Below are 56,255 nucleotides of genomic sequence, written 5' to 3'. Positions count from 1 at the left end.
GCGAGAGATAATAATGCTCCGCTTGAATTTGTTGCTCGATCTGTTCGCAGAAATCCAACACATTTTCATCTGCCACAATACGTACCTCATGTGCAAACGGAATGCAACGGCGTTGGTATTTCTCTTGATACAACCGTTTCGGGCTGGTGGCAATATAATCTATTTGTTTCGGTACTTCTTTCAAGCCATTAGTTTCAATCACTAAAAAATAGCCCGCTTGTTTAAAAGCATCTAGCAATACGCCCAGATTTGGCTGAATGGTTGGTTCACCACCGGTGATGATAATATTCTTTGATGAATAGGATTTTACTTTGGCTAAAATTTGCTCTAAGGTCCAACTTTCAAATGTCATATAATCGGTATCGCACCACGGGCAAGTAAGGTTACATTTGCCAAAACGGACGAAAATGCTCGGCATTCCCGTGTTAAAACCTTCGCCTTGCAAGCTCTCAAAAATCTCAACAATTGGGTAACTGATGGTGCTAAGAATGGTATTTTGCGTTTTATTTGCCATTTTTTACCGCTTGTAAATGTGGGGCTTGAGAATATTCACAGTAAGACGTTGGGGTTTCCCACAGGCGAATAAGTGTCACAGGCAAGCCAACTTCTCTAAGCTTGTCAAATATATATTTTGACATCTCTTCCGCCGTGGATCGGCTTGGAATGCCATAGACTTTTGAATCTAAATCGATTAACAAATTCGCCACTTTACTCTCTTTTGGGCTGTTAAGATCGTAAATAAACGCGTGATCCATCGGGTCTAAAATATGTGTTTTTACGATAGCTTTCAGATCAACATAATCCATCACCATCCCACGTTTTGCCCCTTCTGCGACTAACTCACCAGCTACTTCAACTTGCAATTTATAGGTGTGCCCATGCAGGTTTTTACATTTTCCATCATGACCATCGAGCATATGTGCCATATCAAAATTAAATTCTTTCGCAATTTTAAACATCTTTTTTCTCTCTTTCTGCAAGGTATTCATTCAAGCCTTTTTCACGCAATACACAGCTTGGGCAAGTATGGCAACCTCTTTCCACGCCTAAATAGCAGGTATGGGTATGTTCGCGAATATAGTCAAACACACCCAGCTCATCTGCTAATTTCCATGTCTCTTTTTTGGTAAGGTACATCAACGGCGTGCGAATGTTAAAGTTATAATCCATCGCCAAATTCATCGTCACGTTCATTGATTTCACGAACACATCGCGACAGTCTGGATAACCACTGAAATCGGTCTCACACACGCCCGTGTAAATGGTAGAAATATCCTGTCCTTTGGCATAAATGCCCGCATAAAGTAAAAATAGTGCGTTGCGACCATCCACAAAGGTATTTGGCTTATCACCCTCTTGCTGAATTTCCGCACCTTCTTGCATCAAGGCATTGGTGGTAATCGCTTTGATCACCGATGTGTCAATTAAGGTCTGTTTTACGCCAACATCTTTGGCGATCCATTCGGCTTTTTCAAGCTCAATCGCGTGGCGTTGCCCATATTGGAAGGTTACCACTTCAACATTTTCCTTGCCGAATTCTTTAATCGCTTGGAAAAGACAAGTGGTGGAATCTTGCCCGCCTGAGAAAATCACGAGGGCTTTTTGGGGTTGTTCAGATAAGTTCATTTTGTATCCTTAGTTTTTTTATGTGGGAGGTTCTCGAACCACAGGAAAAAGTAAGCGGTAAAATTTCGACAATCTCTTGCAAAATCTTACCGCTTGTGAGGGACTATTATAGCTGAAAAAAGTAGAATAAAAAATGTATTACCGCCTAAAAATTGTGACCGTTACTACCTCAATGAAACTACCGTGTAATAACAAAATGCCCATTCCAATCAGTACGCAAGCAGTCAAGAATTTCAAACTACTTGCAACCGGAAAGTTAAACCTAGCAGGCAAATACCACGCTTTTAACTGCACGGCTTTATGACGGGTAAAGACCACCATCAACGCAAAGAATGTCAGTGTAATGCCTGTACCGACCGCCATCATTAATGTCGCCAATACGCCCCAAAGGTAAATATTGAGCGTATAAGAGAGAAACAGCACTAAAATTGCCCCAGAACATGGGCGCGATCCAATACTCAAAATCAAGAAAAGTTGGCTTTTCCAACCTGTTGATTGGTTCATTTGCACTGATGAAGGCAGATGTTGATGCCCACAACCGCAATGTTCATCGTGAACGTGATATGCAACAAGCAGTGTTTTTTCTTGGGGAATTTTCATTGGGCTGATTTTTCTAATCTGCAATTTAGGCGGGAGAATGCCTTTCCACGCTTGATAAATCCAATAAAACCCTAACAAAATCATCAACATAAAACTGCCCCGTTCTACCCATTTTAGTGTTAAATTGAAATATGAGCGGGAAAGCGTAAAGGCAACAACGATAATCGACACTAGCAAAATAGCAACGATCCCTTGCACAATGGAAGAGGCCAAGCTAATTTTGACCGCTTGTTTGAGTTTCGACTGTTCTAAAGCCAAGTAGCTCGTGAGAATAAACTTACCGTGTCCAGGACCAACAGCGTGAAAGATGCCGTAAAAAAAGCTGATTAAAATAAGGGTAATGCCTGCTTCTTGATGTTGTTGATTAAGCTGATTAAGCGAACTAGAAAGCTGTAAGTTAAACGCTTTTTGCCACAGCATCACTTTATGCAGCAAGAGCGGATAAACCCAATAAACAGCGACCACCAACAAGGCTAACACGAGCAAAGAGGCAGCGGTTAATTTTGATTTTTGCATTTCATCTCTACCTTTTGGGCAAAAGCACGCCCAAGCGATTGATCTTCTGGTGTCTGATCTTTGTCCAAACTTGAGGCATAAAGTTTCAAAGTATCGTCCACTTTCGGTTGCACCACTTTGATTTCACATTTTTTATCATCAATCGAGACATCACTTTGATAATTATACTCCATCGCCATATAGTAGGTTGGCTCGTAGCTCATTAGCGTAATGGGCACCGTGCTCAGCTTTTGCGGTTCGCTTAAATAAACATTCATCGAAAAAATAATGCGGTTATTTTCCACCACAAAACCGTAATCCGAAGGCGTTTCGGTAAACGGAATCAAATTGCTTTTTTGGTTGTAAAGATAGCTAAAGTAATGATCTTTCTTTGCCGTATCAATCATCTCTTGGGTTAAATCTTGCTTGGTTTTATCAGGATCTGGACTTGATTGCATTTCATAAATTAACGTGCTGGAGGCGATTTCGTCCAACGTCCAAGACATACGAAACCCTTTTAGCGTTTGGTTTTCTGTCAGGGCTTGGGTTTTAAGATCGACAAAAGCGTGTGGATGGGCGAGAACATTAAGAGAGAAAAGCGAAAAAAGGAGCGTAAAAAGGGATTTCATAACTCTTACTTGCACAAAATTTTTAAAGGCTAAATGTACATTTTATTAGAAGAACATATATAGGGGCGTTTTCAACACGCCCCTACATAAATCTCTACATAAAATATCTAAAATGCAGTGTACATTGTATAAATAGAAAAAAAAGCGAATCGTCTATATAAAATATAAAACGATTCGCTGGAATAAAATGAGTTGGTCGATAAGCCGAGTTCTGTCGTGGACAATCATTCCTCTAGGCATAACATCGCTGTTATGCTCAAGCAACCTACCCGAACTCTGGACGGGCCATCCATTGAGTTCCTATTTGGTCTTGCTACGAGTGGAGTTTACCCTGCCGTGAAGTGTTGCCACCCACGCGGTGCGCTCTTACCGCACCCTTTCACCCTTACCATCTCTAAAAAATATACACAGAGTATGGCGGTCTGCTCTCTGTTGCACTGGTCGTCGGCTCGCGCCGCCCAGACGTTATCTGGCACTCTGCCCTATGTAGCTCGGACTTTCCTCTCGTTTACTTGTCCCACTATTTTGTATTGCACAGCTGTGCGACACAGTTTAGGGCTTCAATAAACCAGCGATTGTCTAACTAACTCGGTGCGTAGTATAGCGTATTGATAGCATTTTGCAATAAGTTGCGGTAAAATCGCACCAATTTTTGCCTAGACTTTGGGCTCCATTAAACAAGGAATTCTGATGTCAACACATCTTACCGAACAACGCTTTAGCGATTTCCCGATTCACGAAAAAGTACTTTCTGCTCTTGATAGTAAAGGCTTTGAATTTTGCACACCGATTCAAGCTCAAACTCTCCCAATCACTCTCAACAATAATGATATTGCGGGTCAAGCCCAAACAGGCACAGGCAAAACGATGGCTTTTCTAATTGCGGCCTTCCATCATCTGCTCACACACGATCTGCAAACACATAAGAATCAACCAAGGGCAATGATTCTTGCCCCAACCAGAGAGCTAGCGGTACAGATCGCTTCTGATGCTGAGCTGCTAGTTAAACAGACACGCTTGAAACTTGCACTAGCCTATGGTGGCGATGGCTATGAGAAACAGGTGCAAGAGATTGAAAAAGGCGTTGATATTTTAGTCGGCACCACAGGGCGTGTGATTGATTATGTGAAGCAAGGCATTATCAACCTTGATTACGTGCAGGTGATTGTGTTAGACGAAGCAGATCGAATGTTTGATCTTGGTTTTATCAAAGATATTCGCTATTTGATGCGCAAATGTCCGAAGCCAACCGAACGCCTTACCATGCTTTTTTCAGCAACGCTTTCTCCACGTGTGCGTGAATTGGCGTATGAGGATATGAATGATGCAAAATATGTTGAAATTGAACCGCTTCAACGTACAGGGCATCGAATCAAAGAAGAGCTTTTCTACCCTTCAAACGAAGACAAAATGGCATTATTGCTCACACTTTTAGAAGAAGAATGGCCAGAACGCTGTATGATTTTCTCAAATACTAAACACGGTTGTGAAGAAATTTGGCGATATTTACTGGCAGATGGGCATCGAGCGGGCTTGCTTACTGGCGATATTCCACAGAAAAAACGCTTAAGCTTGTTAGACAGTTTCACTAAAGGTGAGTTGGATATTTTAGTAGCAACAGATGTTGCCGCACGAGGCTTGCATATTCCTGAAGTCACGCATGTGTTCAATTATGATTTGCCGGATGATCGAGAAGATTACGTGCACCGAATCGGGCGAACAGGTCGGGCAGGGCAAAGCGGACATTCAATTAGCTTTGCGTGCGAACGCTATGCGGTGAATCTACCTGCAATTGAGGAATATATCGGACATGCAATTCCTGTCAGCCAATATGACGCGAATGCTTTATTACCTTTACCTAAAGTGAGTCGCCCCCGCTTTAACAGACATTATTCATCAAAAAAATATTAAATATGAAAAAGTTACTTCTTTTACTACTCAGCCTACTTTTTTTAACCTCTTGTACACAAGAAACTCAGGCGCTATGGGAAGACTTTACCGAAGGTTTTAATCACGATCCTGAACGAGAACCCGTTAAAGTGGTTAAAGGTTATTCAGGCGAGGCCCAAGCAAATTTCAACAAAGGAACGGCTAAAACAGCAAAGATTTCTAAATTTCCTGCTTCGAAAACAGCGGTAATCGGACATCAACGTATTAATACCACTGTATGTAACGATCTTGATGACTGGTATTTAGACGGTTTCCGTGTAGGAAAATCGTTCCGTACTCAAAAAACAGAAATGTTCCAAAAACGTACCCAATATTGCCAAGGAAAATTGCCAAATGCTCATCGAACTTATTGGGAAAATGGCTACCAAATAGGCGTAAAATCTTAAAAGGAGAAAGAACACATTATGACGCTTGCAATCGCACAAACCTATTCAGGGAAAACTATTTCATTGGTCGCCAAGATGGCAAACCGCCACGGTTTAATTGCTGGTGCAACAGGTACAGGGAAAACCGTTACATTACGTAAATTAGCTGAAGCATTCAGTGATGAAGGCGTGCCCGTTTTCCTTGCCGATGTAAAAGGCGACCTTTCTGGAATTTCACAAGCGGGCAGTTTTTCAGGCAAAATTGCAGAACGAATCGAACAATTCCAACTAGGGGGCGAAAGCTATTTGAGTGGCTACCCTGTGTCTTATTGGGATGTCTTCGGTGAAACAGGCATTCCGCTTCGCACCACCATTTCAGAAATGGGACCGATGTTACTTGCGCGTTTACTTAACTTAAACGATACCCAAGAAGGCTTATTAAACCTCGTATTCCGCGTGGCAGATGACCAAGGTTTATTGTTAATTGACCTAAAAGATTTGCGTGCAATGCTCAAATATGTTGCCGAAAACGCTAAAACATTCCAAGTGGAATATGGTAACGTTTCAACTGCAAGCGTTGGAGCGATTCAACGTGCATTGCTTGCACTGGAAAATGAAGGGGCAGAGAAACTCTTTGGCGAACCCGCATTAAATCTTGAAGATTGGCTACAAACTCGCGATGGTAAAGGTGTGATTAACATCTTAAACTCAGAGAAATTAATTAACTCTCCACGCCTATATAGTGCATTCTTACTTTGGTTTATGGCAGAACTTTTCGAAATTCTACCAGAAGTAGGCGATCCAGAAAAACCGAAATTTGTCCTTTTCTTTGACGAAGCACATTTATTGTTTGGTGGTGCACCGAAAATTTTAGTAGATAAAATTGAGCAAGTGGTACGTTTAATCCGTTCAAAAGGTGTTGGCGTTTATTTTGTAACCCAAAATCCACTTGATTTACCTGATTCAGTGTTAGGGCAACTAGGCAATCGCGTACAACACGCTTTGCGATCCTTCACACCTCGCGATCAAAAAGCAGTGAAATCAGCGGCGGAAACCTTCCGAGCGAATAAAGATGTAAATGTAGTCGAAGCGATTACCTCGCTAGGTGTAGGCGAAGCCTTAATTTCCGTCTTGGATGAAAAAGGAATGCCAACGCCAGTGGAAATTGCGTTAGTTTACCCACCGAAAAGCCAGCTCACGCCATTAACTGAAACCGAGCGTAGCCGTTTAGTGAAACAGGATGGTCTTTACAGCCATTATAGTGCTTATGTCGATAATGAATCTGCCTTTGAAGTATTAAATGCTCAATCACAAGCGGTGCAAAATCAAGGGCAAACTGCAAATGCTGAAGAGGAAGAAGGATTTTTAGGAGGAATGCTTGCCTCGATCTTTGGTTCGAAAAAGAAAAAAGACCAATCACTTGCCGAACAAGTGGTGAGCCAAGTAGCTCAACAAGTTGGGCGAAATTTACGCAATCAAGTAACAAAGCAAATTATGCGTGGTTTACTTGGAGCAATTATTAAAAATGTCAAAGGGGCTTTATAGCCCCTTATAACACCCTAAATTTGAAGTATTGTTTGTTTTGCCAATTCTCTTGCCAATTTATCGATATGCAAGACATCATCAATTTCTTGAATATCAATTGGTGCAATATTTTCAACAACACTTCTATTTACATTCACAATATCCGTAAAGCGTATCTGTTCATTTAAAAACGCATCAACAGTAATTTCGTTTGCGGCGTTCATTGCAGTAGTTGCGTATTGCCCTGCGGCAAAAGCATCAATTGCTAATTTAAGGTTTGGATAACGTTCAAAATCAGGCTCAATAAAGGTTAATTCTTTAAGCTTGAAGAAATCAAGTGGCGGTACACCCGCGTTGATACGATCCGGATATGCCATACTATGTGCAATTGGTGTACACATATCTGGATTCCCCATTTGGGCAATCACTGATCCGTCAATATAACGGACCATCGAATGAATGATGGATTGCGGGTGAATAATAATTTCCATCTCTTCTGCGGTTGCATTAAACAACCAACGTGCTTCAATATATTCCAAGCCTTTGTTCATCATCGTTGCACTATCCACTGAGATTTTTTTACCCATCGACCAGTTTGGATGAGCTACTGCTTGAGCAGGCGTAATCGCATCAAATTCATTTAATGGCTTAGTGCGGAACGGACCGCCTGAGCCTGTTAAGATAATTTTGCTCACACCAAGCTCTGCAAGCGGGCAAAAACCGATTTTATTTTGCGCCTCCATAGGCAAAGACTGGAAAATCGCATTATGTTCGCTATCAACAGGCAACAGTTTTGCACCTGATTTTTTCGCTTCATCAATAAAAATCTGCCCGCAAGTAACTAGCGACTCTTTATTCGCAAGTAATACACGTTTCCCCACTTTAACAGCAGAAAGCGTAGGCAAAAGCCCCGCAGCGCCAACGATTGCCGCCATCACCATATCTACTTCAGGGTGAGAGGCAAGTTCGCAAATTGCTTTCTGCCCAGCTAAAACTTCCGTTTTTATATTAAGTGTTGAGAGGTGTTCTTTGAGCTGTGCGGCTGCATTTTCATCATCTAATGCCGCGAATTGGGGTTGGAATAAAACGCATTGTGCTGCCATTAACTCCACATTTTTTCCGCCAACTAAAGCAAAAATTTGATAATCAGACGGGTTGTTTTGAATGACCGAAAGGGTGCTTTTACCAATGGACCCTGTCGATCCTAAAATAACGATTTTTTTCATAGTAAGTTACCTTCAAGAAAAGACAGGGGCATTTTAGCACAGATAAGATTAGTAATACCAACGACCGTAATGTACCGCAGGGTAAATCGCTGGAACAGCAGGATAATAATTTACTTCTCTTTTACGTGTATCGCTTTGATTCAGTGCTTCTTGCTGTACAGGGTAGTTTTTATCAACGGTATTTTTAGTGTTAATGCGTTGTTGATATGCTTGAACAGCTTGCATATCCATTGGCACGGTGCTTTGTTGTTGAGGTAATGAACAAGCAGAAAGTGCCAAGATAGCACCAAATAACATTATTTTTTTCATTTTATGTTCCTTTTGGTAAACATTTGTTAAATTAGACCGCTTATTATTAAAAATTATCTGTATGACCAAACTTTTCTTCAATCTCTTGAAGAATTTCTACAGGATCTAAATCTAAGCCTTTACAGTAAGCAATAAATTCAAAAATATCTAATCTGCGATCACCTGTTTCAACTTTACCAATAAATGAATGCACCACGCCCAATTTTTCTCCAAGTGAACGTTGTGTTAATCCTAATTCATTTCTGCGATTAAGGAACAATTCTCTTAACCAGCAATGTTCATTTGAATGAACAGATAATCGTAAATTCCCCATTGCACCTATTTTAGGTGCAATGTATACTGTACCTGTTTTAGGAACAAACATTAAGGAGTAAGTATGTCTTTTATCGCTAAAACATTCGGTGGATTATCTAAGAGCTATTATATTCGTCAATTCCTGTTTGGATTGATCTTCTTTAGTTTCGTTGTCTTCATTGGTTATGATTTATATAGCCGTTCAGGTAATATTTCTGGGCTTGTTGTATTTTCTTTATATGGCTTAATTTGTTTACTGTTATATCCATATTCTCGATTTGTATATGAAAGTGTAATGGATTACATCTTTGGAAATAATGTTTTCTTTGTAAATTCAATATTTTTACTGTCAGTAAAACTCACTACCATGGCATTATGTTTTTTCTTTTCAATTATTATTGCACCAATCGGATTAGCTTATCTCTATTTCTACCATTCAAAACAAAAAAATACGAATTAATCTCTATAAAAAACCCAGCTTAAGCTGGGTTTATTTTTTATTCTACATTTTTTGCTTTAAACAGCATGATTAACACTAACATCGTGATACCTGCCGTAATAAAACCAAGTAAACCTGATTCTGTAAAACCTACAACTAAGTAACCAACTACTGATGCTACCGCGACTAATAGCGCATAAGGCAATTGTGAAAGCACATGGTCCATATGGTTACATTGTGCCCCTGTTGAAGAAAGAATTGTCGTATCCGACACTGGTGAACAGTGGTCACCACATACTGCACCTGCCATTACAGCTGATAAACAAGGGATAATTAAGTTTGGATCAGAATGCATCGCCATTGCTGCACCAATCGGTAGCATAATACCGAACGTACCCCAACTTGTGCCTGTTGAGAATGCCATTGCAGAAGCAAGTACGAATAAAATCGCTGGTAAGAACGCTGGTGAAATGTTACCTGCCACTAAACTTGAGAGATATTTGCCCGTTTGCATATCACTTACAACACCGTTGATTGTCCACGCAAAGAAAAGAATTAAAATCGCACCAGACATCATTTTTACACCTGATCCATAAGCTTTCGTGTAATCGCCTACAGAAATATGACGACGCATTAATAGACAAAGCGTGAGTACGATGATACTTGCTACGCCACCTGTTACTAATGAAATACCAACAGTAGTATTTTCAAATGCACCTAAAATAGTAAATGGATTGCCCGATTCAGCAAGTGCATCGCCACCTGTTTTTAGCATCATCGTTACCGTACCGATAATTAATGCTAAGATTGGAAGAACTAAATCGCGTACGCCCGCTTCTGAAGAACTTCGCTGCTCAGATGATTTCTCTTCTTGGCTCATTGCATTATGTTCAAAACGTGCCATAGAACCAATATCAAAAGAGAAATAAGCTACGAAAAACACCATTAAAATTGAGAAAATCGCATAGAAGTTCATCGCACTCATCGTTACAAACGCACCTAATGGGGTGTAACCTGCAATAGAGTGTGTCGCTAATAATCCAGCAATAAGTGTGATAATGTAAGCTCCCCAGCTTGAAATTGGCATTAATACACACATCGGTGCAGCAGTTGAGTCTAAAATATAAGCTAATTTTGCACGCGATACTTTAAATTTATCAGTCACCGGGCGAGCAATCGCACCTACAGCAAGACTGTGGAAATAGTCATCAATAAAAGTAACAAAAACCAAGCAAGCCGCCATTAATTTTGCACCACGTCTGCCTTTAACCTTCTCTTGGGCCCAATTTGCAAAGGCTTGGTTTGCCCCTGAAACACTTAATAAAGAAGTTAAAATGCCTAATAGCACTAAAAATAAAATAATATTGATATTGTTACTATTAAAGCCCTCTTCGCCACCTTTATAAAGTAAAGAAACTACGCTATTTTTTAAATATAAAACAGCATCAAGCACATTACCGCCAGCTAACATTAATGCACCAACAATAATACCCAAACTTAATGAAATTAAAACACGTCTGGTTGCAATCGCAAGCAGAAGTGCAATTAACGCTGGTACAACTGACCAAAGCGATGATGAATAATCAACAAGATTCATAAAACCTCTAATTTATTAAAAGATATTTTTATAACGTCATTGAATCTACTGAATGTATTTACGCAGGAAGGCAAATAAAGGAAGGATAAAAGGAAGCATCCTCACCTAACTTACAGTAGCACTCCGCAGTGATACAAGGAATATCGAAACTGCGACAGTGTCGTCCCTTTCGGCAACGACCCCAACCAACCAAGATGACGCTTGATTGATTTCGGCAAATACGCCTTTCATTTTTCCTCATCGTTTTCCACTCAGAAAAAGTACTTATCGTATTTGCACCTCTACAATTGTAGGATTGACTAAGATTACCTGAAACAAAGGCATTAAACAAGTAGATTTTTCAACATTTTAAATACCATTTTTACTTATTTTAAATCTAGATTATTTACCTTAAAAATATATTCGGGTAATATACGCCTTAATTTGACTTAATAAATAATTTTTTAAATAGGAGATTATAATGTCTAATACATTAAGAACTTTGTCAAACATCCGTAGCTTACGTGTTCTTGCTCGTGAAACTTCATTAGAACAATTAGAAGGTTTATTAGAAAAATTGACAATTGTTGTTGAAGAAAAACGCGAAGAGATTAAGGCCCAAGAAGCTGAACAAACTAAATTCTTAGAGCAATTAAAAAAATATGAAGAAATGTTAGCAAATGATGGTATTTCTGCAGACGAATTAGCCTCACTTTTAGGAAAAATGCCTACCGAGAAAAAAGCACGTAAACTAATTGCTCCTCGTCCTGCTAAATATAGATTTATTGATGCAAACGGTAATGAAAAAACTTGGACAGGTCAAGGTCGTACACCACGTGAGTTAGTTGGTAAAAATTTAGCAAATTTTGAAATCTAATATGATTTAGTCATGAAATAACTCATGCTTTTTTGTATGTTTACAAAGTAAATAGCATAGTAGACAAAATAGTTGCTAATGTTTATTCTTCGATAAGATTAGCAACTATTTTTATTTAAAAACCCTTTATAAACATCATTTTACGTTTTTTTTCGTTAATCCATTATGATTATTTAATTGACGCTATTGTTGAAGATTCTTTTGTTACGATACATTTAATTATTTTATTTTGACAATAATTTTTTGGTTTATATTTCAAACCTCTTTGTCTATTATGTTTTTAACGTTCCCAATGTTTAGTTTTGGGATTTACATATTCCACGCCATGATCTTTATAATCAACTCCTTCTAGCTGCAATAAGTAGCGTTTATTCGGAAGCCCGCCGCCGAATCCTGTTAGACTTTGATTTTTGCCGAGAACTCTGTGGCAAGGAATAAGAATTGAAATGGGATTACGTCCAACTGCCCCACCGACAGCACGCATTGCATTTGGTTTACCTAACTGGTTAGCAATTTCACCGTAGCTAGTAATTTTGCCGTAGGGAATTTGGCGGAGGATTTTCCAAACTGATTGCTGGAATGCCGTACCTTGCGGGGTAAGAAAATCTAAATGCTGAAAATCAATTTTTTCGCCTTGAAAATAGCGGTCTAAAATTTCGCGTGTTTTGCAAAAGATTTCATAAATTGCACCGCTTGTATTGCTAACGGGAATGAAATTTTCAAGCTGAGTGGTAGGCTGTTCTTCGTTAAACTCAATAGCAATTAGCCCCGTTTCTTTCGCGAGTAAGAGCAGATTGCCAACGGGAGATGGATAATATTGATAGAAAATTGTCATAAAAATTCCAAGAGAAAAGGCGTGTAATCAGTTTACACGCCCCTGTTTTGAAATACTATGCTAAATTCTGGTTAGAATTTGTAGTTAAGATTTAAGCCGTATAAGTAACCACTTGCACGTACTTTAAATGTTGCTCTATCTTCACCAAAGCCAAATTTAGTACCATGTAAGTAAGCGAAGCCAACATCTGTTGATAAATTCGGCGTGAATTTATAGGTTGCACCCGCAGAATACCACATGCGGTTAGTATCTGGGATTGAGATTGATGGATGATTTACGCTAGCACTACGATCGTAAGCTAAACCTGCACGTAATGTTAAATCTTGTGTTGCATCATAAGATACACCTACTGCATAACGGTTTGTATCGCGGAATGCTTCATCTTTGTGCATGTAGTGAGCCGTACCATCCATGCTGTATGCGTCTAGGGTTTTTAAACGTGACCATTCAGTACGCTTCCAGCTATATTGTACTGCAAAACGATCCGTTAATTTATGGTAACCTGAAAGTTCCCAGTAAGCAGGGAGGTTAAGTGTTAATTTCCCATCACGTTCTTCACTATTTGTCGCAATCACAGAACCTAAGTTGGTTGAAAGCGCATTGCGATATTTACCTTTAAATTTCACATCTACCGCAGAATGGTAAGCTAAACCCCAACGGTTGTTTTCATTTAGCTCGTAAGCAAGACCAGCATTCCAACCGAATGACCATTTATTACCAGTGATACGGGTAAGTTCAGTTTCTTTTGTGTATGAAGATAGCGATGTTGCAAGAGCGTTTAAGCTGTTTGCTGCTTGTGCGGCTGTTGTTCCAACAGGAAATTGTGCAGCAATCGCTTGTAATTGCTTGTTAGCAGGTTGAGCAGCAGCTAAAGTAGTTAAGGATAATGATTGGTATGCGGCTGGAAGGTGTTGTAATGCAGTTGCACCTGCTTGAGCTCGTACAGCACCTGCTTTAGTGACAGCTACTTGATCACCTAATGTACGGCGAACTTCTGCTTTAGAATAAATTGCGTTTACACCCGCACCAAAGCTAAAACCGTTACCAATGTTATAAGCACCGCTTAAATTAAAGTTATGTGCTTGAAGTTCGGTTTGACCGCCTAATGTGCCTGCATTGTAGCTATTACTATATTCTGTACTTAAACCAAAATTGACGTTATAGCCTAAACCTACAGCGAATTTATCGTTAATTGGTGCAACAAAATAAGTATTTGGAATCACTTTGGTTGGAACAACATTGTTTTGGTTTGCAGAGTTGCCTAATGCTGTTGTACCACGAACGTGTAAATCCGTATCAACTAACACACCACCAACGGACATTTCAACCCCTTGGAATTTCGTCATTAACGCAGGGTTAGTTGCAACAACAGATGCGTTATCTGCCACAGCTGCAGCCCCAGCATAAGCTGTACCTAAGCCTGATGTTGAAACTTCTGCTAATTGGAATGCCGCCGCACTTGCACCACCTGCTGCAAGTGTTAATGCTGATGCAAGCAATGTTTTGGTAAATTTAGCCATGAATTGTCCTTTTGAAATCTTGAAATAGAAATATTATAGAGGGAAAAAAATTGGCGGGAATTCTAAGAAGTGAAATGTTTGATTGCAACTCAAAAAGGGAAATTAAGCAAGTGTTCCGACCAGTTGCAAGGGAACTTTTGCCTCCTTTTCTATTTCATTTTAAGTTTAAATTCGCCTCCAAAACCTCTATAATAGTAGGGAAATTTCTTATCATTTGGTGAAACCTTTTAAAATGATAAGTGTAAATCAGTTCAATATACTTGACTAAAATAGTCAACTCCATCAAAATTCAAGCATATCCAATCTTTGATTGGATTTTTAATTAAATGAGGGCGAATTTATGAGATTAACGTCAAGAGGGCGTTATGCAGTGACGGCAATTTTAGACATTGCAATTCACGGTAAAAAAGAGCCTGTCAGTCTTGCGGATATAGCGGATCGTCAAGCCATCTCACTTTCTTATTTAGAACAGCTTTTTGCACAACTTCGCCGTGAGGGCATTGTGCATAGCGTACGTGGTCCTGGTGGCGGATATAAGCTCGAAAAAGAGCCGAAAGAAATTACCGTTGGGATGATTATTGCAGCGGTGAACGAAAATGTGGATGTCACTAAATGCAAAGGTAATGGCAATTGCCGTAACGATTCTCGATGCTTAACCCATACACTTTGGGAGCGTTTAGAAGATCAAATTGGGCAGTTCTTAAACACGGTGTCGCTTGAAGATCTGGTTCAAGAAAATGCGGATCACAATTGTGAGAAATCTCACTGCCACGAAAATCTGCATCATCACTAAAATAAGCAAAGATTTTATTAAAAATAACCGCTTATAGCGAGTTAGGAGTAACTTAAAAAATGTCAGTAAAATTACCTATTTACTTAGATTATGCGGCAACTACGCCAATGGATGAACGCGTTGCCCAAAAAATGATGCAATATATGACTAAAGATGGCATCTTTGGTAACCCTGCTTCACGTTCACACAAATTTGGTTGGGAAGCAGAAGAAGCGGTTGATGTTGCACGTAACCAAATCGCAGACTTAATCGGTGCGGATGCTCGCGAAATCGTGTTCACTTCAGGTGCAACCGAGTCAGATAATCTTGCAATCAAAGGTGCGGCACACTTCTACCAAACCAAAGGTAAGCACATTATCACTGTGAAAACCGAACACAAAGCGGTGTTAGATACTTGCCGTCAGTTAGAGCGTGAAGGCTTTGAGGTAACTTATTTAGACCCTGAAGAAGATGGCTTACTCGATTTAGAAAAATTCAAAGCAGCTATTCGTCCAGATACTATCTTGGTTTCTGTCATGCACGTTAATAATGAAATGGGTGTGATTCAAGACATCGCGGCAATCGGTGAAATCTGCCGTGTTAACAAAATCATTTTCCACGTTGATGCGACCCAATCTGTGGGTAAAGTGCCTGTGAATGTACACGAATTAAAAGTAGATTTAATGTCATTCTCTAGCCACAAATTATACGGGCCAAAAGGTATCGGTGGCTTATATGTTTGCCGTAAACCACGCGTGCGTTTAGAAGCGATTATTCATGGTGGTGGTCACGAGCGTGGTATGCGTTCAGGTACATTACCGGTTCACCAAATCGTGGGTATGGGTGAAGCGTATCGTATCGCAAAAGAAGAGATGACCGAAGAAATGGCACGCTTAACTAAGTTACGTGACCGCCTATATAACGGCTTCAAAGATATTGAAGAAGTGTATGTAAACGGCTCAATGGAACCAGGTAAACGTGTAGGCTCAAACTTAAATATTAGTTTCAACTTCGTAGAAGGTGAGTCATTAATGATGGCATTACGCGACATTGCAGTTTCATCTGGTTCAGCTTGTACTTCTGCAAGTTTAGAGCCTTCTTATGTGTTACGTGCTATCGGTCGTGATGATGAATTAGCTCACAGCTCAATTCGCTTCACATTAGGTCGTTGGACAACTGAAGAAGAGATCGACTACACCATCGAATTAGTGAAAAAAGCGATTGTGAAACTTCGCGATCTTTCACCACTTTGGGAAATGTTCAAAGAAGGCGTAGATTTAAGCAAAATTGAGTGGAATCACCACTAATAAGATCAACCTCCCTCTTTAGTAAAGAGGGATTAAGGGAGATTTGAAAAAATATCAACATCGCACAAATCTCCCCTACCCCCTCTTTACTAAAGAGGGGAACTAAATAGAGGAAAATATAAAATGGCATACAGTGAAAAAGTAATCGACCACTACGAAAACCCGCGTAACGTAGGTACGTTCGATAAAGAAGCATCAGACATTGGTACAGGTATGGTGGGTGCGCCAGCATGTGGAGACATCTTACGCTTACAAATCAAAGTAAACGATGCAGGTATTATCGAAGATGCACGCTTTAAAGCCTACGGTTGTGGTTCAGCAATCGCTTCAAGCTCATTAATTACTGAATGGGTAAAAGGTAAATCTTTAGAAGAAGCGGGTGCAATCAAAAACAGCGACATCGCAGAAGAGCTAGAATTACCGCCTGTGAAAGTTCACTGCTCAATTCTTGCAGAAGATGCAATCAAAGCAGCAATCGCAGATTATAAAGAAAAACAAGGCAAATAATTTAACAAGCGGTTGATTTTGCAAAAGTTTTGCAAATTCCGACCGCTTGTATTTTTATTTTTTAGATAGATTTTCTTCATTTAATACATTAGGAATATATTATGGCAATTACATTAACCGAAACCGCCGCGAACCGCGTGCGTACTTTCCTTGAAAACCGTGGTAAAGGCATTGGCTTACGCTTAGGCGTGAAAACCTCGGGCTGTTCAGGATTGGCGTATGTGTTGGAATTCGTTGATGTATTAAATGAAGATGATCAAGTATTCGAACAACACGGTGTAAAAGTGATCGTGGACGAAAAAAGCCTTACTTATCTTGATGGCACAGAATTAGATTTCGTGAAAGAAGGCTTAAATGAAGGCTTTAAATACAACAACCCGAATGTGAAAAACGAATGCGGTTGTGGTGAGAGTTTTAACGTTTAAGGGGTAAAAGAATGACTAACGCCTTTTCTCTTTTCGGTTTGCCTGTGCAGTTTCAAATTGACCAAGCAGTTCTTTCTGCTCGTTATTTAGAACTACAAAAAGAGCTTCACCCAGATAACTTCGCAAGCAGTTCTGCTGCTGAGCAACGTATTGCAATTGAAAAATCGGCTGATGTAAACCAAGCATTAAATGTGCTGAAAGATCCGATTTTGCGTGCAGAAGAGATTATCAAAATTGAAACGGGTGTAGAGAAAAATCTCGAAGAAAAAAGTATGCGAGATGTCGAATTCCTAATGCAACAGATGGAATGGCACGAAACTCTTGAAGGCATTGAGCATAAACAAGATGAAGAGGCTTTAACCCATTTTTTAAAACAGATCAAAGCCGAACAGAAAAAAGTATTAACCGAATTAGAAGAAACGCTGAATCAAAAAAATTGGCAACAGGCGAATGCGTTAACCGATCGTTTGCGTTATTTTAAAAAGCTGATTATTCAGATTGAGAAAGTAGAAGAGAAATTCTTTGCGATCTAACGTAGGGGGGGTTACGCATGCCCAATAATTTAAGATTATATAAAAGGGTGTGTGCAACACTCTCCTATATCTTAAATACTTGAACAAAAGCGGTCAATTTTTAGAGATATTTTACCAATGAAAACCCTAGAAGAACTATTAGATAAAAACTCGGCCTGGTTGATTTTACGCGATTGGTTTACTCAAGCGAAAAATCACTACGAAATTTTAGCCAGTTATTCTGAAGATGCAGGAGTGGCATTAGTCGGAATGCAACTACCAACCCGCTCACCACTTGGTGCAATTGTGTATGAGACAGGGGGCGTGTTAATCGACCACGGTTGGTTACGCATTTTAGGCTCTGGTAACGAAAAATTACCGCGTGGTTTATTTGATTGGAACTTCGGCAAAACCTTCAAACAATCGGGAGAACAACCAAGCTATTTATTAGTGGCAGATGACGCAATTGGTGGTTATTTTGCGATTAACGCAGGCGGTTTAGGCGATAACATCGGGCAAATTTACTATTACCACCCGAAAAAGAAAGCGTGGGAACCATTGAACTTAGGCTATTCTGAATTTTTAGGCTGGGCATTATCTGGTGATTTAAATGATTTCTACCAAGATTTACGTTGGGAAAATTGGCAGGCAGATATTAAAGAATTGCAAGGTCATCAAGTATTAGAACTTGAAAGCAAAATTGCTGTGCCGGTGGAACGCCACTATCAAGGCGAATTTGCTCCTGAAAATATGGGTTATTCGGTAGCCTAAACTAAAACAAGAAATAGAGAAGAGATAATAATGGCATTACTTCAAATCGCTGAACCAGGTCAAACAGCCGTACCGCATCAAGCACGCTTGGCAGTGGGGATTGACCTTGGGACAACGAATTCATTGGTTGCAACGGTGCAAAGTGGCACTGCAGCCGTGTTGTTAGATGAAAAAGAGAGGGCGTTAGTGCCGTCGGTGGTGCATTACGCTGAAAATGAGAAAACTGTGGGCGTAGAAGGCTTCGACTTTGCAGCCGTTGATCCGCAAAACACTGTGATTTCAGCCAAACGCTTAATTGGGCGTTCGCTTGCCGATGTGCAGGCCCGCTACCCAGATTTACCGTATCAATTTGTGGCAAGCGATAACGGCTTACCGTTAATCCAAACCAAACAAGGCAATAAAAGCCCGGTGGAAGTGTCGGCAGATATTCTGGCTCACTTAAATCGTTTTGCGGAACAACGCTTGGCGGGTGAATTGTCGGGCGTGGTCATTACCGTGCCTGCTTATTTTGATGATGCTCAACGTCAAAGCACCAAAGATGCAGCACGTTTAGCAGGTTTGAATGTATTGCGTTTATTAAACGAACCAACCGCAGCAGCGATTGCTTACGGTTTAGATAGCGGGCAAGAAGGCATTATTGCGGTTTACGATTTAGGCGGTGGCACCTTTGATATTTCGATTTTACGCTTAAGCCGTGGTGTGTTTGAAGTGTTGGCAACGGGCGGCGACACTGCATTAGGTGGCGATGACTTCGACCTCTTATTAGCAAACTGGATTGCTGAACAAGCAGACGTGCAACCACAAAATGCGAATGAACAACGTGAACTATTAACTCTGGCAACCCAAACCAAAATTGCCCTTTCACAAGCGGTCGAAACTGAAGCGAAATTTGCAAATTGGACTGGCACAGTTAGCCGTTCGCAATTTAATGAGCTAATTCAACCGCTTGTCAAACGTTCGCTCATGACCTGCCGCCGAGCATTAAAAGATGCAGGAGTGGAAGGCGAAGAGATCCGTGAAGTGGTGATGGTCGGCGGTTCAACCCGCGTACCATTTGTGCGGGAACAAGTAGGAGAATTTTTCGGTAAAACGCCATTAACCTCGATTGACCCAGATAAAGTGGTTGCTCTTGGTGCAGCCATTCAGGCGGATATTTTGGTCGGCAATAAGCCTGATGCGGATATGTTATTGTTAGACGTTGTGCCGCTTTCGCTTGGTATTGAAACGATGGGCGGTTTGGTGGAGAAAATTATTCCACGCAATACCACCATCCCTGTAGCACGTGCGCAAGAGTTTACCACTGCGAAAGATGGACAAACCGCGATGTCTGTTCACGTTCTACAAGGTGAGCGTGAATTGGTGGAAGATTGCCGTTCACTTGGTCGTTTTACTCTGCGTGGCATTCCGCCGATGGTGGCAGGGGCTGCAACCATTCGCGTGACTTATCAAGTGGATGCGGACGGTTTGTTAAGCGTAACAGCGATGGAAAAATCGACCAAAGTACAGGCTTCGATTCAGATCAAGCCATCTTACGGCTTAACCGATGAAGAAGTGACCCAGATGATCAAGTCTTCAATGGCAAATGCCAAAGAAGATATGGAAGCTCGACAGCTAGCCGAGCAACGTGTAGAAGCCGATCGCGTGATTGATACAGTAATTTCAGCTCTCCAAGAAGATGGCTCAGAAGTGCTTTCTGTTGAAGAATTTAAAGAGATCGAAGTGGAAATTCAAAAGCTAATCGACTTAAAACAGGGTTCAGATAGAACGGCAATTGCTCAAGGGATTAAAGACCTTGACCATGCCACCCAAGCATTCGCAGCAAAACGAATGAATTTATCAATTCAAAAAGCATTAGCGGGCAAAGCCGTTGATGAGATTATTTAAAAGAGGATAGTATGCCAAAAGTAGTTTTTCTTCCCCACGAAGAATTTTGCCCAGAGGGTATGGTTGTTGAAGCCAATGAAGGCGATAATTTATTAGAAGTGGCACACAATGCGGGCGTGGAAATCCACCACGCCTGTGATGGTTCTTGTGCTTGTACGACTTGCCACGTAGTGATTCGTGAAGGGTTTGATTCTTTAAACGAAAGCTCAGACCAAGAAGAAGATATGTTGGATAAGGCTTGGGGCTTAGAAATGGAAAGCCGTCTAAGCTGCCAATGTGTGATTGGTGATGAAGACTTAGTGGTCGAAATTCCAAAATATAACCTTAACCACGCAAACGAGGCTGCTCACTAATGAAATGGACTGATGTACAAGATATTGCGTGGGCGTTGTACGACCGCAATCCTGATTTAAACCCTGTGACCGTGCGTTTTACCGATATGCACGAATGGATCTGCGAACTCGAAGAGTTTGATGATGATCCTGAAGGCTCAAATGAATCAATCCTTGAAGCAATTTTGTTGAAGTGGATTGAAGAGTACGAGTAGATAAGAAAAATGCTTTTACTGAATAGTAAAAGCATTTTTTATGGCATATAGGATAGAAGGCTTTGGCATAGTAGACCAAAAAAACATAATCCCAACAGATTATGCCTTTTTTACTTTTTAACCTATCTTATTTCTGACGCATTGCAGGGAATAAAATCACATCACGAATTGATGGTGCGTTAGCGAAAATCATCGCTAAACGGTCAATTCCTAAGCCTTCGCCCGCTGTTGGTGGTAAACCGTGTTCAAGGGCAACTACGAAGTCGTCATCAAAGAACATCGCTTCATCATCTCCTGCTTCTTTCGCAGCCACTTGTGCGTGGAAACGTTCTGCTTGGTCTTCCGCATCGTTTAACTCTGAGAAGCCGTTACCGATTTCGCGTCCGCCGATGAATAATTCGAAACGGTCGGTTACTTCTGGGTTCTCATCATTACGGCGTGCAAGCGGTGAAATTTCCGCAGGGTGCGCCATTAAGAAGGTTGGTTGAATCAATTGATGTTCTGCTACTTCTTCAAAAATCGCATTGACTACAGACCCTAAACCCCAAGATTTTTGGATTTCAATGCCTAAACCTTTCGCAATTTCCACTGATTTTTCGAAATTGTCTAAATCTTCGCGTTCAATGCCGTTGCCGTATTTTACAATCGCATCGTGCATCGTAATACGTTCGAATGGTTTGCCGAAATCAAAGGTATATTCGCCGTAAGGTACGGTAGTTGTGCCAAGAATATCAATCGCTAATTTGCGTAATAATTCTTCGGTATTGTCCATTAAATCGTGATAATCCGCATACGCCTGATAGTATTCGATCATCGTAAATTCTGGGTTATGACGCACAGAAACGCCTTCATTACGGAAGTTACGGTTTAATTCGAACACACGCTCAAAACCGCCCACCACTAAACGTTTTAAATAAAGTTCTGGCGCAATACGCAAATACATATCCACGTCTAATGCATTGTGGTGCGTAATAAATGGTTTTGCTGCCGCACCGCCTGGAATCACTTGCAACATTGGGGTTTCCACTTCGATAAAGTCTTTATCTAAGAAGAATTGGCGAATGCCAGATACCACTTTTGAACGAATAATAAACGCACGACGAGACTCTTCGTTCGCGATTAAATCTAAATAACGTTGGCGGTAACGAATTTCTTGGTCAGTTAAGCCTTTGTGTTTGTTTGGCAGTGGACGAAGGGATTTGGTTAAAAGCTGTAATTCGCTGGCACGCACGGTTAATTCACCTGTTTTAGTTTTGAACAGTGTACCTTTTACGCCGATGATATCACCTAAATCCAATAAGCCTACTGTGCTTTGGTATTCACCTTCAGGTAAATTATCGCGTGCCACATAAAGCTGAATCTGACCACTCACATCTTGAATGGTAATAAAAGTTGCCTTACCCATTACACGGCGTAACATTACACGCCCCGCAACTACCGCTGGAATCGCTTTTTCTTTTAACTCTTCGCCATCTACATCGTTGTATTTTGCGTGTAAATCCGCCGCCTTATCTTCACGACGGAACGTATTCGGGAACGGATTACCACGTTCACGCAATTGGGCTAATTTTTCACGGCGAGCAATCATCTCACCATTCAGATCTAATTCTATATTTTCTACTTCAGACATTTTATTACCTTTAATTTGGGTTGAAATTGGAAAAAAACGCTCGAATTATAGCGGATTTTGCAGGTATTTGGTAGGAAGCAAGCGGTCGAAATTAGCAAAAGTTTTGCGAAATTTAACCGCTTGTAACTTTACATTACCACCACATCAAACTGCTCTTGATGGTAATAAGGCTCTAATTTGACCTCGACTTTCTTGCCAATAAAGGCTTCAAGTTCAGCTAGGGAAGCGTGGCTTTCTTCGTTGATTAAATATTCCGATACTTCTTTAGAGGCATAAATTCGCACTTTATCGGTGTTAAATAAATGATGCACGCGGACAACTTCACGCAGAATTTCGTAACATACGGTTTCTACGGTTTTAATTGTGCCTCGCCCTTTACAAGCTGGGCAATCGCAGCAGAGAATGTGTTCAAGGCTTTCACGAGTGCGTTTACGGGTCATTTCCACTAAGCCAAGCTGAGTAAAACCATTTACGTTAGTTTTCACACGGTCGCCTTTTAATGCCATCTCAAGTGATTCCAACACGCGTTTACGATGCTCTTCATCTTGCATATCAATAAAGTCGATAATGATGATGCCTCCTAAATTGCGTAATTGCAGTTGATGAGCAATAGCTTGCGTGGCTTCAATGTTCGTATTGAAAATGGTATGAGCCAAATTACGTGAACCAACGAAAGCACCCGTGTTGATGTCTATCGTAGTCATCGCTTCAGTCTGCTCAATGATTAAATAGCCACCTGATTTCAGATTCACTCGTTTATCTAAGGCACGTTGAATGGCTTCTTCAACGCCATACGCATCGAACAACGTTTGCGTGCCAGAATAAAGACTGACGCTGTCTGTGAGCTCGGGCATAAATTCTGATAAGAATTCTTTTACTTGCTCGTAGGTAGTTTTAGAGTCGATTTTAATCGAGCAAATATGTGTGCCAACAAAATCTCGCAATACGCGTTGCGCTAATGCCAACTCACCATAAAGCATTGATTTAGTCGGGTATTTTCCTTTACGCTCTAACACTTTTCGCCATAAACGTTTTAAAAAAGCGGCATCTTGCTCAAGGCTTTCTTCCTTTACATCTTCTGCTGCTGTGCGAACAATAAAGCCGCCTAATTCATCGCAATAGGGCTCGACAAGAGCTTTTAAACGGTTTCGTTCTGCTTCGCTTTCAATACGTTGCGAAACGCCTACGTGGCTATTTTCAGGCATAAAGACCAAATAGCGAGAAGGCAAGGTAATATCAGTAGTTAAGCGAGCCCCTTTTGTGCCAAGCGGATCTTTTACGACTTGCACCACAATATCTTGCCCTTCACGTACTAATTCGCTGATGTTTTTTACCACAAATTGTTTTTTTTCATTTTCGTCCACACATTCGGTGTGCGAAACAATATCAGAAGCGTGTAAAAACGCAGCTTTTTCTAAACCAATATCCACAAAAGCCGATTGCATCCCTGGTAATACACGAGTCACTCGCCCTTTGTAAATATTGCCGACAATCCCACGTTTTGCCTCACGCTCAATATGAAGCTCTTTTAAAATCCCGTTTTCGACCAATGCTACCCGAGTTTCACTTGGAGTCACATTGACCAATAATTCAGCACCACTCATTTTGTTATTCCTTGAAATTTAATTGCAGCAAGTTTAACACTTTGCAAAAGCGCTGTAAAAATTAACCGCTTGAGATGGAAATAAAAAAGCCTAATACTATTTCAATATTAGGCTCTCAAAAATTATGCATTCACTATATGTTGTTCATACGCTTGCAAAGTATTTTGCATTAACATAGCTACCGTCATTGGACCAACGCCACCTGGCACTGGAGTAATGAAATCCGCTCGTTCAGCAGCGACTGCAAAATCAACATCACCTTTTAATTTGCCGTCTACTCCACGGTTAATCCCTACATCAATCACAATCGCACCTTCTTTTATCCATTCACCTGAGATAAACTCAGGTTTACCCACTGCGACAACCAAAATATCTGCTTGGCGAACGTGGCTTTCTAAATCTCGGGTAAAGCGATGAGTTACAGTAACAGTACAACCACCTAGCAATAATTCTAATGCCATTGGACGCCCTACGATATTCGAAGCACCTACGATCACGGCATGTTTGCCATATAAATTTACACCTGTGGTCTCAAGCAATTTCATCACGCCATACGGAGTGCAAGAGCGTAAAATTGGAATACGTTGGCATAAACGACCTACGTTATAAGGATGAAAACCATCTACATCTTTATGTGGTGCAATTGCTTCAATAACTTTGGTGGAATCAATCTGCTTCGGTAAAGGTAGCTGAACTAAGATACCATCAATAGCCTCATCGTGATTAAGTTCATCAATTAAAGAGAGTAGTTCAGATTCAGATGTTGTTTCAGGTAGATCGTAAGATTTAGAAAAGATGCCAATTTCTTCACAACTACGGCGTTTACTGCCAACATAAACTTGTGAAGCAGGATCAGCCCCCACTAAGATCACGGCTAAACCTGGCGCACGCTTTCCTTGAGCAATATGTCCTGCAATTTTTGTCGCAATATTAGCTTTGATATTTTTAGATAATTCAGTACCTGAAATGATTCGGGCTGTCATAAACTCTCCTTAAATGAGATAGCAATGATGATACGAAAACGTTTGCCATTTTCTCAAAAAAAAGGCTTTTTGATAAGTAAATTTTAAGAAACGGATAAAACTCAATCATTTAGTAGAAATATAGTGATTTTTATTTGACAAGAAAAACCATCTCTCTATAATAAACCGCACTTATCGGCGAGTAGCGCAGCTTGGTAGCGCAACTGGTTTGGGACCAGTGGGTCGTAGGTTCAAATCCTATCTCGCCGACCATTCTTTTTTTAATTTCAGAAATCCTTTCTTAAAATAATTATCTTAACAACGCGCCCTTAGCTCAGCTGGATAGAGCAACGCCCTTCTAAGGCGTGGGTCAAAGGTTCGAATCCTTTAGGGCGTGCCATTTAATTGTACCTTTTTAAATATTGTAGTAAGCGGTTTGATTTCACAATTTTTTTACTTATTTCTTGTGAAATTTGATAGAATAGCCCGATTTTAACGACCTTTGATAAGGTAATTTATGTCTGAACAAACTTTTATTACAGGGAAAGATGCAGCCCTTGAAGAGAGCATCTCAACCTTCCAACACAAATTAAAAACGCTTGGCTTTAATATTGAAGAAGCCTCTTGGTTAAATCCTGTGCCAAACGTCTGGTCAGTGCATATTCGTGATGCGGACTGCCCGCAATGTTTCTCTAACGGTAAAGGAGCAAGCAAAAAAGCAGCATTGGCTTCGGCGTTAGGCGAGTATTTCGAGCGTTTATCGACCAACTATTTCTGGGCGGATTTCTATTTAGGGCAAGAGATGGCGAATGGCGATTTCGTACATTACCCGTCTGAAAAATGGTTCCCGATTGAAGATGAAGCCGTGCCACCGATGGAGATGATGGACAATTTCTTATGGGAATACTTTGACCCGAACGGCGAACTTACCCCTGAATTATTGGTAGATTTACAATCGGGCAACTACGACCGTGGGATTGTTACCCTACCTTACGTTCGCCAATCGGACAACCAAACGGTTTATATTCCGCAAAGTATTATCGGCAACTTGTTCGTCTCAAACGGAATGTCGGCAGGTAACACCAAAAACGAAGCCCGTGTGCAAGGCTTATCTGAGGTGTTCGAGCGTTTTGTAAAAAACCGCATTATCGCAGAAGCGATCAGTTTGCCTGAAATTCCTCAATCGGTGATCGACGGCTATCCAACCATCAAAGCCTCCATTGAAAAATTAGAGCAAGAAGGCTTCCCTATTCTTTGCTACGATGCCTCATTAGGCGGTGAGTTCCCTGTGATTTGCGTAATTTTGCTTAACCCGCAAAACGGCACCTGCTTTGCCTCTTTCGGAGCACATCCGAATTTCCAAGTAGCATTCGAGCGCACCGTAACTGAGCTTTTACAAGGTCGTAGCCTGAAAGATTTAGACGTATTCTCACCACCTTCTTTCAATAATGAAGATGTTGCTGATCACGCTAACCTTGAAACCCATTTCATTGACTCAAGCGGTCTGATTTCGTGGGATCTTTTCCAACGTGAGGCGGATTATCCATTCGTGCATTGGGATTTCTCAGGCACAACCGAGCAAGAATTCCATAATTTAATGGCAATCTTCAACAAATACGAACAGCCAGTTTACATTATGGATTACGAGCATTTAGGCGTTTACGCTTGCCGTATCCTTGCTCCTGGTATGTCGAACATCTATCCAAGCGATGACTTAATTTACGCCAACAACAATATGGGGATGGATTGGCGAGAAATTCTGTTAGATCTGCCGCATTTCCATCACGATGCGGAAACGTACCAAGAATTATTGGACGAGTTAGACGAGCAAGGCATTGATGATTTAACTCGCGTGCGTGAATTTATCGGTATCGTTGCCGAGAAAGGTTCTGCAATGCAAACCTTACGAATTGGCGAGCTGAAATCTATGCTTCATTTGGCATTGGGCAATTTAGAACAAGCATTAGACTGGGCGAACTGGACGGCAAATATGAACGCTTCCGTCTTCACTGCAGAACGCAACAACTACTACCGCTGCTTAATTCAAACCATCGAATTATTCTTAGATGAAAGCCGCGAACCAGAACAATATCGTGCCGTGTTTGAAAAAATGTACGGTAAACAAGCGGTTGAATTTGCGTGGAATTCTGCAAATGGTGGTAATCCTTTTTATGGCTTAACCGCTTCAGACGAAACGCTGGAAAATATGCCTGCTCACCAAAAACTATTGGATGCTTACCGTAAATTACAACGTGCAAAAATCACTCCAATTACACGTTAATTATTAAAAGATAAAAGGGCGAAGATCATTAGAATCTTTGCCCTTAATGTTATCTGCATTTTTGCAAAAAATAATATTTTCGATTTTTTGAAAAAAAGTGTAAGAAAAAAGGCTTATCTCCGACTAATAGAATAACTGGGAAACATTTCCTAGCATAATGAACTAAATAATTTCATAAAATAGGTAATCAATAAGAGGAAAAAGATGAAAAATTGTAAGATGCAAGATATCAGTAGCGGCGTGAGTTTATTGATTTTACGCCTTTTTCTTGCGTGGGAGTTTTTAGAGGCAGGGTTAGAAAAATGGAATGGTCAAAATTGGTTTACTGAAATACAAGATCGTTTTCCTTTTCCGTTTAATCTTATTCCTGCTGATATTAATTGGCACGTTGCAATGGGGTCAGAATTAATTCTCCCCTTCTTGCTAATATTCGGGGTACTAACTCGTTTTAGTGCATTAGGTTTAACGATTTTAATCTCTGTTGCGTGGTATAGTATTCACGCTGATTCAGGTTATAACGTTTGTGATAACGGTTATAAATTACCTTTAATTTATGTGGTAACTTTATTAATCTTAATTACGCAGGGAGCAGGGAAACTCTCTTTAGACACGCTTATTAAGAAGGTTTATCCAACTAAAAGCTGGTTGAAATTCCTCTAACTATATATTCAATTTCAAACTCTAGGAGACTTAAATGAAAAAATTATCCACTTTAGCCGCATTAGCAGGAGCCTTAACAATGACAGTAGCTACTGTTGCACATGCTGAGTCAAAATCAAGCAGTACAGATAAAGCTACAACACCTTGTGTGGGTGATAAATGTGTGAAAACAAAAGCTGCAGAAGGTAAATGCGGAGAAGGCAAATGTGGTGCAAACGAAATGAAAGCCGCAGAAGGTAAATGTGGTGAAGGTAAATGCGGTGCGAGCCAACCAAAAGCTGCAGAAGGTAAATGTGGTGAGGGTAAATGCGGTTCTAAATAATCATATTTAAATCTAAATGCCATACATAACACTGGTGTAAATTTACGCCAGTGTTGTATTAAAAGGAGTAAATAATTATGTTACAAGGTGCAGGGTTAGGATATCGCCGAGATTTAGCAGATGATTTTTTGAATTTATCATCAAATAATGCGATTCAGTTTATGGAAGTTGCTCCAGAAAATTGGGTAAAAATGGGGGGAGCTGCTCGTTATAAATTTGATCAGGCTGCTGAAAGATATCCACTTGCGGTACACGGACTATCACTTTCATTAGGCGGGCAAGCACCACTTGATCGCGAGTTATTAAAAAATACTAAAGCATTAATGACTCAATATAATTCAACATTTTTTTCTGAACATTTGAGTTATTGTGAATGTGAAGGGCATTTATATGATTTATTACCTATGCCATTTACAGAAGAAGCTGTAAAACACGTAGCACAGAGAATCCGCTATGTGCAAGATTTTTTAGAATTACAAATTTCATTAGAAAACACCTCTTATTATTTACACTCTCCCACCAGCACAATGAATGAAGTAGAATTTTTGAATGCTATTGCACAAGAAGCAGATTGTGGTATTCATTTAGATGTAAATAATATTTATGTAAATGGCGTCAATCACGGTTTACTTGATCCTTATGTTTTTTTAGATCAAGTAGATGTAAAACGTGTTAATTACATTCATATTGCAGGACATGATGAAGAACATTCTGCGGCACAAGTTGTGGAGGATTTAGAAGGAGAATCATTTAATAAAATAAAAGGGGCATATCGCCATTTACCAGAATTATTAATTGATACGCACGGTGAGGCAGTAAAAGGTACTGTGTGGGATTTATTAGAATATGCCTATCAACGACTACCCGTCATTCCGCCAACATTATTAGAGCGTGATTTCAACTTCCCTCCATTTGCAGAACTTTATGCTGAAGTTGAACATATTGCACAACTACAGCAAAAATATGCTCAAAAAGAGGTAATATCCTATGCAGCCTAAACCTTCGCTTATTGAAACACAAAAAGCACTTGCCACAGCCGTTCGATTGGCTCATGCTCAACCTCTAAATGGTTATGCTCCGAATCGCCTCGCTGTTTATGCTCGCTTAGTTCGAAATAACATCTTTGGTTTTATTGACCGTTGTTTTGTTGAAGCACCTAAACACGTTTCTGCAGAGAGTTGGTCTCAGACAAAAGAAGCGTTTGTATTAACAGGAAAATCACATTCGCCTTATTTTCAAGATATTGCTGGAGAATTTCTCTTATTTTGCCAAGAAAAAGAGAGTTTTGATGCCAATATACTGGCGTTGATGGATTTTGAAAATACACAATTACTTGCAGAAGTTTCTTTAGCAAAAGTACCTGAAAAATTTGAGTGGGATAAGCATAGCGTAATGCAGTTATCTGATGCCGCTTATTTAAAAAGCTATGAAGTCAATTTTTTATCAAGCGATTTTAAACAATTTGATGAAAACCCTACGCAAGCTGTTATATGGCGGGATAGCGATTTTAATATTCTGCAACAACGCTTATCTGAACTTGACTTTTGGCTATTAAGTTATATACAAGAACAACCATCGTCTTTAGAAGAGGTATTATCTGCCTTAAATACCGTAGTTGAAGATAGCACCCCCTTAATTCCATTATTGGAAAACACTTGGGTGAATTGGATTAATGCTGAAGTGCTTTATCCTAAAGAGGGATAAATTTTGTTCAAAAAAATGTATATCAATATGAGATAGGTGAAAAAGGTATCTTTTTCACCTAATTTTTATTAGGTGCAATAACTTATCACGCCTTAACGTCATTTCTTCCCAGAACTTACTTACAAGCGGTAATTTTTTTAGCTTTTCTAACAAAGTTTGTTAAAATGCTTTATTCTTTTTTACGCTTGATTCTATATGATAGACTTCCGTCCTTTTTATAAACAAATTGCCACCTCAAACCTCTCTGCGTGGCTTGAAACCCTTCCCGCACAGCTCAAAGTGTGGGAACCCCCCCCCCACGGTGACTATGCCAAATGGGCAAAAATTGTCGATTTTATGCCAAATTCAACCGCTTGCATTAACCTGAAAGATAAAGTGGAATCCATTCCAACCGAACCGCTTTCAGCAGGTGAAACCCAACGCATTACCCATCACTTAAAACAGCTGATGCCATGGCGAAAAGGTCCGTATCACCTGCACGGTATTCATATTGATACGGAATGGCGTTCTGACTTTAAATGGGAACGTGTATTACCTCATCTAGCACCATTAAAAGACCGTACAATTTTAGATGTAGGTTGTGGCAGTGGTTATCATATGTGGCGAATGGTGGGCGAAGGAGCAAAAATGGTGGTGGGAATTGACCCAACTGAGCTGTTCCTTTGCCAATTTGAAGTCGTACGGAAATTGCTTGGTAATGATCGCCGTGCGAATTTGATTCCACTTGGTATTGAACAAATGCAACCACTTGCTGCCTTTGATACGGTATTTTCAATGGGCGTGTTGTATCATCGTAAATCGCCGCTTGATCATCTTTCACAGCTCAAAGCCCAACTGGTCAAAGGTGGAGAATTGGTACTAGAAACGCTGGTCATTGATGGCGATATGAACACTTGCCTTGTGCCTGCCGACCGCTATGCGAAAATGAAAAACGTTTATTTCATTCCGTCCGTACCGTGCTTAATTAACTGGTTGGAAAAAGTGGGGTTTAAAAATGTAAGATGTGTCGATCAAGCTGTTACCACGCTTGAAGAACAACGAAGAACAGATTGGCTTGAAAATGAGAGTTTGATCGATTTCTTAGATCCAACCGACCACAGCAAGACTATTGAAGGTTTACCCGCACCAAAACGTGCAGTGATTTTGGCGAATGCTTAAAATATAAACCCCCTAGCGTAAAAAATTGAGATGCTAAGGTTTTTTTATTTAAACCTGATATTTCGTTTTATCTCCAATATCAAAATACAATGGCATTCGCCATTTTTGAATGGAGAGGATGAGTAACAGGATGCTAATAATCACTGAGAAAATTTGAACGAGTACAAGTTGCTCAAAGACAAAAGCAAACCAAAGCACGGCAACAAAAATCGGTTGAAAATTTAATCCAAAAACACGAAAGCAGAAATACTCTTTATAACTCAACCCGCCAACAACCAGTAGCATTGCCCCCAATGCGAGTATTGGCACACCGAAGATAAAGCAAAGTAACCCTATCCATACCGCAAATTGGAAAATTAGGCGAAATTGTTTGAGGTACAAATGCAAAGATGAACCAAGCATTGTGCCTGCAAGCAACAAGCCTTTTAGTGCAAAGTCTGATTGATAAGGCAGTAATAAGACGGCAAGCATCGCTAGCACAAAGCCTGAGCGGTAAATAATTACGGTAAGATAATCCCAAAAATCCATCGGAGATTTGATATGTGGATCTGCCATTTGTTTTTCCTTAAATGAATATGTAAAACTAAGCGGTGAGATTCTGCAAGTTTTTGCAAAATGTCACCGCTTGATGATAGCACTTAAGCTCACAATGATGAATGATTACTCAATCGAGAATTTTACTGGTACCGTCACGTGATTTGGGAAACCTGCTGGCGGCGGTGATGTTTTCGTCGATTGTGCGGCTTTAACTGCGGCAGCATCTAAGTTGCTATTACCTGATGAGCTAACCACACTTACGTTTGTTAATTGTCCCACTGGAGAAACGGTAAAACTGAGTGTTACCGTGCCCATTTTTCGCATCATTCGTTCACGCATTGGGTAAGCATTATTTGCTTGACGTTGTAAAGCTCGCTGTAAAGCAGATTTGTAAGCATTAATTTCAGTGCCTGAAGCCGCTGCTCCATTACCTACACCACTGTCATTCCCTTTCGCTGCATTGCCATTTTCAGTACCTTTGGAGGAGCCTACATTCCCTTTTCCATTTTGGCTACCATTCACAACACCTTCTTTTGGTATTTGGCTTTGAGGGATATTAGGTTGGGCTTTTGCCACAATGCCTTGTTTAACTTCTTTGCCTTTTTCCAATGCTTTAACAGGTTTTTCGACTTTTTTCGGCTTCTCTTTTGGTGGTTCTTTTGGTTTTGGTGGCTCTTTGGGTTTCTCTTTTTTCACCACTTTTTTAATCGGCTCAGGCTCTGTGATGGGGTCTGGCTTCGGCTCTTCTATTTTTTCCTCTGCCTTTTCTTCAGGCTTTGCCTCTTCTTCTTTCGCTGTTTCATCTACATCTGGAGCAACGGCAACTTGTGGTTGTTCAGCCACACCCGCTAACATTTCCATTGAAATGCTACTGACTTCTTGCATATCATCAATCTGATCACTAAGCACGGTTTGCTTAGTTGCAATTAAAATCGCACTGACGATTACAGTATGAAAGACGATAGAACCTGCCAAGCCGATGCGAGAATTTCGTTTATTCATACCACCCTACTTGCCGTTATCCTTACGGGTCATAATTGCAACATTTTTAATTTCGCTCGCAGCTAATAAATCCGTAAGCTCGACGAATTTATCAAAACGCACTGCACCATCCACTTTTAGAGTGACTTTTTGGTCTTTCGCCCAAGTGCCGATTTCATTTTTTAGCTGTTCGGTATTTACAGGCCGGTCATTAAAGAAGAATTGGTTCTCAGCAGTAATGGTCACCAGTTTCGCTAAATCATCCGCTTTTACAGTTTGCGTAGTACTTGCTTTCGGCACATTAACCTGAATTTTTCCTTGTGAGATAAATGAAGCGGTAACCAACACAATGGCCAGCAACACCAACATAATATCAATGAAAGGAATGATGTTAATTTCATCAAATTTTTTCATGGTAAACCTCGTAAATTTTTTGACCGCTTATTAAGCTGCTTTACGAGCGTGTAATGCTTGCCATTTTAATTTGTTTTCATCTACTTTACGGTTGAAACCGCTGTAGAACATCATCGCAGGGATTGCAACTAAAATACCCGCAGCAGTTGCTTTTAATGCGAGTGATAAATGCACCATTATTGAAGCTGCATCAATGTCTCCGCCTGCGTGCCCCAATTCGTAGAAGGTAAGAAGAATACCGATTACCGTACCTAATAAACCGATATAAGGTGCGTTTGCACCGATGGTTGAAATGGTAGTGAGATTGGTTGTGAGGTCAATTTCGAGTTCCTCTTGAGTTTGGTAGATCTTCACATCTAAGCCTTTGTAAAACATAATGCGTTCGATGATTTTCCAAACCAGCACAACACTCATCAATGATAATAAGCCTAAAATGATATAGTCGATGTAGTTTTGTAGAAATTGAAATAGTTGATCCATAAGTTCCTCAATCCTTAAAATATAAAGGGGATTTTGTTGCAGTTGAAAATGGTTCTTAATTATATGCAAAATTTTCGGAAATTCAACTTGAAATAATAGGAATTCTTACCCTCATTTTGTGGTATATTTCAACAATCTTTTATTTCGAGGATAAAATGGAAACCTTTACAGAAATTACGCCAGAACAGGCATTTGAATTAGTTGAAAATGAAGGCGGTACGCTTTGCGATATTCGCGATGCCCATCGTTACGCTTATAGTCACGCTCAAGATGCTTTTCATTTAACCAATGAAAGTTACGGACATTTGTTAGATGAAGTCGATTATGACGAGCCGTTGATTATTATGTGTTATCATGGCGTGAGTAGTCGTAATACCGCTCAGTTTTTAGTCGAGCAGGGCTTTGAGCAAGTATATAGCGTAAAAGGCGGTTTTGACGGCTGGGTGCATGCGGGCTTGCCTATTGAAACGACATATTAATACCCCTATATGTTGAGCATTCTTCAACAGCAAAAGAAAAATTTTATGGACTACATCATTAACGTAAACGAAAGTAATTTTAGCGAAGTTTGGTCGGCAGCCTCGCAAATGCCTGTAGTGTTTAACTTTGTCTCACCGCGTGAAATGGCATCTATTGAGATGGATTCACTCCTTCGCCACCTTGCCGATGAGCATCCGAAGCAGTTTTTATTGGCAACGGTAAATTGCGATGAGCAGCGTGAGTTGGCAATGCAGTTTCGTATTCAAGCTATCCCAACGATGTATCTGTTTGCCGATGGGCAGCCTGTCGATATGATTCAAGGTGCGGTAAGCGAGCAAGAATTACGCATTCGTTTAGCTAATATTTTACCGAAAGAGCAAGATTTAAAATTCAATCAAGCCTTAGAATTATTGCAGGACGAGCGCTATGCGGAAGCCTTACCACTTTTAAAATCTGCATGGGAATTATCGGATAAGAAAAACAGCGATTTCGCCCTGCTTTATGCTGAAACCTATATCGTGATGAAAAAAGTGGAAGAGGCAAAAGAAATCTTAAAAGTGATTCCTATTCAAGATAGGGATAGCCGTTGGCACGGTTTACAGTCGCAAATTGAATTATTAGAGCAAGCTGCTGAATCGCCAGAATTACAACAACTTCAAGCTGATTATGTAAGCAATAAAAGGCCTGAAGTTGCGATTAAACTGGCGAACCAATTGCATCAAGCGGGCAAAAATGAAGAAGCATTAACGTTGTTGTTTGATTGGTTAAAATCCGAGCTTTCAGTTGCTAATGGCGAATTAAAAACGCAATTTTTAGCGATTTTATCTGCATTAGGAAATGATCCGATTGTGCCGAAATTTAGACGACAGCTTTATTCGCTACTTTATTAAACATTTATATATCAATTTATCTGTAGAGGCTAATTACATTAGCCCAAGAAATCAAACAGATTTTAAGGACAAAAAATGACAACCAAACATACCAAATTATTGATCTTAGGCTCAGGCCCTGCGGGCTATACCGCAGCAGTTTATGCCGCACGTGCAAATTTAAACCCCTTGTTAGTGACAGGGATGCAACAAGGCGGACAACTGACCACTACTGATGAAATCGAAAACTGGCCAGGCGAATATGAACACACCACAGGCACTGGTTTAATGGATAAAATGCTCAAGCACGCGGAAAAATTCAACACCGAAATCGTGTTTGACCACATTCACACCGTTGATCTTTCTAAACGTCCATTTACTCTGAAAGGTGACATTCATACTTTTACTTGTGATGCGTTAATTATTGCAACAGGTGCGTCAGCCAAATATCTTGGCTTACCTTCAGAAGAGGATTTCAAAGGCAGAGGCGTTTCTGCTTGTGCAACTTGTGATGGTTTCTTCTATCGCAACAAACCTGTGGCGGTGATTGGTGGCGGTAATACCGCAGTGGAAGAGGCACTATATTTAGCCAATATCGCTAGCGAAGTGCATTTAGTTCATCGCCGTGATAGCTTCCGTGCTGAGAAAATCTTGCTCAGTCGTTTAGAAAAACGTGTGGAAGAAGGCAAAATTATTCTACATACCGATCGCACTGTGCAAGAAGTATTAGGCGATAACGCAGGTGTAACAGGTATGCAATTAGTATCAACTAAAGATGGTTCAACCAAAGAGATTAAAGTTGATGGCTTCTTTGTGGCAATTGGCCACGCACCCAATACGGGAATTTTTGAAGGACAATTAGAACTTGATAATGGCTATATTAAAGTGAAATCAGGCTTAGAAGGCAACGCAACTGCAACTTCTGTGGAAGGGGTTTTTGCAGCCGGTGATGTAATGGATCATAATTACCGCCAAGCAATTACTTCCGCAGGTACAGGCTGTATGGCTGCCCTGGATGCAGAACGTTTCTTAGATGCTCAAGAAGGATAAAAATGAGCTTTACCGTGATTATTCCTGCCCGCTATGCCTCTAGTCGCTTACCTCGCAAGCCACTAGCAGACATTGCTGGCAAACCAATGATCCAACACGTGTGGGAAAAAGCCCAACAAGCGGGTGCAAATCGTGTCATTATTGCAACCGATCACGAAGAGATCGAACAAGTGGCAAAAACATTTGGTGCAGAAGTCTGTATGACATCAACTAAGCATAATTCAGGCACTGAACGCTTGGCAGAAGTGATTGAAAAAATGGCGATTACTGACGATGAAATCATTGTAAATGTGCAAGGTGATGAACCTCTTATTCCGCCTGTAATTATTCAACAAGTTGCTCAAAACCTAGCAGAAAACCAAGTCAATATGGCAACTCTTGCAGTGAAATTAGAGACCAAAGAAGAGTTATTTAATCCAAACTGCGTAAAAGTTGTAACCGATCAAAAAGGAATGGCACTTTATTTCTCACGTGCCGCCATTCCATTTGCTCGTGATCATTTCGCAGATTGTAATGACGCTTTTGTCGCAAGCCAGTCATATCTGCGTCATATTGGCATCTATGCTTATCGAGCAAAATTTGTGAACCAATATATCCGCTGGCAACCTACGGTGCTAGAAAAATTGGAATCATTAGAGCAACTTCGAGCGTTATGGTATGGTGAAAAAATTCACGTAGAACTTGCAAAAGAAGCACCGCAAGTGGGTGTGGATACGCTTGAGGATTTGGAAAGAGTCCGAGAAATTTTGACCGCTTGTTAACAATTCAACACAATCAAACCCGGTAAAGTCGCAAAACTTTGCGATTTTACCGTGTTGTGGAAATCGTTGAGATAGGCAAAATGTTGGTCGGTTTCACGGAATGCACCATATAAGTTGCTGTAAAGCCCTTGTTGAGTGATTTTGCGTGAAACTACATAACCGCGATCTAAATACGGTTTTACCGCCCAATATGGAAGGGTCGCAATACCGCGCTTACTCGCAACGAGCTGAATAATCGCAATCGTCAATTCGCTGGTACGGCGTTTTGGCACAATCCCAGCGGGGCGAAGCACTTTTCGCAATAAGTCCAACATATCATCTGGCACAGGGTAAGTAATCCAAGTTTCATCCGCAAAATCTTCGGCTTCCCAAACCTCTTTGTTAGCAAGCGGGTGATCTTTAGCACAGATGCCGACCATTTCATAGGAAAAGAGCGGATGATAAATAATCCCTTCAGTTTCCTCTGCTTCAGAAACTACCGCCCAGTCAGAACGATGTGTCAGCAATAATCCAACGGTATCGGTATGGAACCCCGATACAATATCCAACTCAACCAGCGGCCAGTTTTGACGGAAAGAATCCATCGCGGGCATTAGCCAGTCAAAACAGGTATGGCATTCTACAGAAATGCGTAATTCCCCTACTTCGCCCTGTTTTACGCGAGCTAAATCTAATTCCACCTCGACTACTTTCGGTAAAATTTCGTGTGCCAGTTTCACTAAACGCTCACCCGCAGGAGTAAAACGCAAAGGAGTGGTTTTACGTTCAAATAGCGTAAGATCATATTGATCTTCAAGCAGTTTAATTTGGTGTGAAAGCGCTGATTGAGTAAGATGAATTCGCTTCGCTGCTAAGGAAACACTACCACTCTCTTTTAAGGCAAATAAAGTTTTTAAATGACGAAGTTCGAGAAAAATCGGTTTCATAGCAGGAATTTTTAAAGAGATAATGAAGGAATGGGCGAGCGATTTGCAAATTTTTTCTGGAAATTCACCGCTTGCTCGCCCGTTCAAAACAGGTTAATACACGAGTTTGTGCTTAGCGTGCACGGAAGATAATGCGTGCTTTGCTTAAATCGTATGGGGTCATTTCAACGGTAACTTTATCGCCAGTTAAAATACGGATGTAGTTTTTACGCATTTTACCTGAGATGTGTGCTGTCACAACGTGGCCGTTTTCTAATTCCACGCGAAACATTGTATTTGGTAGGGTTTCTAAAATTGTACCTTGCATTTCAATGCAATCTTCTTTAGCCATTGCTTCCTCTTTTTTGAATGTGCTTAATTTAAATAAAACGGTGCATATTATACCCTGATAGGCTTAAAATACAATTATTTCCTAAAATTCCGCCTTCTTGAATGAAAGCGCTGCACTTGCGATTTTAAGTTCGTTGTCTCCGTCTTACGGACTATTCTCACGTGTGGGATTTTTCGGCGTAAGTAGTGAAAAATCGTGGAGGAAAACAGAACGCCAGTCAGTACCAAAATAATTAGCTCACCATAGAGTTGTTGAAATAATTTGTTTACTTTAACCTGTGTGCTATCTTCATATTGAGCATCAAAAGTTACCCGTAAAAAGCCAACTAACGCTTGTTTGGCAAAAATCGGTTCCACAATTTGTTGGGTATTTTTTTGCTCAATTCGCTCTTTTAATGCCATTGAATGCTGACTCTGAGCAAGTAATTCACCCGTGGCAGAATAGAGATTCGCATCTAACACAAACTCTTCTTTCGAGAAGCTATCCAGCGCCTCAACCAGTTCATCAGTTTTGGTGTTTTTCATCAACATTAACGAAAACAAGTTCGCTTGCTGTCGCACTAATACGTGAGCAAGGTTAGAAACTTGGCTAATGCTCGCCAATTGAGATCCCACTTTAAATTGATTTATGCCGTTTAAAATCATGCCAATCGTTGCTACACAAAAGGCGAGCGTGGAAATAAACACCAACGTTTTGGTTAATTTTTCGCGAGAAAAATACATAATTAAGCCTTATTTTGCTAAGCCTTTTTTCAACCAGTAATGGTAAGGAGCGGTTTCAGTTTCGCTTTTCAGCAGCTGATGCTCCATAAATTCGCAGAAACTCGGAATATCACGCGTGGTAGCGGGGTCATCTGCAATAATGTGTAAAATTTCGCCCTCGTTCATATGACGTACAGTTTTGCGTGTAAGCATTACTGGTTCTGGGCAACGCAAACCTAGTGTATCTAAGGTTTGATCTGCGGTTAATTCTGTCATCTTAAACCTTTTCATATCGACTAAATAATATAAGGCGATTAAAATACACTATTTTCCACCTTCACGCAAAAATAAGGAAACCCATGCCATTACTTATCATCTTTTTTGCTTTGATTTTTTATATCTATTGCGAGCTCTCACTTTTAGTCAGCGTGAGTGCTGGACTCGGCGTTTTCCCTACTCTTTTCTTGTTAATCGCGATTTCTGTGCTCGGCGTTTGGCTAGTGAAACTACGTGGGCTATACACAATGCTTTCAATCCGCCAAGACTTAACTCAGGGCAAACTCCCAACTGATGCGGTTATCAACTCCGTGCTCTTTATTATTGCAGGTATTTTGCTCATTATGCCTGGCTTTATTAGCGATATGTTAGCGATTTTATGCATTCTACCGTTTACGCGTAAACTGATTAAATTATGGGGCTTGAATATGTTGAAAAAACGCTTCCAATTCGTCAATTTCACGGCAAATCAGACTGCTTACTGCACAAAAGATGACAGCGTGTTTGATGCTGAATTTGAGCGTCAGCAAGATCCAGATAAGTGGGCTAAATGATGTTTAAAAGAAAGCTATTTAACCGCAACCCCACTTTACAAACAAAAGTCAAAAAACGACCGCTTGTTCCCCCACCAAGTTTTGATGAAACCGTCGTGATGCTTTTCAATAAACCTTATGATGTGCTTTGCCAATTTACCGATGAACAAGGACGAAAAACATTAAAGGATTTTATTGATATTCCGAACGTTTACCCCATTGGTCGCCTAGATCGCGATAGTGAAGGTTTACTTCTGCTCACAAATCACGGCGAAATTCAACACCGTTTAGCTCATCCGAAATTTGAGAAAGAAAAAACTTATTGGGTGCAAGTGGACAATATTCCAACCAAGGATGCAATTTACCAATTGCAACAAGGTGTTGAACTAAAAGATGGGAGAACCAAACCCGCAAAAGCCAAGCTAATTAATGCACCAAATTTTGAGTGGGCAACTGCCCCGAAAATCCGCGAACGAAAAAATATCCCAACCGCGTGGCTAGAGCTAAAAATCAGCGAAGGCAAAAACCGCCAAGTCCGCCGAATGACCGCTCACGTAGGCTTTCCCACATTACGCTTAATTCGTGTAGGATTAGGAGAATTTAAATTAAATAGATTAGAAACGGGAAAATATAAGATTTTAACGGGGGAAGAAAAAATGAGGTTGTTTGAGCAATTGAAGTTGAATAAATCCTCCCTCTTTAGCAAAGAGAGGAGCTTTTAAATAAGGACTTAAAATGAACCAATCATACTGGGCAATCATAAACCATTTTGATATTGCTCTCATTAACAATGAATTACCCTTTGGTACGGCGGAAGAGATCGGTACAAGCGGTCGAAAAAGCGTAAAAATTGGCGAATATAAAGGTTTTCCGTTGAATTTAGTGCAGGCGACAGAATCAGACTTAAGCCGTTGGACGTTTGTGTTTTTACGCACACAAATTGCTCGCTCTTTGGAAGAAGCATTGACGATGCACCGTGCGGTGGCGTTAAATCATTTCCTTGAAACACATCAATTTTGTGGAAAATGCGGTACAAAAAATGTGCTGTCAGAGAAAGAAATTGCAATGATTTGCCCAAGTTGTAACCAGCATTTCTATCCTGTTTTAAGTCCAAGTATTATTGTAGCTATGCGTCGTGGCAAACAGATTTTATTGGCAAACCACCAACGTCATAAGGGCTCAATTTACACCACATTAGCAGGTTTTATCGAAGCGGGCGAAACAGCCGAACAAGCGGTTGAACGTGAGGTGTTTGAGGAAAGCGGTCTAAAAATCAAAAATATTCGCTATTTTGGTAGTCAACCGTGGTCATTCCCCAATTCGTTAATGTTAGGTTTTTTAGCCGATTATGAAAGCGGAGAAATTCGTTTGCAAGAGGAAGAAATTTGCGATGCCAGATGGTTTGATGCTGATAAGCCTTTACCTGAACTTCCGCCCGAAGGCACGATTGCGTTGCAATTGATTGAAGAAACGTTAAAAATTTGCCAATCAGAAACCACATAACAATTGGCGAGATAAGCATCAGATTTTGTGGCTTATTCTTTTAAAATACCCGAATAATATGGTATAGTACCGCCTTACTCAGTAGCTTATCATTCTCACTTAGCAAAGCTAAGCGAGGAAACGAAGCTCAAGCCCACGGCTGGAACATTATGGCAAAACAGGACGCAGATTGTATCACCCTTGATTTGTTCGCAAGCGTGCCAAAAGTTGGGCGACCACGCACGAACCCTTTAAGTCGAGAACAGCAAATTCGTATAAACAAACGCAATCAACTCAAACGAGACCGCTCATCGGGGTTAAGACGCGTCGAGTTAAAATTGCATTCTGATTTAGTGCAACGACTTGAAGATGAAGCGAGCCAACGCAATATCACTCGCGGACAATTGATTGAATATATTTTAAATGATTATGTCGGTAATCTTGCCGATAACGATAACAGGTAGGTAATTAATATGGCAGTAGTAGGTTTATTCTACGGTAGCGATACTGGTAATACAGAAAACATCTCTAAAATGATTCAAAAAGAGATTGGTGCAGATTTAATCGATATTCGTGATATCGCAAAAAGCACGAAAGAAGATATTGAAGCCTATGATTTCTTGTTATTCGGTATCCCAACTTGGTATTACGGCGAATCTCAAGCAGACTGGGATGATTTTATGCCAACCTTAAAAGAGATTGATTTTACTGGCAAAGTTATTGGTATTTTCGGTTGTGGTGACCAAGAAGATTACGCAGAATATTTCTGTGACGCAATGGGCACAATTCGCGATATCGTAGAAGAAAATGGTGCAGTTATTGTAGGTCATTGGCCAACAGAAGGCTATAACTTCGAAAGCTCACAAGCGGTCATTGATGATGAAACTTTTGTAGGTTTATGCATTGATGAAGATAGACAGCCTGAATTAACCGAAGGCCGTGTGAAAGCTTGGTGTAAACAGCTTACCGAAGAGATGTGCTTAGACCAATTAGCCTAATAGTTGAATATAAAAAATAACATTGATGAGGACAAAAGGTGACAGTGATGTCTGATGAAAATATTAAATTACTCAAAAGTGTTGGTTTAAAAGTAACTGAACCACGCTTAACTATTCTTGCGTTAATGCAGGAAACTCGTGAACAGATGCAGCATTTCTCAGCAGAAGATATTTATAAGCTACTGCTTGAAAAAGAGTCTGATATTGGTTTAGCAACGGTTTATCGAGTATTAAATCAATTCGAAGAAGCGGGTATTTTGGTTCGTCACAATTTTGATGCCAATAAAGCGGTGTTTGAGCTAAATATTGAACAAGATCACGACCATATTATCTGTATGGATTGCGGTAAAGTGTTTGAATTTAAAGATCCTGATATTGAGCGCCGCCAACGCGAAATCAGTGAAAAACACGGTATGAAACTCGCTACGCATAGTTTATATCTTTACGGCAACTGCCAAGATATCAGCCATTGTGAGACGAAAGAGAAGAAATAATCTCTTATATTAAAAAGCCCCAACCGTCATATAAATTGATGATTGGGGCTTCATTCTATACGTTCAAATTATTTCGCATAAACCGGTAAACGTTTACAAATTGCTAATACTTTTTCTTTCGTTTCAGTAATCACTTGCTCTTCGTTTTCTTTGCCTAATGCGTCTAACACATCACACATCCAGCCTGCTAATTCACGCACATCGTTTTGGTTAAAACCACGACGGGTAACAGATGGTGTGCCAACTCTGATACCTGAAGTTATAAATGGTTTTTGTGGATCGTTTGGTACTGCGTTTTTATTAACAGTGATGTTCGCTTTACCTAATGCCGCATCTGCTGCTTTACCTGTTAAACCTTGTTTGATGAAACTTACAAGGAATAAGTGGTTTTCTGTGCCGTTTGATACCACATCATAGCCACGTTGTTTGAATACTTCCACCATTGCTTTCGCATTTTTGATTACGTTAGCTTGATACTCTTTGTATTCCGGCTCTAATGCTTCTTTAAAGCATACTGCTTTTGCTGCAATGATGTGAACTAATGGCCCACCTTGGTTCGCTGGGAATACTGATGATTGTAATTTTTTGTAGATCTCTTCATCACCACAAGAAGAAAGAATTAAACCACCACGTGGGCCGCCTAATGTTTTGTGGGTTGTGGTTGTTACAACGTGTGCGTGTGGTAATGGATTTGGATATAAACCTGCTGCGATTAAACCTGCAACGTGCGCCATATCAACGAATAAATATGCACCCACCTCGTCTGCGATTTTACGCATTTTCGCCCAATCAACTACTTGTGAGTAAGCAGAGAAGCCTGCCACAATCATTTTTGGTTTGCATTCTAATGCTTTTTGACGAACATCTTCGTAATCGATCAAGCCATCTGCAGTAATGCCATAAAGCACTGAATCGTAAATTTTGCCTGAGAAGCTCACTTTCGCACCGTGCGTTAAGTGACCACCGTGGGCTAAGTCCATACCTAAAATAGTATCGCCTGCGTTGATCAATGCACCGTAAACGGCTGCGTTCGCTTGTGAACCAGAGTGCGGTTGCACGTTGGCATAATCTGCACCGAATAACTCTTTCGCACGGTCAATCGCTAATTGCTCCACGATATCCGCATATTCACAACCACCGTAGTAACGTTTGCCAGGGTAACCTTCTGCGTATTTGTTCGTGAATTGAGAGCCTTGAGCTTCCATTACACGTGGGCTTGCATAGTTTTCTGATGCGATCAATTCAATGTGTTCTTCTTGACGACGATTTTCATCTTGGATTGCTTGCCATAAAATTGGATCGTAATCTTTGATATTCATATTAGCTGTAAACATTCAAGCCTCCTGTAACTCGATAAACTCAACAAAAATTCAACTTTAATAAAAATTTACTTACGCAAACGTTTTCGTTTTAAAAAGACAATGCATTTTACTCATTTTTAACAACAAGCGGTAGCTTTTTTCGAATGATTTGCGTGTTAAATCTTCATAATCACTATGAAGAATAATCATCTTTATGTAAAACTACATTAGAATAATTTACTCGCCCATCCCAGTTTTGAGCCCAGCACAGTAAAATAGTTATAATCGTTAAGATGCAATAAGTGCAATTTATCTTTGCTTTTTCTCACAATCACACGATCTTCTGCGGAAAATGGCAAGACAGTTTGCCCATCACAACTCACTTCTAAATGTGGTTGATTATGCTGAGAAAAACGCAGTGAGATATGGCTATCGCCATCCACCACCAGAGGGCGTGAAGAGAGCGTATGTGGATGCATTGGTACAAGGGCAATCGCATTCATATTTGGAGTAAGAATAGGACCACCAGCCGAGAGAGAGTAAGCGGTTGAGCCCGTTGGAGTAGCAATAATCAAGCCATCAGAACGTTGAGAAAAGGCAAATTTGCCATCAATATAAACTTCAAATTCAATAATGCGAGCGACTTGGCTTGGGTGGGCAACTACTTCATTAAGTGCGTTGCTTGAGGCAATAATTTTGCCATTTCGTTCGATATGGGCTTCTAATAAAAAACGCTCTTCAATCATAAACTCGCCTTTTTCAAGGCAGCTATAAAGCTGTTCAAAAGCCGTTTGTGGAGCAATGTCGGTCAGAAAACCAAGATTACCTCGATTGATGCCAATCAACGGCACTTTATATTTGGCGAGGGCTCGAGCCATACCGAGCATATTCCCATCGCCACCAATAACAATCACAATGTGTGCATTCTCGCCAATTGTTTTCAACGAATGCCCTTCTGCAAGATGCAATTGCTCGGCAATTTTTTCTTCGACTAATACATCATAATGGCGATCTTTCAGCCAATTATAGACCGCCAAATGGGTTTCTAAAGCACTATCGTGGCGAGGATTGCCTACAATGCCGATAGTTTGGAATGATCTTTCTAATCTGCTCATTTTGCTAATCCCGTTTTTTCGCCAATAACCACCAGACAATGGTTAAGCAGATTAAGCTCGGAATCAGTGCGCCGATAAAGGTTGGAATCCACGCAAACACCAAGGTCATATTACCGAAAGTGATGTTCGACACATAGAACACGAAACCTGCGATGATCCCGATAAAGAGCTTAGTTCCCATTGCACTACTACGAAGCGGCCCGAAAACGAAAGAGATTGCCAATAACATCATTACCGCCATTGAAATTGGCTGGTAAACCTTACGCCAGAAAGCAATTTCAAAGCGTTTTGGATCTTGCCCTGTTTCTTTCAAAAAGCCCACATAATCAGACAAGCCCGAAATAGACAGCGATTCTGGTTTAAGCGATACAATGCCCAACTTGCTCGGAGTAATGGTGGTTTGCCATGCTTGATCCGCTTCTTTATTTTGCTGGATTTGGTTTTCGTTAATCAATGATTTTTCTACTTTTTGTAACAGCCATTGATTATCGACATACACCGCACGATCCGCTTGGATAATGGCTTTCAAGGCTTTGTTATCAAAGTGGTAAATCGACACATTGTTCAATTCGCGCTCATTGCTGATATGGCGAATGTAGATAAAATCTTGCCCATCTTTTGCCCAGAATCCGCCCGTAGTTGCGAGCATTGAGCCACCACTTTGGGCAATTGAGCGCATATTTCGTGCATATTGTTCAGTTTGTGGAATGCCCCATTCGCTTAAAAACATGGTGAGGAAAATCAGTGGCAGAACTGTTTTCATCACTGCTAAACCAATACGGAAACGAGAGAAACCCGATGCCTGCATTACCACCAATTCACTGCGACTAGCAAGGTTACCTAAACCAAGCAAGCCACCAATTAACACTACTACGGGGATAATTTCTTTAATATCACTCGGCAACATCAACAAGGCATAATAGGTAGCAATCACTGCATCGTAGCTACCTTTACCGACATCTTTGAACTCTTCCACCAATTTCACGATAAAAATCAGCCCACTAATGGCAAGCAGCACGGCAAAAATCATCGCTAAAATGCTTTTACCAATATAGCGTTCTAAAATATTCATTCCAAAAATTTTCATTATGCCCCCGCTTTTTTGAAAGAGAAGCGATAGCGAATCGCAGACATCCATCGCGTTTCCCAGCCATTCATCACGATGCCAAGCACTAAAAATACTATCGAAACCGCTGGCATAAAAATAGACGCATCTAATTTGCCAGATGAACCTGCCGATTTCAGCGAGCTTTGAAGCAAGAAATAGATTAAATAGAGCAACACCGCAGGAATAATTTTCGCAAATCGCCCCTGGCGCGGATTGACGCTACTCATTGGCACGGCTAATAACGCCATCAACGGCACGGCAAGTACTAAAGCAAAACGCCATTGTAATTCAGCTTTTGCTTCAGGCGATTTATCTGCCATAAGGCTGGAAAAATCGGCACGCTGCATCAATTTGTCATTGGAGTTTACATCTTGATAGCCCAAATAAGCGGTGTAATTATCAAAATGAGAAATACGGAAATCTGCTGTTTTTGCTGTGCCTTCATAGCGGGTACTCTCTTTTAGAGTGAGCAACTGATCTCCATTTGGCAAACCTTGTAATACTCCTGTATCCGCTACCACCACAGAAGGGCGGTTTTTCTTTTGTTGATCAGGTTGGAACACATAAATATCATTCAAAGTATTGGCTTCATTATTGATATTCTCAATAAATAACACATAACCGCCTGCGGCCATAAATTGCCCTGCAGAAAGCGCCGAAAAACGTGGGTTAGATTTCGCTTCCGCCAAAATTTTGCTTTGCGTATCAATTGCCCAAGGGGTAAGTGAAAAAACATTGTAAGCTGCCAAAGCGGTGGTAAAAACAGAGAGAAATAATGCTACACGCGTCAGCAAGCCTTGCCCCACACCACAAGCACGCATTACCGTAATTTCACTTTCCACATATAAACGACCTAGGGTAAGCAGTAACGCCACAAAAAGCGAAAGTGGCAACATAAATTGCGAAAGGGCTGGCATTCCCAAGCCTAATAAACTGAGCACTAAATCGGTTGGGACTTTCCCACTCACGGCAGAATTGAGCACGCTAATCAGCTGCTGACTAAAAAACATCAACAAGAGAATAAACAAAATCGCTATCTGGCTTTTAAAAATCTCTTTGGTTAAATATCGGCTTAAAATCACAATCGGGTTCTCTATAAATTATGCTTGCAATTTCTTTGCAAATCGGTAGTTTATGATCTGTATTTTCTGGCTTGGTTCAAGCGGTCGGTTTTTGCGCCTATTTTGTAAATTTTCTAGCAAAATTGGCCGCTTGAAAAAGATGCTATGATACCTCTTTCTCAGAAAAAAATCACGGGAGCATTTATGGAATTTAATGTAAAAAATGGCAGTATCGAAAAACAACGCACAGGCTGTGTGATCGTTGGCGTGTATGAAACTCGCCGATTCAGCGAATCTGCCGAAGAATTAGATCGCTTGAGCGAAGGCTATTTGAGCAACATTTTACGCAAAGGTGATTTAGATGGCAAAGTGGGGCAAACGCTCTTATTACATCACGTACCGAATGTACCCGCAGATCGCGTGTTATTAGTCGGCTGTGGCAAAGAGCGTGAGCTTACCGAACGTCAATACAAACAACTCACACAAAAAGCGGTTCAGGTGTTAAACGAAACTGGAGCAACTGAAGCTGTTTCGTTCTTAAGCGAACTGCATGTGAAAGGTCGCTCAACTTATTGGAACATCCGTTTTGCGATTGAAGCCATCCAAGAGCTACTTTACAGCTATAACGAATTTAAAAGCGTTAAACCTGAAACCAAGCGTGAGTTACGTCGTGTGATTTTTAACGTTGCCAACCGCAAAGAGTTAGCTGAGGCAGAGCGAGCTTTAGTGCACGGACAAGCGGTTACTTTAGGGATAAGTTTTGCAAAAAATGTGGCGAATTGCCCGCCAAATGTATGCAACCCTGCCTATTTAGCAAAATTAGCGACGCAATTAGCCGAAGATTACAACAATATTACCACAACGATTGTGGATGAAAAAACGATGGCAGAATTAGGGATGAATGCTTACTTAGCCGTTTCTCATGGTTCTGAAAATCCTGCTTATTTGTCTGTCATTGAATTCAAAAATCATCCAAATCCCGATGCCAAACCTATTGTGTTAGTCGGCAAAGGTTTAACTTTCGATTCGGGCGGTATCTCCATCAAACCATCCGAATCGATGGACGAAATGAAATATGATATGGGTGGTGCAGCTTCCGTTTACGGCACCATGAAAGCCTTAGCCGAAATGGATTTACCACTAAACGTCATTGGCGTGTTGGCAGGCTGTGAAAATATGCCAGATGGCAATGCTTATCGCCCTGGCGATATTCTGACTACGATGAACGGCTTAACGGTCGAAGTGTTAAATACCGATGCCGAAGGTCGCTTAGTTCTATGCGATACTCTCACTTATGTCGAACGTTTTGATCCTGAATTGGTAATCGATGTCGCTACCTTAACAGGGGCGTGTATGATTGCATTGGGGGCACACAACAGCGGGTTGATGTCTACCCACAATAATCTTGCTCACGATCTGCTGAATGCCGCTGAGGAAGCGGACGATAAGGCATGGCGTTTACCGCTAGGTGAAGAATACCAAGAACAACTCAAATCTAACTTTGCTGACCTTGCCAATATTGGCGGGCGTTTAGGTGGGGCAATTACCGCAGGGCAATTCTTGTCAAACTTCACTAAAAAATATGCTTGGGCACATTTAGATATTGCGGGCACAGCGTGGAAATCTGGGGCAAGTAAAGGCGCTACGGGTCGCCCCGTGCCGTTATTGAGTCAGTTCTTGATTAACAAAGCGAAACTCTAATATTTCGTAGGAGAAGGAATTTATCCCCTCCCGATGAACCACTAATAGAATTTAGGACAGGGACAAACCCTGTCCCATGTATCTACGAACAATCAATATAATTTTGATAATTATCGTTTATTCATCCTATGCAAACATTTCCTTTAACTCGATTTTTAATCGCCTTCGCCTCGCTAGTTATTATTCTGGCAGGCGTAAAACTTGCTGGTGAAATTGTGATCCCCTTTTTGCTTTCCCTATTTATTTCGATTATTTGCTCGCCCGCTATTCGCTTTATGACCAAGCGAAAAATCCCATTAGGGCTAGCAATTACCTTAATGCTGATTTTTATTGTGATACTTTTCCTCTTTTTAGCGGGAATGATCAACAGCACCATTCGCGAATTTACGGCATCCATTCCACAATATAAAGAAATCTTACAGATTCGATTAGAAACGCTCAAAACGTTCATTACTGAGTGGAATATTCCTCTAACTATCCCAGATATTTCCGCATTAGAGAGTTTCGATCCAAGTATGGTTATGCAACTGGTGAGCCGTGTGTTACTTAGTTTTTCTAACGTGGTATCCAACGTCTTTATGTTGCTTTTGGTGGTCGTTTTTATGTTGTTAGAATCTCCAACCATCAAGTACAAAATCACGCTGGCATTCAATGGCGGTAAATCTAATTTTAACCAAGAAGTGGAACACCTGAGCCGTGTCGTGGAAAGTATTATTCGCTATCTTGGCGTAAAAACTTTGATGAGTGCTTTAACAGGGGTTACGATTTACGTTGTGTTAGATGTTTTCAGTGTGCAATATGGCGTACTTTGGGCGGTATTAGCTTTCTTGCTAAACTATATTCCTAATATCGGCTCGGTATTGGCTAGCATCCCAATTGTCCTTCAAGCTTTGCTGCTCAACGGTTTTTCAGATGGTATTGCAGTAATGATCAGCGTCATTGCAATCAATATGTTGGTGGGCAATATTTTAGAACCTCGAATGATGGGTAAAACACTTGGGCTTTCTACCTTAGTTGTCACGCTTTCATTGCTTTTCTGGGGTTGGTTACTTGGTACGGTGGGAATGCTACTTTCTGTTCCTCTTACTATGGCATTAAAAATTGCATTAGAATCTAGCCCAAATACTATTCAATATGCCGTACTGTTGGGAGATGTGCCGGAGCTGGAGAAAGGTAAATATTTGATGAGTAAATAGCATTCAAGCAGTCAAATTTATCAGATAATTTACCAAACCAGTGAAATCAAAAAAATCACTATCGTCAAAAACTCAAACATCCCTACCTTTTTCACATTCCAGCCTAATGTTGGCACGATAATCGCTCGTGCCAACGCAAACAAATAAGCAAGAAAAATCGCATCCTTGCCTAAAAAGAGATAAAGCAAGCTCAATACTAAATGAATACCGATGCTGAGTTCGGTATAAAGCGGATTTTTACGTTCACGAGCTAAACTTTTGACATAGAAAGTAGTGCCAATAAAGAAAAGCGTTGGATGAATAAGGAAAGAAAAATCAACCGCTTGCACAGCTAAATAATAAGTCGCCATGCCAACGACACCAAAAGTTAAAATGCCCGCAATATCATTCAGCAAATGGCGCTCATCACGCTTTTTAGCAAAATAAAATTGCACCAAACTCAGCAGTAATAATGGCAACGCAAAGAGCAAAACCTGAGGAAAACTAATTAGTACGGGCAAAGCAAACATTAAGCTGAGCACAAAATAAATCCCTGCCCAACGTTGATTTTTGGCAGTAGGCTTCTTACTAAAAAGTTGGAAGAATGGATAAGAGAAAAGATAAAGGAAAAGCCATGCGATACCAAATAGAAAGAGCGACCAATCATATGCTTTTGCTTGTATAACCGCATAGAAATAAGGCAAAAATGCCATAGCTAAAGCACCATGCTGATTGGAAATAACAGGTTTCTCGTTTAACATTCTCTAATCCCTAGAGATTTACTCAACTATTAAAAATATGGGGAATTATCACGCAAATAATTCCCCAATTCAACTGGATTATTTTAAACGAAAGACTTTGACGTTATTAAATCCATTCTCTTTGAGATACAACGCTTGTAATTTGCTCATTACCCCACGTTGGCAGTAAAGCAGATAGTTTTTCGACTGATCTAATTCAGTGAATTGGCTAGAAAGTTTGTAGAACGGCAGTTCTTTTACTTCAACTCCTTCCAATTTGAACGGAGCTTCGTCGGTTTCTTCTGGGCTGCGAATGTCTAAAATTACATCGTTTTCGCCAAGTTCGGTGGTGGTTTCAACTGAAACAACCTCTTTTTCGGTTTGTTTGGCTATTTCGCGAATGTCCAAGAATTGGGCGTTTTGTACCGCTTGCTCTAGCACTTCAAAGTTGAAATGCCCTTCTTCTTCCACAATTTTGCTTTCAATCGCTTTCACCGTTGGATTTTTAGAAATCACCCCGCAGAATTCTGGCATAGATTTCGCAATATCATCGGTACCGATCTCTTTTGCCATCGCAATAATCTGCTCTTTATCATGTGTAATCAGCGGGCGAAGCACCAGCGTATCAGAAGCTTTATCAATCAAACGCAAATTAGTCAGAGTTTGGCTTGAAACTTGCCCCAAAGCTTCCCCTGTCACAATCGCCTGAATATCAAAACGCTCAGCAATTTTGCTTGCCGCACGAACCATCATTCGTTTTAGCACCACCCCCATTTGCCCGTTATCGACTTTTTCTAAAATCTCTCCGACCACATTTTCAAAATTGATCGCCACAAAACGGACTTTGTGAGAAGTACTATAACGACTCCAAATATGATACGCCATCTGTTTCACACCGATTTCGTGTGCTGCTCCGCCTAAGTTAAAGAAGCAATAATGTACACGAGAACCTCGACGAATCAGCATATAGCTGGAAACGCCCGAGTCAAAACCGCCAGAAATCAGTGAAAGCACATCTTCTTGTGTGCCGATTGGATAACCGCCCAAACCTTCGTGGCGTGCTTTTACCAGCAACATTTTGTTATTATCAATATCAATGCGAACCGTTACATCTGGCTTGGTGAGTTTCACACTTGCCGTTTCGATATGCTGATTTAAACCACCGCCCACATAACGTTCTACATCAAGCGAACGGAATTCGTGTTTACCTTTACGGCGCACACGCACACAGAAAGTTTTTCCTTCTAGCTCTTCTCGCACTTGGGCTAACGTCTGTTCAAAAATATCGTGCATCGTCTCAAACGGGTATTCTTCCACCTCTAAAATATGGTGAATCCCTGGCGTGCGTTTGAGTAAATCCAACACCATTGGGGCCTCCTCCGCCACTTTGGCACGCACTTCAATGAAGTCCCAGTTACGAATGACTGCCACATTTTCAGTTTCACGCAGCAACACATTACGAATATTTGAGGTTAAAATTTTGATAAAGCGTTTACGCACCGAATCGCTTTTAATCATAATTTCAGGAAAAAGTTTAATAATAAATTTCATTTTTTAATTCTAAATAGTTAACAAGCGGGCATATTTTAAAGGAATTTTGCTAATTCTTAAAATAAAAAACACGGGGAAACTCCCCGTGCTTAAACTCTCTAAATAAGAAATTACGCCGCAAATGGATCGCGTAAGATCATTGTTTCAACACGATCAGGCCCCGTTGAAAGAATATCTACTGGCACACCAACTAACTCTTCAATACGTTTGATATAGTTAATTGCTGCTTGTGGTAAATCTTCTAATTTAGTTATACGGAAAGTATTTTCTGACCAACCTGGTAAAGTTTCATAAATTGGTTCAATACCTTCCCAGTCTTTTGCGGCTAATGGTGCATATTCTACGATTTCACCATTTGGCATTTTGTATGCCACACAAACTTTTAGCTCATCAAAACCGTCTAAAACATCAAGCTTGGTCATACAGAAGCCAGAAATAGAGTTGATTTGTACTGCACGACGAACGGCAACCGCATCAAACCAACCACAACGGCGTGGGCGGCCTGTCACAGAACCAAATTCATTACCTTTACGAGCAATTTCTGCTCCCGTTTCATCAAACAATTCTGTGGTAAATGGACCGCTTCCAACTCGGGTGCAGTAAGCTTTAATAATACCTAAAACATAGTCTAAGTGACGAGGACCAAAGCCAGAACCTGTTGCCACACCACCAGCCGTTGTATTTGAGCTGGTTACGAATGGATAAGTACCGTGGTCAATGTCTAACATTGTTCCTTGTGCACCTTCAAATAAGATGTTTGCACCTTCTTTACGTGCATCATGAAGCATTGTAGTCACATCAGCAACCATACCTTTGATGACATCTGCAATTGCAAAAACATCATCTAACGTTTTTTGGAAATCAACAGGCTCTACTTTGTAATAATGAACAAGTTGGAAGTTGTAGTAATCTAAGATAGATTTTAATTTTTCTGCAAAGGCCTCTTTATCGAACAAGTCACTCACACGTAAACCACGGCGAGCCACTTTATCTTCATAAGCAGGACCAATACCACGACCTGTTGTACCAATTTTATTTTTACCTAAGGCACTTTCGCGTGCATGATCCATTGCTACGTGATATGGCAGAATTAACGGACAAGCCTCTGAAATTTTTAAACGCTCACGCACATTTACGCCACGCGCTTCTAATTCGCCGATCTCTTTCATTAACGCTTCAGGCGATAGCACTACGCCATTACCGATTAAGCAAGTTACGTTATCGTGTAGGATGCCGCTTGGAATTAAACGAAGAATCGTCTTTTCACCATTGATAATTAAAGTGTGGCCTGCATTGTGACCACCTTGATAACGCACCACGTATTTTACGCGATCAGTTAATAAATCTACAATTTTACCTTTCCCTTCATCGCCCCACTGAGCGCCGAGAATCGCAACACTTTTACCCATAGGATTTGCCTCTTTGGTTGAGTTTATTAAGAATTGAGTTTGAGTTAAAACGTAAAAGACCCGATTTTTCGGGTCTTATAGATACAATTATTTTGTAGGCGATTTCATAAAGCGTAAAAAATCACTCTCAGGCTTCACAATCATCATATTAGTTTTACCTTCGCCAAAGCTGGTTTCATAAGCTTTTAAGCTACGCACAAATGCATAAAATTCTGGTTCTTGACTCAATGCATTTGCATAAATTCTTGCAGCTTGAGCATCACCTTCCCCTTGTAAAGTCTCTGCTGTTTTCTTAGCATTTGCTTCAATTAATACGACTTTTTTATCCACCTCAGCCTTGATAAATTCAGCCTTTTCTTCTCCTTGAGAACGATGTTCGCGAGCTACCGCATCACGTTCTGCACGCATACGTTGGTAGATAGAAGATGAAACTTCATTTGGTAGATTGATCTGTTTAACACGTACATCTACCACTTCGATGCCCAGTTTTTCTGCTCCATCTTCGCCAGCATTTAAGGCTTTTTGAGCCCCTGCCATTAATTCACCACGCGAACCAGAAACAATATCTTTAATAGTGCGAGAACCAATTTCTGAACGCAAACGGTCATTCACTTTACGACGCAAAAGATCCGAGGCTTTTTGGTAATCGCCTCCTGTTGAAGTATAAAATTGCCCGAAATCACTAATTCTCCATTTCACATAAGAATCAACGAGCAAGTCTTTTTTCTCAACGGTAACAAAACGATCTTCTTTACCATCTAAGGTTTGAATACGAGCATCTAGCACTTTCAAGCTATCCATAAATGGCACTTTAAAATGCAAGCCTGGTGTGTAAATCACCACTTTTTGTTCCGTATCACGATGGACTTTGTTGAAACGCAACATAATGCCGCGACCACCTTCTGGCACAATAGTCATAGACTGGAATAAAACAAATGCCACAACAGCCAGTACAGGTAATAATAATTTACGCATTAGAATCTCCCTCTACGAATTTCTGGTTGTGGTTGCTCTTGTACTGCAATTTTAGGTTGTACAGGTTGTTGGATCACAGGCTCGGCCATAATTATTTCATGCGTTTTAGGCTGTGAAGCGGTCGAATTTCCTAACAGTTTTTCCAATGGTAACACATTGATATTTGAACCACCTTCCATCACAATTTTCGGTGTATTCGACATCACTTTTTCCATCGTTTGCAGGTATAAACGCTCACGGGTTAATTGCGGTGCTGATTTATATTCTAGCAATAGTTTGCTGAAACGCTCAACCTCGCCTTGAGCTTCCAACACTACTTTTTCTTTATAAGCGGTTGCTTGCTCAATAATACGCTGTGCTTGACCACGTGCAATTGGTTCTTTACCACGAGCATAGGCTTCCGCTTCACGAATTAAACGTTGCTCATCTTCCTGTGCTTTAATCGCATCATCAAACGCTGCTTTAACCTCTTCAGGTGGACGAGCATATTGGAAGTTTACATCAGTAATGAGTAATCCCATATCATAGGTTTTGATGATATCACGCAAAGTATTCCACGTTTGTTCACGCACAGTTGCACGACCGGTTGTCAGAATTTCATCCATTTTCATATGGCCAACAACATAGCGTAACGCACTATCGGTTGCTTGTTTTAAGCTATCATTTGGATTATTTACACTAAACAGATATTTTGCAGGCTCTTCCACACGATACTGCACGGTCATTTCAACTTGAACCATATTTTCATCTTGCGTAAGCATTGAACCACTTGTGTTAAGTTCCATCACACGTTCAATGTTTACTGGAATCATTTCATCAATAAAAGTTGGTTTCCAGTTCAAACCTGGTAACACAATTTGATTCAGTTTACCAAAGCGAGTGACTACCCCGCGTTCTGCTTCTTGTACAGTATAGAAACCAGATGCTCCCCAAATAACCGCTGCTAAAGCAATAATAGCAGGAATAAACTTACCCAAAGAAGCCGGTTGCTGATTGCGATTTTGATCTTTCTTGCCCCCTATTTTACGAAGTAAGCTAGAAAATGCTTCTTCTAAATCAGGTGGCTGTTGATTATTCTGCTGTTTGGGTTCTTGCTGTTCTGAACCATTATCTTGTTGTTCAGACTTCTTTTGACCTGGTTTACTCCAAGGGTCTTGGTTATCTGATAAATAGAATGCCATACGCTCTCCATAGATAAATTAGAATGTTCTAATCAATAATGTTTAACTAGAAGATTGTACCTATTTGGGTGGGGTTTTACTAGCTTATTTAATGGGAAATTTTCCAATTTTTTAACAATTTACCCTTAGCTCGATAAAAAGCAAAAAACCCCGGACCTTACGATACGGGGTTATTCACTTTCGCTTTAAATTCAATCTGGCGATGCCCTACTCTCACATGGGGAAACCCCACACTACCATCGGCATTACGGCATTTTACTTCTGAGTTCGGAATGGAGTCAGGTAGAACTACCGCACTATGGTCGCCAGAATAT

63 protein-coding genes, 2 tRNA genes, 1 rRNA gene, 1 other RNA gene and 2 riboswitches (1 of these 69 running past the window's edge) are annotated in these 56,255 nt (G+C 40.5%); of the genes, 34 read left to right on the top strand and 33 right to left on the bottom strand.

Features of this window, described 5'->3' with window-relative positions; all coding sequences use genetic code 11:
• The 6 genes from DPV92_RS07435 to rnpB form a co-directional block, all read right to left on the bottom strand.
• On the bottom strand, positions 1–514 hold the 5' portion of the coding sequence (locus DPV92_RS07435; protein WP_111354328.1) for a 7-carboxy-7-deazaguanine synthase QueE. Its footprint begins 128 nt before the window's first position; the window shows 514 of its 642 coding nt (coding positions 1–514); the start codon lies at positions 512–514; its stop codon lies off the left edge, out of view.
• Positions 504–959 (bottom strand): 6-carboxytetrahydropterin synthase QueD, encoded by a 456-nt coding sequence (gene queD, locus DPV92_RS07430; RefSeq protein ID WP_111354327.1) that lies wholly within the window; start codon positions 957–959, stop codon positions 504–506. Before queD ends, DPV92_RS07435 begins: the two co-directional genes overlap by 11 nt.
• The gene (gene queC / locus DPV92_RS07425) at positions 952–1,626 is read right to left on the bottom strand and encodes a 7-cyano-7-deazaguanine synthase QueC (protein WP_111354326.1); all 675 of its coding nucleotides are present in this window, start codon (positions 1,624–1,626) and stop codon (positions 952–954) included. The genes queD and queC overlap by 8 nt, the downstream gene beginning before the upstream one ends.
• A 3-nt stretch (positions 1,627–1,629) precedes the next feature.
• A riboswitch (PreQ1 riboswitch) is annotated at positions 1,630–1,674 on the bottom strand.
• A 90-nt stretch (positions 1,675–1,764) separates the two neighbouring features.
• The gene (locus DPV92_RS07420) at positions 1,765–2,742 is read right to left on the bottom strand and encodes a nickel/cobalt transporter (RefSeq protein ID WP_111354325.1); all 978 of its coding nucleotides are present in this window, start codon (positions 2,740–2,742) and stop codon (positions 1,765–1,767) included.
• A complete protein-coding gene (locus tag DPV92_RS07415) occupies positions 2,724–3,350 on the bottom strand; it encodes a DUF1007 family protein (protein ID WP_111354324.1) in 627 nt (208 codons plus the stop codon). The genes DPV92_RS07420 and DPV92_RS07415 overlap by 19 nt, the downstream gene beginning before the upstream one ends.
• A 184-nt stretch (positions 3,351–3,534) precedes the next feature.
• Positions 3,535–3,941: RNase P RNA component class A (gene rnpB / locus DPV92_RS07410), an RNA gene on the bottom strand.
• 99 nt (positions 3,942–4,040) lie between these two features.
• Here rnpB and rhlB point away from each other — a divergent pair.
• Genes rhlB through DPV92_RS07395 form a run of 3 tightly spaced genes read left to right on the top strand, consistent with a single transcriptional unit; the run spans position 4,041 to position 7,210 of the window.
• On the top strand, positions 4,041–5,261 hold the full coding sequence (rhlB, locus tag DPV92_RS07405) for an ATP-dependent RNA helicase RhlB (RefSeq protein WP_111354323.1): 1,221 nt from the start codon (positions 4,041–4,043) through the stop codon (positions 5,259–5,261).
• A gap of 2 nt (positions 5,262–5,263) precedes the next feature.
• On the top strand, positions 5,264–5,686 hold the full coding sequence (locus DPV92_RS07400; RefSeq protein WP_111354322.1) for a hypothetical protein: 423 nt from the start codon (positions 5,264–5,266) through the stop codon (positions 5,684–5,686).
• 18 nt (positions 5,687–5,704) lie between these two features.
• Entirely contained in the window at positions 5,705–7,210 is a 1,506-nt protein-coding gene (locus tag DPV92_RS07395; protein ID WP_111354321.1) for a helicase HerA-like domain-containing protein, read from the top strand.
• 14 nt (positions 7,211–7,224) lie between these two features.
• Here the strand turns inward: DPV92_RS07395 and ispC are convergent, their stop codons facing one another.
• From ispC to DPV92_RS07380, 3 genes are read right to left on the bottom strand one after another with little or no spacing between them, the layout of a single operon-like run.
• On the bottom strand, positions 7,225–8,415 hold the full coding sequence (gene ispC, locus DPV92_RS07390) for a 1-deoxy-D-xylulose-5-phosphate reductoisomerase (protein WP_111354320.1): 1,191 nt from the start codon (positions 8,413–8,415) through the stop codon (positions 7,225–7,227).
• 48 nt (positions 8,416–8,463) lie between these two features.
• Complete coding sequence (locus DPV92_RS07385) at positions 8,464–8,724, bottom strand: membrane lipoprotein lipid attachment site-containing protein (RefSeq protein ID WP_111354319.1); 261 nt, start codon at positions 8,722–8,724, stop codon at positions 8,464–8,466.
• Positions 8,725–8,770: 46 nt separating this feature from the next.
• Positions 8,771–9,088, bottom strand: coding sequence for a helix-turn-helix domain-containing protein (locus tag DPV92_RS07380; RefSeq protein ID WP_225791972.1), 318 nt, complete (start codon positions 9,086–9,088; stop codon positions 8,771–8,773).
• A 12-nt stretch (positions 9,089–9,100) separates the two neighbouring features.
• Here DPV92_RS07380 and DPV92_RS07375 point away from each other — a divergent pair, with 12 nt between their 5' ends.
• A complete protein-coding gene (locus tag DPV92_RS07375; RefSeq protein WP_111354318.1) occupies positions 9,101–9,478 on the top strand; it encodes a hypothetical protein in 378 nt (125 codons plus the stop codon).
• 37 nt (positions 9,479–9,515) lie between these two features.
• Here DPV92_RS07375 and DPV92_RS07370 read toward each other — a convergent pair whose 3' ends face one another.
• Positions 9,516–11,054, bottom strand: coding sequence for a Na+/H+ antiporter NhaC family protein (locus DPV92_RS07370; RefSeq protein ID WP_111354317.1), 1,539 nt, complete (start codon positions 11,052–11,054; stop codon positions 9,516–9,518).
• Positions 11,055–11,162: 108 nt separating this feature from the next.
• Positions 11,163–11,346, bottom strand: a riboswitch (Lysine riboswitch).
• Positions 11,347–11,514: 168 nt separating this feature from the next.
• On the opposite strand from DPV92_RS07370, the gene DPV92_RS07365 reads away from it, so the two are divergent.
• Complete coding sequence (locus tag DPV92_RS07365; protein WP_111354316.1) at positions 11,515–11,910, top strand: H-NS family histone-like protein; 396 nt, start codon at positions 11,515–11,517, stop codon at positions 11,908–11,910.
• A 280-nt stretch (positions 11,911–12,190) separates the two neighbouring features.
• Here the strand turns inward: DPV92_RS07365 and DPV92_RS07360 are convergent, their stop codons facing one another.
• Positions 12,191–12,745, bottom strand: a complete 555-nt coding sequence (locus tag DPV92_RS07360) for a methylated-DNA--[protein]-cysteine S-methyltransferase (protein WP_111354315.1) — start codon at positions 12,743–12,745, stop codon at positions 12,191–12,193.
• 71 nt (positions 12,746–12,816) lie between these two features.
• Positions 12,817–14,265, bottom strand: coding sequence for an outer membrane protein transport protein (locus tag DPV92_RS07355; protein ID WP_111354314.1), 1,449 nt, complete (start codon positions 14,263–14,265; stop codon positions 12,817–12,819).
• A 340-nt stretch (positions 14,266–14,605) separates the two neighbouring features.
• Here DPV92_RS07355 and iscR point away from each other — a divergent pair, with 340 nt between their 5' ends.
• From iscR to iscX, 9 genes are all read left to right on the top strand, one after another.
• Positions 14,606–15,058 (top strand): Fe-S cluster assembly transcriptional regulator IscR, encoded by a 453-nt coding sequence (gene iscR, locus DPV92_RS07350; protein ID WP_111354313.1) that lies wholly within the window; start codon positions 14,606–14,608, stop codon positions 15,056–15,058.
• Between the two features lie 59 nt (positions 15,059–15,117).
• The gene (locus DPV92_RS07345; RefSeq protein WP_111354312.1) at positions 15,118–16,344 is read left to right on the top strand and encodes an IscS subfamily cysteine desulfurase; all 1,227 of its coding nucleotides are present in this window, start codon (positions 15,118–15,120) and stop codon (positions 16,342–16,344) included.
• Between the two features lie 123 nt (positions 16,345–16,467).
• Entirely contained in the window at positions 16,468–16,851 is a 384-nt protein-coding gene (iscU, locus tag DPV92_RS07340) for a Fe-S cluster assembly scaffold IscU (RefSeq protein ID WP_005706518.1), read from the top strand.
• Positions 16,852–16,952: 101 nt separating this feature from the next.
• Entirely contained in the window at positions 16,953–17,276 is a 324-nt protein-coding gene (iscA, locus tag DPV92_RS07335; RefSeq protein WP_111354311.1) for an iron-sulfur cluster assembly protein IscA, read from the top strand.
• An 11-nt stretch (positions 17,277–17,287) separates the two neighbouring features.
• A complete protein-coding gene (gene hscB / locus DPV92_RS07330) occupies positions 17,288–17,809 on the top strand; it encodes a Fe-S protein assembly co-chaperone HscB (RefSeq protein ID WP_111354310.1) in 522 nt (173 codons plus the stop codon).
• A gap of 117 nt (positions 17,810–17,926) precedes the next feature.
• Positions 17,927–18,559, top strand: a complete 633-nt coding sequence (locus DPV92_RS07325; protein ID WP_111354309.1) for a DUF2625 family protein — start codon at positions 17,927–17,929, stop codon at positions 18,557–18,559.
• Positions 18,560–18,589: 30 nt separating this feature from the next.
• On the top strand, positions 18,590–20,443 hold the full coding sequence (hscA, locus tag DPV92_RS07320) for a Fe-S protein assembly chaperone HscA (RefSeq protein WP_111354308.1): 1,854 nt from the start codon (positions 18,590–18,592) through the stop codon (positions 20,441–20,443).
• An 11-nt stretch (positions 20,444–20,454) separates the two neighbouring features.
• Positions 20,455–20,796 carry an ISC system 2Fe-2S type ferredoxin gene (gene fdx, locus DPV92_RS07315; protein WP_005706571.1) on the top strand — a complete coding sequence of 114 codons (342 nt, stop codon included), beginning with the start codon at positions 20,455–20,457 and terminating at the stop codon, positions 20,794–20,796.
• Positions 20,796–20,990, top strand: a complete 195-nt coding sequence (iscX, locus tag DPV92_RS07310; protein ID WP_111354307.1) for a Fe-S cluster assembly protein IscX — start codon at positions 20,796–20,798, stop codon at positions 20,988–20,990. The genes fdx and iscX overlap by 1 nt, the downstream gene beginning before the upstream one ends.
• A 127-nt stretch (positions 20,991–21,117) precedes the next feature.
• On the opposite strand, the gene lysS is transcribed toward iscX, so the two are convergent.
• The 3 genes from lysS to folD form a co-directional block, all read right to left on the bottom strand.
• Positions 21,118–22,620 carry a lysine--tRNA ligase gene (gene lysS / locus DPV92_RS07305; RefSeq protein ID WP_111354306.1) on the bottom strand — a complete coding sequence of 501 codons (1,503 nt, stop codon included), beginning with the start codon at positions 22,618–22,620 and terminating at the stop codon, positions 21,118–21,120.
• Positions 22,621–22,748: 128 nt separating this feature from the next.
• A complete protein-coding gene (gene rng, locus DPV92_RS07300; RefSeq protein ID WP_111354305.1) occupies positions 22,749–24,224 on the bottom strand; it encodes a ribonuclease G in 1,476 nt (491 codons plus the stop codon).
• Positions 24,225–24,346: 122 nt separating this feature from the next.
• Positions 24,347–25,207: a bifunctional methylenetetrahydrofolate dehydrogenase/methenyltetrahydrofolate cyclohydrolase FolD gene (gene folD / locus DPV92_RS07295; protein WP_111354304.1), complete on the bottom strand. Its 861-nt coding sequence runs from the start codon at positions 25,205–25,207 to the stop codon at positions 24,347–24,349.
• Positions 25,208–25,382: 175 nt separating this feature from the next.
• Between folD and DPV92_RS07290 the strand changes: the two genes are divergently transcribed.
• The 8 genes from DPV92_RS07290 to cmoB all read left to right on the top strand — a co-directional run bounded on the left by DPV92_RS07290 (position 25,383) and on the right by cmoB (position 31,311).
• Positions 25,383–25,459 (top strand) — tRNA-Pro (locus tag DPV92_RS07290).
• A gap of 50 nt (positions 25,460–25,509) precedes the next feature.
• Positions 25,510–25,586 (top strand) — tRNA-Arg (locus tag DPV92_RS07285).
• Positions 25,587–25,703: 117 nt separating this feature from the next.
• Positions 25,704–27,467, top strand: coding sequence for a 30S ribosomal protein S12 methylthiotransferase accessory factor YcaO (ycaO, locus tag DPV92_RS07280; protein ID WP_111354303.1), 1,764 nt, complete (start codon positions 25,704–25,706; stop codon positions 27,465–27,467).
• Between the two features lie 219 nt (positions 27,468–27,686).
• On the top strand, positions 27,687–28,127 hold the full coding sequence (locus DPV92_RS07275) for an HvfX family Cu-binding RiPP maturation protein (protein ID WP_111354374.1): 441 nt from the start codon (positions 27,687–27,689) through the stop codon (positions 28,125–28,127).
• Between the two features lie 34 nt (positions 28,128–28,161).
• Positions 28,162–28,449 carry an oxazolone/thioamide-modified RiPP metallophore HvfA gene (hvfA, locus tag DPV92_RS07270; protein WP_111354302.1) on the top strand — a complete coding sequence of 96 codons (288 nt, stop codon included), beginning with the start codon at positions 28,162–28,164 and terminating at the stop codon, positions 28,447–28,449.
• A 77-nt stretch (positions 28,450–28,526) separates the two neighbouring features.
• Positions 28,527–29,447 (top strand): HvfB family MNIO-type RiPP peptide maturase, encoded by a 921-nt coding sequence (locus DPV92_RS07265; RefSeq protein WP_111354301.1) that lies wholly within the window; start codon positions 28,527–28,529, stop codon positions 29,445–29,447.
• Complete coding sequence (locus DPV92_RS07260) at positions 29,437–30,153, top strand: HvfC family RiPP maturation protein (protein ID WP_111354300.1); 717 nt, start codon at positions 29,437–29,439, stop codon at positions 30,151–30,153. Before DPV92_RS07265 ends, DPV92_RS07260 begins: the two co-directional genes overlap by 11 nt.
• 195 nt (positions 30,154–30,348) lie before the next feature.
• A complete protein-coding gene (gene cmoB / locus DPV92_RS07255; protein WP_111354299.1) occupies positions 30,349–31,311 on the top strand; it encodes a tRNA 5-methoxyuridine(34)/uridine 5-oxyacetic acid(34) synthase CmoB in 963 nt (320 codons plus the stop codon).
• Between the two features lie 48 nt (positions 31,312–31,359).
• On the opposite strand, the gene DPV92_RS07250 is transcribed toward cmoB, so the two are convergent.
• From DPV92_RS07250 to exbB, 4 genes are all read right to left on the bottom strand, one after another.
• Positions 31,360–31,866 (bottom strand): DUF2301 domain-containing membrane protein, encoded by a 507-nt coding sequence (locus DPV92_RS07250; RefSeq protein WP_111354298.1) that lies wholly within the window; start codon positions 31,864–31,866, stop codon positions 31,360–31,362.
• A gap of 105 nt (positions 31,867–31,971) precedes the next feature.
• Positions 31,972–32,850 (bottom strand): energy transducer TonB family protein, encoded by an 879-nt coding sequence (locus DPV92_RS07245; protein ID WP_111354297.1) that lies wholly within the window; start codon positions 32,848–32,850, stop codon positions 31,972–31,974.
• A 6-nt stretch (positions 32,851–32,856) separates the two neighbouring features.
• The gene (exbD, locus tag DPV92_RS07240; RefSeq protein ID WP_111354296.1) at positions 32,857–33,243 is read right to left on the bottom strand and encodes a TonB system transport protein ExbD; all 387 of its coding nucleotides are present in this window, start codon (positions 33,241–33,243) and stop codon (positions 32,857–32,859) included.
• 30 nt (positions 33,244–33,273) lie between these two features.
• Positions 33,274–33,723 carry a TonB-system energizer ExbB gene (exbB, locus tag DPV92_RS07235; protein ID WP_111354295.1) on the bottom strand — a complete coding sequence of 150 codons (450 nt, stop codon included), beginning with the start codon at positions 33,721–33,723 and terminating at the stop codon, positions 33,274–33,276.
• A 155-nt stretch (positions 33,724–33,878) separates the two neighbouring features.
• Here exbB and glpE point away from each other — a divergent pair, with 155 nt between their 5' ends.
• From glpE to kdsB, 4 genes are all read left to right on the top strand, one after another.
• Positions 33,879–34,202, top strand: a complete 324-nt coding sequence (gene glpE / locus DPV92_RS07230; RefSeq protein WP_111354294.1) for a thiosulfate sulfurtransferase GlpE — start codon at positions 33,879–33,881, stop codon at positions 34,200–34,202.
• Positions 34,203–34,247: 45 nt separating this feature from the next.
• Positions 34,248–35,093: a co-chaperone YbbN gene (locus tag DPV92_RS07225; protein WP_111354293.1), complete on the top strand. Its 846-nt coding sequence runs from the start codon at positions 34,248–34,250 to the stop codon at positions 35,091–35,093.
• 75 nt (positions 35,094–35,168) lie between these two features.
• Positions 35,169–36,122 (top strand): thioredoxin-disulfide reductase, encoded by a 954-nt coding sequence (trxB, locus tag DPV92_RS07220; RefSeq protein ID WP_111354292.1) that lies wholly within the window; start codon positions 35,169–35,171, stop codon positions 36,120–36,122.
• Between the two features lie 2 nt (positions 36,123–36,124).
• A complete protein-coding gene (gene kdsB / locus DPV92_RS07215) occupies positions 36,125–36,883 on the top strand; it encodes a 3-deoxy-manno-octulosonate cytidylyltransferase (protein ID WP_111354291.1) in 759 nt (252 codons plus the stop codon).
• Here the strand turns inward: kdsB and DPV92_RS07210 are convergent.
• The 4 genes from DPV92_RS07210 to tusA form a co-directional block, all read right to left on the bottom strand.
• A complete protein-coding gene (locus tag DPV92_RS07210; protein WP_111354373.1) occupies positions 36,880–37,809 on the bottom strand; it encodes a LysR family transcriptional regulator in 930 nt (309 codons plus the stop codon). The two genes, kdsB and DPV92_RS07210, sit on opposite strands and share 4 nt — an antisense overlap.
• Positions 37,810–37,921: 112 nt before the next feature.
• Entirely contained in the window at positions 37,922–38,140 is a 219-nt protein-coding gene (gene infA, locus DPV92_RS07205; protein ID WP_005598198.1) for a translation initiation factor IF-1, read from the bottom strand.
• 74 nt (positions 38,141–38,214) lie between these two features.
• Positions 38,215–38,862, bottom strand: coding sequence for a YtjB family periplasmic protein (locus tag DPV92_RS07200; protein ID WP_111354290.1), 648 nt, complete (start codon positions 38,860–38,862; stop codon positions 38,215–38,217).
• 9 nt (positions 38,863–38,871) lie between these two features.
• Positions 38,872–39,117: a sulfurtransferase TusA gene (gene tusA / locus DPV92_RS07195; RefSeq protein ID WP_040217875.1), complete on the bottom strand. Its 246-nt coding sequence runs from the start codon at positions 39,115–39,117 to the stop codon at positions 38,872–38,874.
• Between the two features lie 83 nt (positions 39,118–39,200).
• On the opposite strand from tusA, the gene DPV92_RS07190 reads away from it, so the two are divergent.
• The 6 genes from DPV92_RS07190 to fur all read left to right on the top strand — a co-directional run bounded on the left by DPV92_RS07190 (position 39,201) and on the right by fur (position 42,624).
• Entirely contained in the window at positions 39,201–39,671 is a 471-nt protein-coding gene (locus tag DPV92_RS07190; RefSeq protein WP_111354289.1) for an FxsA family protein, read from the top strand.
• Positions 39,668–40,372, top strand: coding sequence for a pseudouridine synthase (locus tag DPV92_RS07185; protein WP_111354288.1), 705 nt, complete (start codon positions 39,668–39,670; stop codon positions 40,370–40,372). Before DPV92_RS07190 ends, DPV92_RS07185 begins: the two co-directional genes overlap by 4 nt.
• A gap of 13 nt (positions 40,373–40,385) precedes the next feature.
• Entirely contained in the window at positions 40,386–41,153 is a 768-nt protein-coding gene (nudC, locus tag DPV92_RS07180) for an NAD(+) diphosphatase (RefSeq protein WP_111354287.1), read from the top strand.
• Between the two features lie 149 nt (positions 41,154–41,302).
• Positions 41,303–41,596 (top strand): LexA regulated protein, encoded by a 294-nt coding sequence (gene ybfE, locus DPV92_RS07175; RefSeq protein WP_111354286.1) that lies wholly within the window; start codon positions 41,303–41,305, stop codon positions 41,594–41,596.
• A gap of 9 nt (positions 41,597–41,605) precedes the next feature.
• Positions 41,606–42,130, top strand: coding sequence for a flavodoxin FldA (gene fldA, locus DPV92_RS07170; protein ID WP_111354285.1), 525 nt, complete (start codon positions 41,606–41,608; stop codon positions 42,128–42,130).
• Positions 42,131–42,177: 47 nt separating this feature from the next.
• A complete protein-coding gene (gene fur, locus DPV92_RS07165) occupies positions 42,178–42,624 on the top strand; it encodes a ferric iron uptake transcriptional regulator (RefSeq protein ID WP_005706201.1) in 447 nt (148 codons plus the stop codon).
• A 68-nt stretch (positions 42,625–42,692) separates the two neighbouring features.
• Here the strand turns inward: fur and glyA are convergent, their stop codons facing one another.
• From glyA to lptF, 4 genes are all read right to left on the bottom strand, one after another.
• Positions 42,693–43,958 (bottom strand): serine hydroxymethyltransferase, encoded by a 1,266-nt coding sequence (gene glyA / locus DPV92_RS07160; protein WP_111354284.1) that lies wholly within the window; start codon positions 43,956–43,958, stop codon positions 42,693–42,695.
• A gap of 194 nt (positions 43,959–44,152) precedes the next feature.
• On the bottom strand, positions 44,153–45,040 hold the full coding sequence (locus tag DPV92_RS07155; RefSeq protein ID WP_111354283.1) for an NAD(+) kinase: 888 nt from the start codon (positions 45,038–45,040) through the stop codon (positions 44,153–44,155).
• A 4-nt stretch (positions 45,041–45,044) separates the two neighbouring features.
• A complete protein-coding gene (lptG, locus tag DPV92_RS07150; RefSeq protein WP_111354282.1) occupies positions 45,045–46,127 on the bottom strand; it encodes an LPS export ABC transporter permease LptG in 1,083 nt (360 codons plus the stop codon).
• Entirely contained in the window at positions 46,127–47,230 is a 1,104-nt protein-coding gene (lptF, locus tag DPV92_RS07145) for an LPS export ABC transporter permease LptF (RefSeq protein ID WP_111354281.1), read from the bottom strand. Before lptF ends, lptG begins: the two co-directional genes overlap by 1 nt.
• Before the next feature lie 183 nt (positions 47,231–47,413).
• Between lptF and pepA the strand changes: the two genes are divergently transcribed.
• Together pepA and DPV92_RS07135 are read left to right on the top strand one after the other, a co-directional pair.
• The gene (pepA, locus tag DPV92_RS07140) at positions 47,414–48,910 is read left to right on the top strand and encodes a leucyl aminopeptidase (RefSeq protein ID WP_111354280.1); all 1,497 of its coding nucleotides are present in this window, start codon (positions 47,414–47,416) and stop codon (positions 48,908–48,910) included.
• 128 nt (positions 48,911–49,038) lie between these two features.
• Positions 49,039–50,106, top strand: coding sequence for an AI-2E family transporter (locus DPV92_RS07135; RefSeq protein WP_111354279.1), 1,068 nt, complete (start codon positions 49,039–49,041; stop codon positions 50,104–50,106).
• A gap of 29 nt (positions 50,107–50,135) precedes the next feature.
• Here the strand turns inward: DPV92_RS07135 and DPV92_RS07130 are convergent, their stop codons facing one another.
• The 6 genes from DPV92_RS07130 to rrf form a co-directional block, all read right to left on the bottom strand.
• Entirely contained in the window at positions 50,136–50,846 is a 711-nt protein-coding gene (locus tag DPV92_RS07130) for a YwiC-like family protein (protein WP_111354278.1), read from the bottom strand.
• A 78-nt stretch (positions 50,847–50,924) separates the two neighbouring features.
• Positions 50,925–52,376 (bottom strand): tRNA uracil 4-sulfurtransferase ThiI, encoded by a 1,452-nt coding sequence (gene thiI / locus DPV92_RS07125; protein ID WP_111354277.1) that lies wholly within the window; start codon positions 52,374–52,376, stop codon positions 50,925–50,927.
• A gap of 110 nt (positions 52,377–52,486) precedes the next feature.
• Complete coding sequence (gene purA / locus DPV92_RS07120) at positions 52,487–53,785, bottom strand: adenylosuccinate synthase (protein ID WP_111354276.1); 1,299 nt, start codon at positions 53,783–53,785, stop codon at positions 52,487–52,489.
• An 87-nt stretch (positions 53,786–53,872) separates the two neighbouring features.
• On the bottom strand, positions 53,873–54,760 hold the full coding sequence (hflC, locus tag DPV92_RS07115; RefSeq protein WP_111354275.1) for a protease modulator HflC: 888 nt from the start codon (positions 54,758–54,760) through the stop codon (positions 53,873–53,875).
• Positions 54,760–55,941 carry an FtsH protease activity modulator HflK gene (gene hflK, locus DPV92_RS07110; RefSeq protein ID WP_111354274.1) on the bottom strand — a complete coding sequence of 394 codons (1,182 nt, stop codon included), beginning with the start codon at positions 55,939–55,941 and terminating at the stop codon, positions 54,760–54,762. The genes hflC and hflK overlap by 1 nt, the downstream gene beginning before the upstream one ends.
• Positions 55,942–56,135: 194 nt before the next feature.
• A 5S ribosomal RNA gene (gene rrf / locus DPV92_RS07105) occupies positions 56,136–56,251 on the bottom strand.
• Positions 56,252–56,255: the final 4 nt, after the last annotated feature.

This window comes from Pseudohaemophilus paraphrohaemolyticus, assembly GCF_003253115.1.
Classification (GTDB): domain Bacteria; phylum Pseudomonadota; class Gammaproteobacteria; order Enterobacterales; family Pasteurellaceae; genus Haemophilus_A; species Haemophilus_A paraphrohaemolyticus_A.
The sequence above is the reverse complement of the archived record's forward strand: the minus strand, read 5'-3'. Positions and strand labels throughout refer to the sequence as shown.

Bases quoted from the DNA above. Each gene is read 5' to 3' on its own strand.
- iscX (WP_111354307.1), top strand. From the start codon at position 20,796: ATGAAATGGACTGATGTACAAGATATTGCGTGGGCGTTGTACGACCGC.
- nudC (WP_111354287.1), top strand. From the start codon at position 40,386: ATGAACCAATCATACTGGGCAATCATAAACCATTTTGATATTGCTCTC.
- infA (WP_005598198.1), bottom strand. From the start codon at position 38,140: ATGGCTAAAGAAGATTGCATTGAAATGCAAGGTACAATTTTAGAAACC.
- fur (WP_005706201.1), top strand. From the start codon at position 42,178: ATGTCTGATGAAAATATTAAATTACTCAAAAGTGTTGGTTTAAAAGTA.
- fdx (WP_005706571.1), top strand. From the start codon at position 20,455: ATGCCAAAAGTAGTTTTTCTTCCCCACGAAGAATTTTGCCCAGAGGGT.
- DPV92_RS07210 (WP_111354373.1), bottom strand. From the start codon at position 37,809: ATGAAACCGATTTTTCTCGAACTTCGTCATTTAAAAACTTTATTTGCC.
- DPV92_RS07260 (WP_111354300.1), top strand. From the start codon at position 29,437: ATGCAGCCTAAACCTTCGCTTATTGAAACACAAAAAGCACTTGCCACA.
- iscR (WP_111354313.1), top strand. From the start codon at position 14,606: ATGAGATTAACGTCAAGAGGGCGTTATGCAGTGACGGCAATTTTAGAC.
- queC (WP_111354326.1), bottom strand. From the start codon at position 1,626: ATGAACTTATCTGAACAACCCCAAAAAGCCCTCGTGATTTTCTCAGGC.
- DPV92_RS07135 (WP_111354279.1), top strand. From the start codon at position 49,039: ATGCAAACATTTCCTTTAACTCGATTTTTAATCGCCTTCGCCTCGCTA.
- pepA (WP_111354280.1), top strand. From the start codon at position 47,414: ATGGAATTTAATGTAAAAAATGGCAGTATCGAAAAACAACGCACAGGC.
- DPV92_RS07275 (WP_111354374.1), top strand. From the start codon at position 27,687: ATGCAAGATATCAGTAGCGGCGTGAGTTTATTGATTTTACGCCTTTTT.
- hscB (WP_111354310.1), top strand. From the start codon at position 17,288: ATGACTAACGCCTTTTCTCTTTTCGGTTTGCCTGTGCAGTTTCAAATT.
- DPV92_RS07375 (WP_111354318.1), top strand. From the start codon at position 9,101: ATGTCTTTTATCGCTAAAACATTCGGTGGATTATCTAAGAGCTATTAT.
- ispC (WP_111354320.1), bottom strand. From the start codon at position 8,415: ATGAAAAAAATCGTTATTTTAGGATCGACAGGGTCCATTGGTAAAAGC.
- DPV92_RS07265 (WP_111354301.1), top strand. From the start codon at position 28,527: ATGTTACAAGGTGCAGGGTTAGGATATCGCCGAGATTTAGCAGATGAT.
- DPV92_RS07250 (WP_111354298.1), bottom strand. From the start codon at position 31,866: ATGGCAGATCCACATATCAAATCTCCGATGGATTTTTGGGATTATCTT.
- iscU (WP_005706518.1), top strand. From the start codon at position 16,468: ATGGCATACAGTGAAAAAGTAATCGACCACTACGAAAACCCGCGTAAC.
- DPV92_RS07415 (WP_111354324.1), bottom strand. From the start codon at position 3,350: ATGAAATCCCTTTTTACGCTCCTTTTTTCGCTTTTCTCTCTTAATGTT.
- trxB (WP_111354292.1), top strand. From the start codon at position 35,169: ATGACAACCAAACATACCAAATTATTGATCTTAGGCTCAGGCCCTGCG.
- exbB (WP_111354295.1), bottom strand. From the start codon at position 33,723: ATGGATCAACTATTTCAATTTCTACAAAACTACATCGACTATATCATT.
- DPV92_RS07420 (WP_111354325.1), bottom strand. From the start codon at position 2,742: ATGCAAAAATCAAAATTAACCGCTGCCTCTTTGCTCGTGTTAGCCTTG.
- DPV92_RS07185 (WP_111354288.1), top strand. From the start codon at position 39,668: ATGATGTTTAAAAGAAAGCTATTTAACCGCAACCCCACTTTACAAACA.
- purA (WP_111354276.1), bottom strand. From the start codon at position 53,785: ATGGGTAAAAGTGTTGCGATTCTCGGCGCTCAGTGGGGCGATGAAGGG.
- DPV92_RS07190 (WP_111354289.1), top strand. From the start codon at position 39,201: ATGCCATTACTTATCATCTTTTTTGCTTTGATTTTTTATATCTATTGC.
- iscA (WP_111354311.1), top strand. From the start codon at position 16,953: ATGGCAATTACATTAACCGAAACCGCCGCGAACCGCGTGCGTACTTTC.
- hflK (WP_111354274.1), bottom strand. From the start codon at position 55,941: ATGGCATTCTATTTATCAGATAACCAAGACCCTTGGAGTAAACCAGGT.
- DPV92_RS07360 (WP_111354315.1), bottom strand. From the start codon at position 12,745: ATGACAATTTTCTATCAATATTATCCATCTCCCGTTGGCAATCTGCTC.
- DPV92_RS07200 (WP_111354290.1), bottom strand. From the start codon at position 38,862: ATGTATTTTTCTCGCGAAAAATTAACCAAAACGTTGGTGTTTATTTCC.
- DPV92_RS07325 (WP_111354309.1), top strand. From the start codon at position 17,927: ATGAAAACCCTAGAAGAACTATTAGATAAAAACTCGGCCTGGTTGATT.
- DPV92_RS07130 (WP_111354278.1), bottom strand. From the start codon at position 50,846: ATGTTAAACGAGAAACCTGTTATTTCCAATCAGCATGGTGCTTTAGCT.
- DPV92_RS07370 (WP_111354317.1), bottom strand. From the start codon at position 11,054: ATGAATCTTGTTGATTATTCATCATCGCTTTGGTCAGTTGTACCAGCG.
- DPV92_RS07345 (WP_111354312.1), top strand. From the start codon at position 15,118: ATGTCAGTAAAATTACCTATTTACTTAGATTATGCGGCAACTACGCCA.
- DPV92_RS07245 (WP_111354297.1), bottom strand. From the start codon at position 32,850: ATGAATAAACGAAATTCTCGCATCGGCTTGGCAGGTTCTATCGTCTTT.
- rng (WP_111354305.1), bottom strand. From the start codon at position 24,224: ATGAGTGGTGCTGAATTATTGGTCAATGTGACTCCAAGTGAAACTCGG.
- DPV92_RS07155 (WP_111354283.1), bottom strand. From the start codon at position 45,040: ATGAGCAGATTAGAAAGATCATTCCAAACTATCGGCATTGTAGGCAAT.
- thiI (WP_111354277.1), bottom strand. From the start codon at position 52,376: ATGAAATTTATTATTAAACTTTTTCCTGAAATTATGATTAAAAGCGAT.
- ybfE (WP_111354286.1), top strand. From the start codon at position 41,303: ATGGCAAAACAGGACGCAGATTGTATCACCCTTGATTTGTTCGCAAGC.
- DPV92_RS07395 (WP_111354321.1), top strand. From the start codon at position 5,705: ATGACGCTTGCAATCGCACAAACCTATTCAGGGAAAACTATTTCATTG.
- fldA (WP_111354285.1), top strand. From the start codon at position 41,606: ATGGCAGTAGTAGGTTTATTCTACGGTAGCGATACTGGTAATACAGAA.
- DPV92_RS07400 (WP_111354322.1), top strand. From the start codon at position 5,264: ATGAAAAAGTTACTTCTTTTACTACTCAGCCTACTTTTTTTAACCTCT.
- DPV92_RS07365 (WP_111354316.1), top strand. From the start codon at position 11,515: ATGTCTAATACATTAAGAACTTTGTCAAACATCCGTAGCTTACGTGTT.
- queD (WP_111354327.1), bottom strand. From the start codon at position 959: ATGTTTAAAATTGCGAAAGAATTTAATTTTGATATGGCACATATGCTC.
- cmoB (WP_111354299.1), top strand. From the start codon at position 30,349: ATGATAGACTTCCGTCCTTTTTATAAACAAATTGCCACCTCAAACCTC.
- DPV92_RS07380 (WP_225791972.1), bottom strand. From the start codon at position 9,088: ATGTTTGTTCCTAAAACAGGTACAGTATACATTGCACCTAAAATAGGT.
- lptG (WP_111354282.1), bottom strand. From the start codon at position 46,127: ATGAAAATTTTTGGAATGAATATTTTAGAACGCTATATTGGTAAAAGC.
- hscA (WP_111354308.1), top strand. From the start codon at position 18,590: ATGGCATTACTTCAAATCGCTGAACCAGGTCAAACAGCCGTACCGCAT.
- glpE (WP_111354294.1), top strand. From the start codon at position 33,879: ATGGAAACCTTTACAGAAATTACGCCAGAACAGGCATTTGAATTAGTT.
- ycaO (WP_111354303.1), top strand. From the start codon at position 25,704: ATGTCTGAACAAACTTTTATTACAGGGAAAGATGCAGCCCTTGAAGAG.
- exbD (WP_111354296.1), bottom strand. From the start codon at position 33,243: ATGAAAAAATTTGATGAAATTAACATCATTCCTTTCATTGATATTATG.
- DPV92_RS07355 (WP_111354314.1), bottom strand. From the start codon at position 14,265: ATGGCTAAATTTACCAAAACATTGCTTGCATCAGCATTAACACTTGCA.
- hflC (WP_111354275.1), bottom strand. From the start codon at position 54,760: ATGCGTAAATTATTATTACCTGTACTGGCTGTTGTGGCATTTGTTTTA.
- tusA (WP_040217875.1), bottom strand. From the start codon at position 39,117: ATGACAGAATTAACCGCAGATCAAACCTTAGATACACTAGGTTTGCGT.
- hvfA (WP_111354302.1), top strand. From the start codon at position 28,162: ATGAAAAAATTATCCACTTTAGCCGCATTAGCAGGAGCCTTAACAATG.
- glyA (WP_111354284.1), bottom strand. From the start codon at position 43,958: ATGTTTACAGCTAATATGAATATCAAAGATTACGATCCAATTTTATGG.
- lysS (WP_111354306.1), bottom strand. From the start codon at position 22,620: ATGTCTGAAGTAGAAAATATAGAATTAGATCTGAATGGTGAGATGATT.
- DPV92_RS07225 (WP_111354293.1), top strand. From the start codon at position 34,248: ATGGACTACATCATTAACGTAAACGAAAGTAATTTTAGCGAAGTTTGG.
- DPV92_RS07385 (WP_111354319.1), bottom strand. From the start codon at position 8,724: ATGAAAAAAATAATGTTATTTGGTGCTATCTTGGCACTTTCTGCTTGT.
- folD (WP_111354304.1), bottom strand. From the start codon at position 25,207: ATGACAGCCCGAATCATTTCAGGTACTGAATTATCTAAAAATATCAAA.
- rhlB (WP_111354323.1), top strand. From the start codon at position 4,041: ATGTCAACACATCTTACCGAACAACGCTTTAGCGATTTCCCGATTCAC.
- kdsB (WP_111354291.1), top strand. From the start codon at position 36,125: ATGAGCTTTACCGTGATTATTCCTGCCCGCTATGCCTCTAGTCGCTTA.